Origin of the sequence: Geminocystis sp., from assembly GCF_041753295.1 — a bacterium.
Classification (GTDB): domain Bacteria; phylum Cyanobacteriota; class Cyanobacteriia; order Cyanobacteriales; family Cyanobacteriaceae; genus Geminocystis.
Map to the genome: position 1 here is coordinate 1 of NZ_JBGSUU010000066.1, position 57,671 is coordinate 57,671.

General features: G+C 32.2%; 52 protein-coding genes and 1 tRNA gene (1 of these 53 running past the window's edge). 25 read left to right on the top strand and 28 right to left on the bottom strand.

The window, feature by feature from the left end:
• Positions 1–204: 204 nt before the first annotated feature.
• From petH to ACEW8E_RS06970, 4 genes are all read right to left on the bottom strand, one after another.
• Entirely contained in the window at positions 205–1,407 is a 1,203-nt protein-coding gene (gene petH, locus ACEW8E_RS06955; protein ID WP_373479615.1) for a ferredoxin--NADP reductase, read from the bottom strand.
• A gap of 22 nt (positions 1,408–1,429) precedes the next feature.
• On the bottom strand, positions 1,430–1,699 hold the full coding sequence (locus ACEW8E_RS06960) for a phycobilisome linker polypeptide (RefSeq protein ID WP_373479616.1): 270 nt from the start codon (positions 1,697–1,699) through the stop codon (positions 1,430–1,432).
• A gap of 202 nt (positions 1,700–1,901) precedes the next feature.
• Positions 1,902–2,342, bottom strand: coding sequence for a hypothetical protein (locus ACEW8E_RS06965; RefSeq protein WP_373479617.1), 441 nt, complete (start codon positions 2,340–2,342; stop codon positions 1,902–1,904).
• Positions 2,339–4,003: an ArnT family glycosyltransferase gene (locus ACEW8E_RS06970; protein WP_373479618.1), complete on the bottom strand. Its 1,665-nt coding sequence runs from the start codon at positions 4,001–4,003 to the stop codon at positions 2,339–2,341. The genes ACEW8E_RS06965 and ACEW8E_RS06970 overlap by 4 nt, the downstream gene beginning before the upstream one ends.
• A 146-nt stretch (positions 4,004–4,149) precedes the next feature.
• On the opposite strand from ACEW8E_RS06970, the gene ACEW8E_RS06975 reads away from it, so the two are divergent.
• Positions 4,150–6,036 (top strand): cation:proton antiporter, encoded by a 1,887-nt coding sequence (locus ACEW8E_RS06975; RefSeq protein ID WP_373479619.1) that lies wholly within the window; start codon positions 4,150–4,152, stop codon positions 6,034–6,036.
• A 172-nt stretch (positions 6,037–6,208) separates the two neighbouring features.
• On the opposite strand, the gene pflB is transcribed toward ACEW8E_RS06975, so the two are convergent.
• A complete protein-coding gene (gene pflB, locus ACEW8E_RS06980; RefSeq protein WP_373479620.1) occupies positions 6,209–8,485 on the bottom strand; it encodes a formate C-acetyltransferase in 2,277 nt (758 codons plus the stop codon).
• 148 nt (positions 8,486–8,633) lie between these two features.
• Between pflB and ACEW8E_RS06985 the strand changes: the two genes are divergently transcribed.
• Both ACEW8E_RS06985 and lpdA read left to right on the top strand, forming a co-directional pair.
• A complete protein-coding gene (locus tag ACEW8E_RS06985; protein WP_373479621.1) occupies positions 8,634–9,050 on the top strand; it encodes a hypothetical protein in 417 nt (138 codons plus the stop codon).
• Positions 9,051–9,210: 160 nt separating this feature from the next.
• The gene (lpdA, locus tag ACEW8E_RS06990; protein ID WP_373479622.1) at positions 9,211–10,632 is read left to right on the top strand and encodes a dihydrolipoyl dehydrogenase; all 1,422 of its coding nucleotides are present in this window, start codon (positions 9,211–9,213) and stop codon (positions 10,630–10,632) included.
• A gap of 166 nt (positions 10,633–10,798) precedes the next feature.
• On the opposite strand, the gene coaD is transcribed toward lpdA, so the two are convergent.
• From coaD to ACEW8E_RS07005, 3 genes are all read right to left on the bottom strand, one after another.
• Entirely contained in the window at positions 10,799–11,284 is a 486-nt protein-coding gene (coaD, locus tag ACEW8E_RS06995; protein ID WP_373479623.1) for a pantetheine-phosphate adenylyltransferase, read from the bottom strand.
• Between the two features lie 33 nt (positions 11,285–11,317).
• Positions 11,318–11,656, bottom strand: a complete 339-nt coding sequence (locus ACEW8E_RS07000; protein ID WP_373479624.1) for a thioredoxin family protein — start codon at positions 11,654–11,656, stop codon at positions 11,318–11,320.
• 148 nt (positions 11,657–11,804) lie between these two features.
• Complete coding sequence (locus tag ACEW8E_RS07005; RefSeq protein ID WP_373479678.1) at positions 11,805–12,551, bottom strand: NnrU family protein; 747 nt, start codon at positions 12,549–12,551, stop codon at positions 11,805–11,807.
• A gap of 179 nt (positions 12,552–12,730) precedes the next feature.
• Here ACEW8E_RS07005 and ACEW8E_RS07010 point away from each other — a divergent pair, with 179 nt between their 5' ends.
• Entirely contained in the window at positions 12,731–13,711 is a 981-nt protein-coding gene (locus ACEW8E_RS07010; protein ID WP_373479625.1) for a LysR family transcriptional regulator, read from the top strand.
• A 34-nt stretch (positions 13,712–13,745) separates the two neighbouring features.
• Complete coding sequence (gene rlmN, locus ACEW8E_RS07015) at positions 13,746–14,762, top strand: 23S rRNA (adenine(2503)-C(2))-methyltransferase RlmN (protein WP_373479626.1); 1,017 nt, start codon at positions 13,746–13,748, stop codon at positions 14,760–14,762.
• 57 nt (positions 14,763–14,819) lie between these two features.
• Here rlmN and ACEW8E_RS07020 read toward each other — a convergent pair whose 3' ends face one another.
• The 3 genes from ACEW8E_RS07020 to psbX all read right to left on the bottom strand — a co-directional run bounded on the left by ACEW8E_RS07020 (position 14,820) and on the right by psbX (position 16,495).
• Positions 14,820–15,320, bottom strand: coding sequence for a TolB family protein (locus ACEW8E_RS07020; protein ID WP_373479679.1), 501 nt, complete (start codon positions 15,318–15,320; stop codon positions 14,820–14,822).
• 78 nt (positions 15,321–15,398) lie between these two features.
• Positions 15,399–16,187 carry a Ycf66 family protein gene (locus ACEW8E_RS07025; RefSeq protein ID WP_373479627.1) on the bottom strand — a complete coding sequence of 263 codons (789 nt, stop codon included), beginning with the start codon at positions 16,185–16,187 and terminating at the stop codon, positions 15,399–15,401.
• 191 nt (positions 16,188–16,378) lie between these two features.
• Entirely contained in the window at positions 16,379–16,495 is a 117-nt protein-coding gene (gene psbX, locus ACEW8E_RS07030) for a photosystem II reaction center protein PsbX (protein ID WP_373479628.1), read from the bottom strand.
• 92 nt (positions 16,496–16,587) lie between these two features.
• Here psbX and ACEW8E_RS07035 point away from each other — a divergent pair, with 92 nt between their 5' ends.
• The 4 genes from ACEW8E_RS07035 (at position 16,588) to ACEW8E_RS07050 (ending at position 19,589) form a co-directional block, all read left to right on the top strand.
• Positions 16,588–16,887: a YggT family protein gene (locus tag ACEW8E_RS07035; protein WP_373479629.1), complete on the top strand. Its 300-nt coding sequence runs from the start codon at positions 16,588–16,590 to the stop codon at positions 16,885–16,887.
• A gap of 181 nt (positions 16,888–17,068) precedes the next feature.
• A complete protein-coding gene (locus ACEW8E_RS07040) occupies positions 17,069–17,860 on the top strand; it encodes a biotin transporter BioY (RefSeq protein ID WP_373479630.1) in 792 nt (263 codons plus the stop codon).
• A 267-nt stretch (positions 17,861–18,127) separates the two neighbouring features.
• Complete coding sequence (lspA, locus tag ACEW8E_RS07045; RefSeq protein ID WP_373479631.1) at positions 18,128–18,592, top strand: signal peptidase II; 465 nt, start codon at positions 18,128–18,130, stop codon at positions 18,590–18,592.
• A gap of 55 nt (positions 18,593–18,647) precedes the next feature.
• Complete coding sequence (locus tag ACEW8E_RS07050; protein ID WP_373479632.1) at positions 18,648–19,589, top strand: glycosyltransferase family 2 protein; 942 nt, start codon at positions 18,648–18,650, stop codon at positions 19,587–19,589.
• Positions 19,590–20,205: 616 nt separating this feature from the next.
• Here the strand turns inward: ACEW8E_RS07050 and ACEW8E_RS07055 are convergent.
• Positions 20,206–22,551: a DUF3488 and DUF4129 domain-containing transglutaminase family protein gene (locus tag ACEW8E_RS07055; protein WP_373479633.1), complete on the bottom strand. Its 2,346-nt coding sequence runs from the start codon at positions 22,549–22,551 to the stop codon at positions 20,206–20,208.
• A gap of 199 nt (positions 22,552–22,750) precedes the next feature.
• Here ACEW8E_RS07055 and def point away from each other — a divergent pair, with 199 nt between their 5' ends.
• The 4 genes from def to murJ all read left to right on the top strand — a co-directional run bounded on the left by def (position 22,751) and on the right by murJ (position 26,280).
• Positions 22,751–23,323, top strand: a complete 573-nt coding sequence (gene def / locus ACEW8E_RS07060) for a peptide deformylase (protein ID WP_373479634.1) — start codon at positions 22,751–22,753, stop codon at positions 23,321–23,323.
• Positions 23,324–23,482: 159 nt separating this feature from the next.
• A complete protein-coding gene (locus tag ACEW8E_RS07065) occupies positions 23,483–23,830 on the top strand; it encodes a YbaB/EbfC family nucleoid-associated protein (RefSeq protein ID WP_373479635.1) in 348 nt (115 codons plus the stop codon).
• Positions 23,831–23,878: 48 nt separating this feature from the next.
• The gene (locus ACEW8E_RS07070; protein ID WP_373479636.1) at positions 23,879–24,358 is read left to right on the top strand and encodes a low molecular weight protein-tyrosine-phosphatase; all 480 of its coding nucleotides are present in this window, start codon (positions 23,879–23,881) and stop codon (positions 24,356–24,358) included.
• Between the two features lie 320 nt (positions 24,359–24,678).
• Entirely contained in the window at positions 24,679–26,280 is a 1,602-nt protein-coding gene (gene murJ, locus ACEW8E_RS07075) for a murein biosynthesis integral membrane protein MurJ (protein ID WP_373479637.1), read from the top strand.
• Between the two features lie 237 nt (positions 26,281–26,517).
• Here murJ and ACEW8E_RS07080 read toward each other — a convergent pair whose 3' ends face one another.
• The 3 genes from ACEW8E_RS07080 to ACEW8E_RS07090 all read right to left on the bottom strand — a co-directional run bounded on the left by ACEW8E_RS07080 (position 26,518) and on the right by ACEW8E_RS07090 (position 30,209).
• Positions 26,518–27,429 (bottom strand): HAD family hydrolase, encoded by a 912-nt coding sequence (locus ACEW8E_RS07080; RefSeq protein WP_373479638.1) that lies wholly within the window; start codon positions 27,427–27,429, stop codon positions 26,518–26,520.
• An 80-nt stretch (positions 27,430–27,509) separates the two neighbouring features.
• Positions 27,510–29,240, bottom strand: coding sequence for an urease subunit alpha (gene ureC / locus ACEW8E_RS07085; protein WP_373479639.1), 1,731 nt, complete (start codon positions 29,238–29,240; stop codon positions 27,510–27,512).
• 33 nt (positions 29,241–29,273) lie between these two features.
• Complete coding sequence (locus ACEW8E_RS07090; protein WP_373479640.1) at positions 29,274–30,209, bottom strand: serine hydrolase; 936 nt, start codon at positions 30,207–30,209, stop codon at positions 29,274–29,276.
• A gap of 66 nt (positions 30,210–30,275) precedes the next feature.
• On the opposite strand from ACEW8E_RS07090, the gene ACEW8E_RS07095 reads away from it, so the two are divergent.
• Positions 30,276–30,959, top strand: a complete 684-nt coding sequence (locus ACEW8E_RS07095) for an NlpC/P60 family protein (protein ID WP_373479641.1) — start codon at positions 30,276–30,278, stop codon at positions 30,957–30,959.
• 78 nt (positions 30,960–31,037) lie between these two features.
• Here ACEW8E_RS07095 and ACEW8E_RS07100 read toward each other — a convergent pair whose 3' ends face one another.
• From ACEW8E_RS07100 to ACEW8E_RS07115, 4 genes are all read right to left on the bottom strand, one after another.
• Positions 31,038–31,859 (bottom strand): pentapeptide repeat-containing protein, encoded by an 822-nt coding sequence (locus ACEW8E_RS07100; protein WP_373479642.1) that lies wholly within the window; start codon positions 31,857–31,859, stop codon positions 31,038–31,040.
• A gap of 2 nt (positions 31,860–31,861) precedes the next feature.
• Positions 31,862–33,109: a lipid-A-disaccharide synthase-related protein gene (locus tag ACEW8E_RS07105; protein WP_373479643.1), complete on the bottom strand. Its 1,248-nt coding sequence runs from the start codon at positions 33,107–33,109 to the stop codon at positions 31,862–31,864.
• 219 nt (positions 33,110–33,328) lie between these two features.
• Positions 33,329–33,413: transfer RNA gene (locus ACEW8E_RS07110), tRNA-Ser, on the bottom strand.
• 19 nt (positions 33,414–33,432) lie between these two features.
• Positions 33,433–34,341 carry a TIGR04168 family protein gene (locus ACEW8E_RS07115; RefSeq protein ID WP_373479644.1) on the bottom strand — a complete coding sequence of 303 codons (909 nt, stop codon included), beginning with the start codon at positions 34,339–34,341 and terminating at the stop codon, positions 33,433–33,435.
• 147 nt (positions 34,342–34,488) lie between these two features.
• On the opposite strand from ACEW8E_RS07115, the gene ACEW8E_RS07120 reads away from it, so the two are divergent.
• Positions 34,489–35,016: a tetratricopeptide repeat protein gene (locus ACEW8E_RS07120; RefSeq protein WP_373479645.1), complete on the top strand. Its 528-nt coding sequence runs from the start codon at positions 34,489–34,491 to the stop codon at positions 35,014–35,016.
• Between the two features lie 132 nt (positions 35,017–35,148).
• Here the strand turns inward: ACEW8E_RS07120 and ACEW8E_RS07125 are convergent, their stop codons facing one another.
• Entirely contained in the window at positions 35,149–35,895 is a 747-nt protein-coding gene (locus tag ACEW8E_RS07125; RefSeq protein ID WP_373479646.1) for a HEAT repeat domain-containing protein, read from the bottom strand.
• A gap of 194 nt (positions 35,896–36,089) precedes the next feature.
• Between ACEW8E_RS07125 and folK the strand changes: the two genes are divergently transcribed.
• Positions 36,090–36,578, top strand: a complete 489-nt coding sequence (folK, locus tag ACEW8E_RS07130) for a 2-amino-4-hydroxy-6-hydroxymethyldihydropteridine diphosphokinase (RefSeq protein ID WP_373479647.1) — start codon at positions 36,090–36,092, stop codon at positions 36,576–36,578.
• A 162-nt stretch (positions 36,579–36,740) separates the two neighbouring features.
• On the opposite strand, the gene ACEW8E_RS07135 is transcribed toward folK, so the two are convergent.
• Positions 36,741–36,908 carry a hypothetical protein gene (locus tag ACEW8E_RS07135; protein ID WP_373479680.1) on the bottom strand — a complete coding sequence of 56 codons (168 nt, stop codon included), beginning with the start codon at positions 36,906–36,908 and terminating at the stop codon, positions 36,741–36,743.
• 241 nt (positions 36,909–37,149) lie between these two features.
• Between ACEW8E_RS07135 and ACEW8E_RS07140 the strand changes: the two genes are divergently transcribed.
• Genes ACEW8E_RS07140 through ACEW8E_RS07150 form a run of 3 tightly spaced genes read left to right on the top strand, consistent with a single transcriptional unit; the run spans position 37,150 to position 39,602 of the window.
• Positions 37,150–37,923: an S-adenosyl-l-methionine hydroxide adenosyltransferase family protein gene (locus tag ACEW8E_RS07140; protein ID WP_373479648.1), complete on the top strand. Its 774-nt coding sequence runs from the start codon at positions 37,150–37,152 to the stop codon at positions 37,921–37,923.
• 4 nt (positions 37,924–37,927) lie between these two features.
• The gene (locus ACEW8E_RS07145) at positions 37,928–38,572 is read left to right on the top strand and encodes a DUF2301 domain-containing membrane protein (RefSeq protein WP_373479649.1); all 645 of its coding nucleotides are present in this window, start codon (positions 37,928–37,930) and stop codon (positions 38,570–38,572) included.
• Between the two features lie 58 nt (positions 38,573–38,630).
• Complete coding sequence (locus ACEW8E_RS07150; protein WP_373479650.1) at positions 38,631–39,602, top strand: M23 family metallopeptidase; 972 nt, start codon at positions 38,631–38,633, stop codon at positions 39,600–39,602.
• A 102-nt stretch (positions 39,603–39,704) separates the two neighbouring features.
• Here ACEW8E_RS07150 and ACEW8E_RS07155 read toward each other — a convergent pair whose 3' ends face one another.
• The 4 genes from ACEW8E_RS07155 to ACEW8E_RS07170 all read right to left on the bottom strand — a co-directional run bounded on the left by ACEW8E_RS07155 (position 39,705) and on the right by ACEW8E_RS07170 (position 44,203).
• Positions 39,705–40,304: a hypothetical protein gene (locus ACEW8E_RS07155; protein WP_373479651.1), complete on the bottom strand. Its 600-nt coding sequence runs from the start codon at positions 40,302–40,304 to the stop codon at positions 39,705–39,707.
• A gap of 90 nt (positions 40,305–40,394) precedes the next feature.
• Positions 40,395–42,353 (bottom strand): amylosucrase, encoded by a 1,959-nt coding sequence (locus tag ACEW8E_RS07160; protein ID WP_373479652.1) that lies wholly within the window; start codon positions 42,351–42,353, stop codon positions 40,395–40,397.
• A 68-nt stretch (positions 42,354–42,421) separates the two neighbouring features.
• Positions 42,422–43,288: a PfkB family carbohydrate kinase gene (locus ACEW8E_RS07165; protein WP_373479653.1), complete on the bottom strand. Its 867-nt coding sequence runs from the start codon at positions 43,286–43,288 to the stop codon at positions 42,422–42,424.
• A 66-nt stretch (positions 43,289–43,354) separates the two neighbouring features.
• Complete coding sequence (locus ACEW8E_RS07170) at positions 43,355–44,203, bottom strand: HAD-IIB family hydrolase (protein ID WP_373479654.1); 849 nt, start codon at positions 44,201–44,203, stop codon at positions 43,355–43,357.
• A 138-nt stretch (positions 44,204–44,341) separates the two neighbouring features.
• On the opposite strand from ACEW8E_RS07170, the gene ACEW8E_RS07175 reads away from it, so the two are divergent.
• From ACEW8E_RS07175 to ACEW8E_RS07190, 4 genes are all read left to right on the top strand, one after another.
• Complete coding sequence (locus tag ACEW8E_RS07175) at positions 44,342–46,474, top strand: HAD-IIB family hydrolase (RefSeq protein ID WP_373479655.1); 2,133 nt, start codon at positions 44,342–44,344, stop codon at positions 46,472–46,474.
• A 119-nt stretch (positions 46,475–46,593) separates the two neighbouring features.
• Entirely contained in the window at positions 46,594–46,821 is a 228-nt protein-coding gene (locus ACEW8E_RS07180) for an indolepyruvate ferredoxin oxidoreductase subunit alpha (protein WP_373479656.1), read from the top strand.
• Positions 46,822–46,947: 126 nt separating this feature from the next.
• Positions 46,948–47,673: an ABC transporter ATP-binding protein gene (locus ACEW8E_RS07185; RefSeq protein ID WP_373479657.1), complete on the top strand. Its 726-nt coding sequence runs from the start codon at positions 46,948–46,950 to the stop codon at positions 47,671–47,673.
• Positions 47,666–49,360, top strand: a complete 1,695-nt coding sequence (locus tag ACEW8E_RS07190; RefSeq protein ID WP_373479658.1) for an ABC transporter permease — start codon at positions 47,666–47,668, stop codon at positions 49,358–49,360. Before ACEW8E_RS07185 ends, ACEW8E_RS07190 begins: the two co-directional genes overlap by 8 nt.
• A 226-nt stretch (positions 49,361–49,586) precedes the next feature.
• Here ACEW8E_RS07190 and ACEW8E_RS07195 read toward each other — a convergent pair whose 3' ends face one another.
• Entirely contained in the window at positions 49,587–51,995 is a 2,409-nt protein-coding gene (locus ACEW8E_RS07195) for a phosphoketolase (protein ID WP_373479659.1), read from the bottom strand.
• A gap of 222 nt (positions 51,996–52,217) precedes the next feature.
• Between ACEW8E_RS07195 and ACEW8E_RS07200 the strand changes: the two genes are divergently transcribed.
• Both ACEW8E_RS07200 and ACEW8E_RS07205 read left to right on the top strand, forming a co-directional pair.
• Positions 52,218–53,156, top strand: a complete 939-nt coding sequence (locus ACEW8E_RS07200; RefSeq protein ID WP_373479660.1) for an NAD(P)H-dependent glycerol-3-phosphate dehydrogenase — start codon at positions 52,218–52,220, stop codon at positions 53,154–53,156.
• A gap of 29 nt (positions 53,157–53,185) precedes the next feature.
• Entirely contained in the window at positions 53,186–56,509 is a 3,324-nt protein-coding gene (locus ACEW8E_RS07205) for a response regulator (protein ID WP_373479661.1), read from the top strand.
• Between the two features lie 16 nt (positions 56,510–56,525).
• On the opposite strand, the gene ACEW8E_RS07210 is transcribed toward ACEW8E_RS07205, so the two are convergent.
• Both ACEW8E_RS07210 and ACEW8E_RS07215 read right to left on the bottom strand, forming a co-directional pair.
• Positions 56,526–57,263 (bottom strand): energy-coupling factor ABC transporter ATP-binding protein, encoded by a 738-nt coding sequence (locus ACEW8E_RS07210; protein ID WP_373479662.1) that lies wholly within the window; start codon positions 57,261–57,263, stop codon positions 56,526–56,528.
• Positions 57,251–57,671 carry the 3' portion of an energy-coupling factor transporter transmembrane protein EcfT gene (locus ACEW8E_RS07215; protein ID WP_373479663.1) on the bottom strand. 242 nt of this gene lie beyond the right edge of the window, so only the last 421 of its 663 coding nucleotides appear in the window; the start codon falls outside the window, past its right edge; the stop codon is at positions 57,251–57,253. Before ACEW8E_RS07215 ends, ACEW8E_RS07210 begins: the two co-directional genes overlap by 13 nt.

Sequence of the window (57,671 nt, forward strand, 5' to 3'; positions counted from 1 at the left end):
TTTTTGAAATTAGAGCTTGTAACTGTATAATACTACCCTGTTTTTTGAGCAAAAATGCCTAAAACTACGCACTTTTTTATTAACTTAACGATGCCCCAAGCCTTGATTTTAATAGCTTTCTGATTTATTCAGCAAACCCTACTTACTAATGAATAATTTTTGAGCAAAAAAAAATCCCCCAAAAGGGGGTAAAAAACAAGATAATTAATACACTTCAACGTGCCAACGTTCTTCTTTTTTCATTTGTTTGCGCATCTCATCCCACTTCATACCTCTTTTTTCGGCTTCGGCGGTGAAAGTTTCGGAAATTGGTGGCTCCATTCCTTTTAAACCACACATATAAACATGAGTATTCGGTTTTTGAATTAACTCAAACATTTCGTCTGCATATTCACTAACACGACTTTGAACATAAACTTTACCACCATCGGCAGTACTTTGTTCACGACTGATAGCATAAGTTAAACGGAAATTATCAGGATATTCTGCCGCCATTTTCTCTAAATCTTCTTTATAGAGAATATTCTCGGTGTAAGGAATACCAAAAATTAACCATGCTAAACCTTTGAATTGGTAATCAGGATTTTTCTCTCTTTCTTTAAACATACGCCATAAAAACGCACGGAAAGGAGCAATACCCGTACCTGTGGCTAACATGATAATAGTTGCATCTTCCTCTTGAGGTAATAACATTTCTTTACCTACAGGACCAGTTATGGCTATATCTGCACCTTCATCTAAGTTACATAGATAAGTAGAGCAAACACCTTTTACCGTTTCCCCTGCTTCATTTTTATACTCTAATTGACGCACACACAAGGAGACGGTTTTACCATCTAGGCGATCGCCATGACGAGTAGAAGCGATGGAATAAAGACGTAATTTATTAGGCTTACCTTTATCATCAGTGCCTGGAGGTATAATACCAATACTTTGCCCTTCTAAATAGTGTAAATCACCACCAGAAAGATCGAAAGTCAAATGACGTACAGTACCGCTACCACCTTCGGCGACTAATTGATAGTTTTCTAAACATTTACCCACAAAAGGATTATTAGGGCGATAAATATTTACTGGTACTTTAACAGGTTGATGGGATTTAGCTTGAGTCATAGGTTCAGGATTTGGAGTAAAATCAGAACTATAACTGAGACTATTAGGAGGAATAGGAGTATTAACGCCCATAGGAGTAATTTTAATAATTTTCCCCCCTAGACGATTAATCCGATTCATTTCTTGATTCATCCGAGCATAAGGCACTGCAATAAAACTACTGCCACTATTTCGGATAGAATAGTCTAAGTTATTGCTTCCTTGGTTTGCAATACCAACAACCTCAAAGAGAAAACGACGTTCTTCTATATTAGAATTGTTAGCAAAAGTTTTGACTGTTTGAAATTTTTTCATTAACTAAATAACTCCTTTTGTTTTAACCTTCAGTTTGAGTCGCCGCAACTAAAGGAGTAACAACACCAATAGGGGAAATATTAATAATGTTGCCACCTAAACGGTTAATGCGATTCATTTCGTAATTCATACGAGAATAAGATACAGCAATAAAAGTATTACCGCTTTGACGAATGGGATAATCTAAGTTGTTATCTCCTTGTTGTGCAATACCTGTCACTTCAAATAAGAAACGACGTTCATCCACAGAAAGATTATTAGCAAAAGTTTTTACAGCTTTTGAATTTCTCATATCCTTAATATACTCCTGATTTTATGAAATTAAAGTAAAGTTTGTCTTAAAATGCTTATCATGTCAAGTTTTCACCACATAAATCTTATCGGTGAAGCAACAAAATATCAGCTTAATGTCAATCTTACCAAAATGAGGGGTCAAAACATTTTTCTATGGTAAAGTTTAACCTTCTCTTTGATGATTCTTTTATTTTTGTACTCTAACTATTCGTTACTTTTCCCACAATTAAAATAATAATGATGCTTGGAATTAACCAAATAAAAAATTCTTTAATTCTTGATTTAATTTTGAGTTTAATAGATTTTGTTTCTGGAAAAATAACTTGACGATAAAGATAATTTAAAGAATAAGTAAATAAAATTACCATTAGTTTTGCGATTAAATCATAAGATTGATCATAATTGAAAAAATAAATTGATAATGATTCAATAATTATTCCTAGACAAAAGAAACTAGCTAAAGGTAAATTTAATGCCATAGGCAAAAAGATTAATTCTGGTTGAATAAAAGCACAAATAGCATAAATTAACATCCAAAATATAAACCATAATAAACTAATAATAAAATTTTTTACCTTAGACTTTTTGAGGGTAATTAATTCTTTTTTTTGAAAATATTTGAACAAATGATGAGAATTCATTGCATTGGTTTTAATAAAATAAATTGGGATTCAGGGATAAATATATTTTCAAAACAATGAGATAAATCACTAGAATTTTCTCCCATGGGGCAATAATTATTATTTTTTTCGATTAAATTAAGTTGAGATAAAGTTTCTGGGTTTACTAATAAATAGGAAGAAGATTTAATTAAATTTTGCATTTCTTCTAGGTTAGCAGGTATCACTTGATGTTCACTATAAAAATTCATCGAAGGTCGTTCGTAATCAAAAGAAATATAAACATTTTCCTTAAATTTAACTTCTTTTTTAACTATGGCGGCTACGGGTTTTACTGGGTATGCTTCGTTTAATTCCCATAACCAATAATCAGAACTAAAAAACACCATTAAAGACACATACATTCCCCAAAATAACACAGGAATAAATTGTTGATCTTTTTTGAATAAAAGAATTGTGGTGACGGAAAAAGTAATTAATAATAATCCTAAAACCGTTAAAAGATTTTGGTTATATGGTTGAGTTAAAAGAAAATAGAAAAATCCCCCCGTTATGGCAATACTTAACAAAAGAAAAAACTCTTTCCATAAAGGAGGATAAGATTTAAAAGACGGTAAAGATTTTATTTTTCCTAAGGCTACTCCCGCCGCTATGGATAATACTGGATATATCGGCATGATATACCAAGGTAACTTTGTTCCCATTATGGAAATAGCTAGTAAATAAGCACCACTCCAGACGATAATAAATTTTGCCCAACTCCAATTACGTTTCTGCCATGCGATCGCCAAGCCTGAAATAGAGATAAAAAGCCAAGGATGGGGATATTTTAACAATTCTAACAAATAATACCAAATCGGTCCTTGATGGCCTTCTACGGCGGTAAAAACACGATTTACCGATTGATTTTTAATAGATGTATTAATAAAATCTTCACCATAATATTGATATTGAGCCCATTGCCACGCCACCACAGGAAAAGCACCTAAAAGTAAACCTATCCACAAATAAACTGAAGAAACTAATCGAGGAGTATCCCAAAATAAGAATAAAAAAGTAATAGCAATAAATAAAATACCCATCAGCCAACCTTTACTAAGGCAAATTAAAGCAAAACTCAAACCAGCTGGTAAACACCAACGTAAATCTCGTCTAGCTTTTAAAATACATAACATCAATAAAATTTGAAAACATAATACCGCACCATCAAGCATTGCTAATCTTCCGTGACGAACCACAGGCATGGTAGTAAGATAAACTAAAGCCGAAAAGATGCCATAATAGCGGGGTAAAAATAACTCCCTAGTTAAAGAATAAAGCAAAGGCACAGATAAAGCCGTTAAAGAAGCGCCCACAATACGAGTAGTAAATTCATTAATGCCACCAAAACTATAGACTAAAGCCGTCAAACTATGAATTAAAGGAGGTTTATTGAAATATGGTTCATTCCAAATAGTAGGAAAAAGCCAATGTAAATCTGAAAAAGAAGATTGATAAATTTCCTTAGCAACCTGAGCAAAAGTACCCTCATCCCAATCTCTTAAAGGTAAATCACCTAAATGAAAAGAGTATAAAATTATCGCAGCAATAAAAAGACTAAAAAAAGAAAAAAACTCTAACCAACGCTCTTGAGATTTTACCCTATATTTAGGAATATCTGATGTAAAAAGATGACGATTCATAATGTGATAATCGATAATTGATAATCTTCTATTAGTTAATGGGATAACATATATTTTAAGTTGATAATTGAGAATTGATAATTGATAATGAATAACTACTGATTTGTGATGCCTTTAAACCTTTTAAATTAGATAAAAAAATTATCATGGATGAATCGTCTGCTCTTACCATACAGATTATCATAACCGTTGTAGCAGGAATTAGCGCTCAAGTATTAGGAGAATATCTAAAAATACCAAGCATAGTTTTTTTGCTAATCTTTGGTGTTGCTTTAGGTAGAGATGGGTTAGAAATATTACATCCAGAATTATTAGGAGTTGGTTTAGAAGTTTTAGTGGCTTTAGCTGTGGCAATTATTCTTTTTGAAGGAGGATTAAACCTAGAATTAAAAGAATTAGGGCAAGTTTCAGGAAGTATCCGTAATTTAGTTACCATCGGTACATTAATCACCTTTTTAGGCGGAGGAATGGCTGCCCATTGGTTAGCAGAATTTCCTTGGCAAATAGCTTTTTTATACGCCTCCTTAGTGGTAGTAACAGGGCCGACAGTCGTAGGTCCACTTTTAAAACAGGTAGCAGTAGATAGAAGAGTTGCAACATTGTTAGAAAGTGAAGGAGTTTTAATCGATCCTGTAGGGGCAATTTTAGCAGTCGTAGTATTAGATACCATTCTCAATCAATCTCCTAATTCCTTAGAAATTATCTCAGGGTTATTATTTCGCTTAGGAGTCGGTGCTATTATTGGTGGAGTTAGTGGTTGGCTACTAGGCACATTTCAGAAAAAAGCCAATTTTGTTGCCGATGATTTAAAAAATTTAGTGGTATTAGCAGGAGTTTGGGGTACATTTGGACTATCACAAACCATTATTAGCGAATCAGGATTAATGGCAACGGTAATCGCAGGTATCGTTTTAAGAGCCTTTGGTATTCCAGAAGAAAGATTATTATTACGTTTTAAAGGACAATTAACCGTATTAGGAGTTTCTGTTTTATTTATTCTTTTAGCCGCAGATTTATCTATTGCCAGTATTTTTGCCCTTGGTTGGCGAAGTGTTTTAACAGTATTAATTTTAATGTTACTCATTCGCCCTTTAAGTATCTTAATTTGTACTTGGGGAAATGGCATGAATTGGCGACAAAAATGCTTTTTAGCTTGGATTGCACCCCGTGGCATAGTTTCTGCTTCCGTGGCTTCTTTATTCTCCATTTTACTCACCCAAAATGGCATTAATGGTGGTGATTCCATCAAAGGATTAGTTTTCCTTACCATTATGATGACAGTATTTATTCAAGGTTTAAGCGCTGGTAAAGTAGCGAATCTGTTGAAAATAACCTCCGCCCAAGCTACAGGGGTAATGATTGTTGGCTGTAATCCTTTAGGGCGATTAATTGGTAAATTATTTCAAGCTCAAGGAGAAACTGTCGTATTAATTGATACAGATAAATTAGCCTGTGAAAAAGCCAAAGAAGACAACTTGCCTGTATTTATAAGTAGTGCGTTAGATCCTCAACTATTAGAAGAAGCTCAAATCGACTCTATGGGTACTTTAATTACCCTTACAAGCAACGGAGATGTTAATTTAATGATTGCACAAAGGGCATTAGAAGAATTTTCTCCTCCAAAAGTTTTAGCTATATTCCCCAACAATAATGAAGAAAATAATCTTAAAACCAATAAACAAAAAATTAATCAGGCTTTTGTCGCTGAATTTTCCCTCAAAACATGGAATCAATATCTCCTAGATGGACAATTTAAGTTAGGTAAAACTATTATTAAATCCAATACCCTAGATTTACAACAAATTCATTTACAAACTATGATTAATAGTGGTGAATTATTACCTTTATTAATGAAAAGAAAAGGCAAATTAGAAATATTAACCGCAGGAGAAGAATGGACAATTGGCGATGAAATTATTTACTTATTACACGATTCTCGCCCAGACTTATTAAAACGTTTATCTGGCACAATGCAATCTTCTCGTTTTTCTTTAAATCAATTACCAGAAGTAGAAGAAATACCTCTAATTTAAGAGTAGGTGTCAGGTGTCAGGTTTTAAATAATGAGTTTATAGATTATTCAATATTCTTCTTAATCCCCCGTTTCCTTTCTCTCTCCTAACTCCTAACTCCTAACTCCTAACTCCTAACTCCTGTCTCCTATCTCCTATCTCCTATCTCCTATCTCCTATCTCCTATCTCCTCTTATAATTGTGCGTGGAAAGTACGATTAACTACATCTAACTGTTGCTCTCTGGTTAGTTTTATGAAGTTTACCGCATAACCTGAAACACGAATGGTTAATTGTGGATATTGTTCTGGATGATCCATGGCATCTAATAAGGTTTCTCGGTTAAAAACGTTAACATTAATATGATGTCCTGTATCGTGAAAATAACCATCTAACATTCCTGCTAGGTTATTAATTCGTGCTTCTGGGGTTTTACCTAAAGCATTTGGCACAATGGAGAAAGTATATGATATACCATCTTGAGCGTGCTCGTAAGGTAATTTTGCCACAGATTCCATAGATGCGATCGCCCCTTTTGTATCCCGCCCGTGCATAGGGTTAGCACCCGGTGCAAAAGGATCACCAGCTTTACGTCCATCAGGCGTACTACCAGTTTTTTTGCCATAAACCACGTTAGAAGTAATGGTTAAAATAGACTGAGTAGGGGTAGCATTACGATAAGTTTTATGTTTACGAATTTCATTCATGAATTTTTTGACTAATTCACAAGCAATGGTATCCACACAATCATCATTATTACCAAATTTAGGATAATCTCCCTCTACTTGATAATCTACAGCTAAACCATTATCATTACGAATTACTTTTACTCGACTATACTTAATAGCAGATAAAGCATCAGCAACTACCGATAAACCAGCAATACCACAAGCCATTGTACGGTAAACATCTCGATCATGTAAAGCCATTTCGATGCGTTCATAACTATATTTGTCGTGCATATAGTGAATGACATTGAGGGTATTTACATATAATTTTGCTAACCACTCCATCAAAACATCTAACTTAGCGGTTACTTCCTCATATTCAAGATATTCTGAGGTAATAGGAATATAATGAGGTGCGACTTGTACACCACTATACTCATCAATACCACCGTTAATAGCATATAACAAGGCTTTAGCTAAGTTTACCCTTGCACCGAAAAACTGCATTTGTTTACCGATTTTCATGACGGAAACACAACAAGCGATGGCATAATCATCACCATAATCGGGGCGCATTAAATCATCATTTTCGTATTGAATCGAGCTTGTATCAATAGAAACTTTCGCACAATAACGTTTAAAACTAACAGGTAATCTTTCCGACCATAATACCGTTAAATTTGGTTCTGGTGCAGCTCCTAGGGTGTATAATGTGTGTAAAAAGCGGAAACTATTTTTAGTTACTAACGCTTTTCCATCAGCACTCATACCGCCGAGGACTTCTGTAACCCAAACAGGATCACCTGAAAATAGTTGATTATACTCAGGTGCTCGTAAAAAACGAACCATCCGCAACTTGATTACAAATTGATCTATCAATTCTTGGGCTTGAGTTTCAGTAATAACGCCGTTATGTAAATCTCTTTCAAAATAAACATCAAGGAAATTTGAAACACGACCAAGAGACATTGCTGCTCCATTTTGTTCTTTAATGGCGGCAAGATAAGCAAAATAAGTCCATTGCACTGCTTCTTGAGCATTATTAGCAGGTTGACTGATGTCAAAACCATAACTCAAAGCCATTTCTTTTAACTCATTTAAGGCTTTAATTTGCTCGGTAATTTCTTCCCGAAGGCGAATTATATCCTCGTCGATAACATCATTCTCCAGAGAAATTAATTGCGCTTGTTTATCTTTAATGAGAAAATCAACGCCATATAAAGCCACTCGACGATAATCACCAATAATACGCCCTCTACCATAAGCATCAGGTAAACCAGTAATAATGCCAGATTTACGTGCTTTTTTCATGTCGGTAGTATAAGCAGAAAAAACACCATCATTATGAGTTTTACGATATTTAGTGAAAATTTCTTCCGTTTCAGGATTGATTTCATAACCGTAAGATTTCAAGGATGTAGCTACAACTCGGATGCCACCAAAAGGCATAATTCCTCGTTTAAGCGGTTTATCGGTTTGTAAACCAACAATTTTTTCTAAATCTTGATTAATATAACCTGCAGAATAAGCCGTAATAGTAGAAGGAATTTTGGTTTCCACATCTAAAACGCCTTTTTCCCTTTCTTCTTTCATTAATAATTTAACTTCTGTCCATAAATTATTAGTCATAGAAGTCGCTTCTGTCAAAAAAGATTCATCGCCATCATAGGGTGTATAATTTTTTTGAATAAAATCTCTGACATTAATTTCCGTTGTCCATTTACCGAGAATAAAACCTTGCCAAGCTATATTTGAAGTGTCTTGTTTAGCTTTAATGGTGGTTTTTTCTGTGACATTAACCATAAGTTATGATCTAGTATTTTGTTTTGATGTACTAGGCCTCCTTTACTTATTATTATACTCCATTCCTCCAGGGCAAATCTTTAGATTATTTGAAGATTTTAACCCAAACTTGCTAGGATGAATAAAACTTCAATCTTTGTTTATTTTTATGGCATCAGCGACAGAGGTGAAAAAATATCTAGCATATTGGCTTCAACTAGGGAAAAAAATTTTGATTCCTAGTCGTAATCTGTCTTTATTGCCTTCTAAAATTATCTGTGGCGAGGGCTATAGTATAGAATTTGAACAATGCTGGGAATTAGTAGCGGATAAAAAAACAGGAGATTGTTATTTAGAAGGTACAAAACAGACTATTCAACAACTATTATCATCAAAATGGGAAATAAGTAATTGCGCTCGTTGTGCAATGCCAGTACCAATTATACAATTAGGAATACAAGATGCTGATTGTGTTTGTAGTGACATAAAAAATTGGCCTAATAATGAATTACCTAAACCACGAGAGCCCATTAATAGTAAAGATAAGTTAAAAAATATTCAAAAATCTTTAAAAAACAATCTCTAAAAAATCAAAATAGCCAAAGTGGAAAATAGGGATAAAATTAGAAGACAAAAAAATATTTATGAATTAAACTTTATACTCGTTATTTTTTTTGATTTATATCCTTTGGACTTTAAAATAGAAAGGTTGTCTTGATCTAAAAAATTCCTTAAGTAGAAATATTATGACTCAAAAGTTTGATTATGATTTAATTATTATTGGTGCAGGTGTTGGCGGTCATGGTGCTGCCCTTCATGGTGTTAAAATGGGATTGAAAGTCGCTATCATTGAAGCAGGTGATATGGGTGGCACTTGTGTTAATCGTGGTTGTATTCCTTCTAAAGCCTTATTGGCAGCATCAGGTAAAGTAAGAGAATTATCCCATCATGAGCATTTAGAAAGTATGGGAGTTAATGTTGGTGGTGTTAGTTTTGATAGAAAACTCATTGCAGATCATGCTAACAATTTAGTCAGTAAAATTCAATCAGATTTAACTAATAGTTTAACTCGTCTCAAAGTTGATATTATTAAAGGCTGGGGAAAAATTTTAGCAACTCAAAAAGTCGGCGTAATCACCGATAACGGTGAGAAAGTATTTACAGCGAAAGATATTATGTTATGCCCTGGTTCAACTCCTTTTGTACCCAGAGGCGTTGAAGTGGACGGTAAAACCGTTTATACTAGCGATCAAGCGGTGAAATTAGAATCTTTACCTCAATGGATAGCCATTATTGGTAGTGGTTACATTGGTTTAGAATTTGCTGATGTTTATACCGCCTTGGGTAGTGAAATTACCATGATTGAAGCCTTAGATAAATTAATGCCAACTTTTGACCCAGATATTGCTAAAATTGCGGAAAAAGTTTTAATCAATAGTCGTGACATCGAAACCTATACGGGAGTTTTCGCTACTAAAATTACCCCCGGAAATCCTGTCACCATTGAGTTAACCGATGCTAAAACTAAAGAAATAGTAGAAATATTAGAAGTTGATGCTTGTTTAGTGGCAACAGGAAGAATTCCAGCCACAAAAAATCTCGGCTTAGAAAACCTTGGCATTGAAACCGAAAGAGGCTTTATCCCTGTCAACGATAAAATGCAGGTATTAAAAGATGGTGAAATTGTTCCTCATCTTTGGGCAGTAGGTGATGCTAACGGTAAAATGATGTTAGCTCATGCCGCATCAGGACAAGGTATAATTGCTGTAGAAAATATGTGCGGTAATGATAAAACTATCGATTATCGTAGTATTCCAGCCGCCGCTTTCACTCATCCAGAAATTAGTTATGTAGGTTTAAATGAGCCTCAAGCGAAAGAATTAGGTGAAAAGGTCGGTTTTGAGATAACAACGGTTAAAACCTATTTTAAAGGCAATTCTAAGGCATTAGCAGAGAAAGAAACTGATGGTATCGCTAAGATTATTTATCGCAAAGATACAGGTGAGTTACTCGGTGTCCATATCATCGGGATTCATGCTTCAGACTTAATTCAAGAAGCGGCAAATGCCATCGCTAACCGTGAATCAGTACATCAATTAGCTTTTAATATTCATGCCCATCCTACTTTATCAGAAGTGTTAGACGAAGCCTATAAACGTGCTAGTTGATGATAAATAGGAGTTAGGAGTTAGGAGTTAGGAGTTAGGGGTTAGGAGATAGGAGTTAGGAGATGGGAGATAGAAGTTAGGAAGAATATTGAATAATCTATAAACTCATTTTTTGACACCTGACACCTGACACCTGACACCCGAAACCTTCCTAATAATTAAGGATTTAGGGGCAAGAATAATTGTTAATTGAATATAAATCTTGAGCAATATTAGGCGTTACAAGATGCTCAACGCTACCGCCGAATTTAGCGATTTCTTTGACAACACTACTGCTAATAAAACTCAACTCTGTATTCGTTGCTAAAAATATTGTTTCAATTTTGTTTTCTAAAGTTTTATTGATATGTGCCATTTGTAATTCTTGTTCAAAATCAGACATAACTCGCAATCCTCGTAATAAAACACCTGCCTGTTTCATTTTGGCGTATTCTACTGTTAAACCACTAAAACTATCTACCTCCACGTTACTAATATTTTTTGTACAATCTTTAATTTGTTGAATTCTTTTTTCAATGGTAAAAAGAGGTTTTTTATTAGGGTTTTTTAATACTGCTACAATTATTTGATCAAATAAAATACTACTACGATTAATTAAATCTAAATGTCCTAATGTGATAGGATCAAAACTCCCCGGATAAATTGCAATCATTGAATAAGTCGTAATTCCTAAATTTTTAATTATTTACGCTGATTTAGGTACGGAATTTAACATGATTTTACTCATGGTATTATATAAATCTTCTCGATTCTGAAAACCCTCTAATCGATGAATCACTTCTCCTCTACGAAGAATTAAAATTGTCGGTAAATTTCGTAAACGGTAACTATTAGCAAGTTTCAAATTTTGATCAGCATTTATACTGATTATTTTTAATTCCCCCTGCCATTCAGACTCTAATTTATTCAATATCGGATTAAGCATAAGGCATAAACCACACCAAGGAGCCCAAAAATTTACTAACACTGTGTGAGGATATTCTAAAACCTCTTGACGGAAAGTTTCTTGATTGATGGTAATCATGTTATGTAAAAAGATTTATCTTAAAAATGACGGTTTTAAATGGAGTCTGAAAAGATAATTATACCTTGAAAAAGTTGATTTTATCTTATCTATCATTGATCCCTTTACTATATTTTGCAAGAAAGAGTCAAATTTCATCTACTAATTTTTAAAAATTTACTCTACTTGTCGCCACCATTAACCAAGGATGTAACCACCAAAATAGTAATATGAATCCCGTTACCCCTATATAAGATAATTTAAAAAATTCTTTCACCTCCAAGGTTTGTTTTCCTTGTATTATTGCTAACATTGGTATCACTGATGTTCTTTCCTTGACTTTTAAAAATGATTCTCCATAACGTTTTGTTAGACGGCGATCGCCATGCCACACAGCAAAAAGATGATGAGCAATTAAACCAAAAGAAGTTACAAGGGTAAAAGTAGTACCTAACCAAAGACTATGAGCAATACACCAAATAACTTGTCCTACCATTTGAGGGTGACGAGAAATACGAATAATTCCCGTTTCATAAAGATGTACTTCTGGTTTAACCACTGCAGCAATTTCGAGTAAATTAAAAGTGGCGGGATAAAGAAAAATAAAAGAAATAAAAGATAAAATCCACACCGTAGTTTTAACCCCATAAATATCTTGTAGTTGCCATAGCACTAAACCTTCATAACGATGATTAAAAAAATAAATAACCAAAACAGTGGCTAAAGGGATACTGACTAAAGCGAATAAAACTCGATACAATCTTGCACCAATTTTTGACTCTCCCCACACTCTTAAGGCTGCTAAACCACTATGGGCAATGGCAAATAAAAGTAATAAACCCACCATGATAAAATGACTAGGGGTTAACCAATCAGGAAGGTTAGAAGTTAAAAAATTAAGAGAAAATTCAGCCATTAAAAAGTGGTGCATAAAGTTTATACTTAGGGAGTAGAAATATAATTAATACTTATTTTATTGTTAAATTAGATCTTATCAATTATCAGGTTAAAAATTGATCCCTATATTGTTTGAGTCTAATTATCATCTTTTTAAAACTTGATCACAAAATTATCACTATTATATATTCAAAAAATATGTCAGATATACCATTCTCCCTCGATCAATTACGGATTTTAAAAGCCATTGCCGATGAAGGTAGCTTTAAACGTGCCGCCGATAGTCTATTTGTTTCTCAACCTGCCATTAGTTTACAAATTCAAAACCTAGAAAAACAATTAGCAGTACCATTATTTGATCGAGGAGGAAGAAAAGCGCAACTGACAGAAGCAGGTAATTTATTACTTACCTATGGAGAAAAAATTATTACCCTGTGTCAAGAAACTTGTCGTGCCATAGAAGACTTACAAAATCTTCAAGGAGGAACATTAATTGTTGGAGCATCTCAAACTACAGGAACTTATTTACTGCCGAGAATGATTGGTTTATTTCATCAAAAATATCCTTATGTTTCTGTTCAGCTACAAGTACATTCAACCCGACGCACATCTTGGGCTGTAGCCAACGGGCAAGTTGACTTAGCTATTATTGGCGGAGAAGTTCCTATGGAGTTACAAGAAGTACTGCAAATAATTCCTTACGCAGAAGATGAACTAGCATTAATTTTACCACCTAATCATCCTCTTGCCGAACAAGAAACCATCGCTAAGGAAGATTTATATCAACTTAGTTATATCACTTTAGACTCTCAATCTACCATCCGAAAGGTGTTAGATCAAGTTTTAACTCGTTGCGAAATTAATACCAGTGAATTAAAAATAGAAATGGAATTAAATTCTATTGAAGCTATCAAAAATGCGGTACAGTCTGGTTTAGGTGCGGCTTTTGTGTCTATTACCGCCATTGAAAAAGAATTAAAAATGGGTATTATTCATCGAGCGCATATTCAAAATATAGAAATTCGACGTACTTTATCCGTCATAGTCAATTCTAATCGTTATCGCTCTAAAGCATCGGAAGCCTTTATTAAGGAAATTTTACCGCAATTTGCTAGTGAAAATCATTTATCATTACTAGATCAACTATCCAAAAAAGATAAAGATTGGTTGTCAGTTTAAGAAAATCATCTCCATACCCAAAATTATCATCATTATGTCCACCCAAGAAGTTTTATTAGGAAAATCTTTACCAGAGTTAACGCAATGGATTACCCAACAAGGGCAACCTTCTTATCGAGGAAAACAGCTTTATCAATGGTTATATGAAAAGGGTGCTAATTCTTGGCAAGATATGACCGTTTTTCCTCAAAAATGGCGTGAAAGTCAAGATAATAATATTATTGGGCGATCGCAGATTAACTATTGTAGTATTGCCCCCGATCAAACTCGAAAATATTTGCTCAAATTAGCTGATGGTTTAATTATTGAAGCCGTGGGTATTCCTACCAGTAAAAGATTAACGGTGTGTGTTTCTTCTCAAGTAGGTTGCATTATGGGTTGTGATTTTTGTGCCACTGGTAAAGGAGGTTTTACCCGTAATCTTAAAGCCCATGAAATTATTGATCAAATTTTGACAGTACAAAAAGAGTTTGGTGAAAGAGTTTCTAATGTAGTATTTATGGGTATGGGTGAACCGTTATTGAATTTACCTGAAGTGATTAAAGCGGTAAAAACTATTAATGAAGACATTGGTATTGGTCAAAGATCCCTGACAATATCCACTGTCGGATTGCCCCAAAAAATTTTAGAATTAGCACACCATCAACTACAAATAACCTTTGCAGTGAGTCTTCACGCCTCAAATCAGGAAGTAAGAGAAAAACTCATTCCTAGTGCGAATCATTATCCCCTTTCTCAATTATTAAAAGAATGTCGAGAATATGTAAAAATCACGGGGAGAAGGGTGACATTTGAATATATTTTACTAGCTGGAGTTAACGATTTACCTCATCATGCCAAAGAATTAGCACAACATTTACGGGGTTTTCAAACCCATGTTAATTTAATTCCTTATAACCCTATTTCCGAAGCAGATTATCAACGGCCATCCAAAGAAAGAGTTAATGACTTTTTAAACCAATTAAAACAAGAAAATATCGCTGTTAGTGTGCGTTATTCTCGTGGTTTAGAAGCTGATGCCGCCTGTGGACAATTACGAATTAGGAGTTAGGAGGAAATGGGGAGAAATACAGATAAATAATGTGTTTAACTAATTATTTAGTAAATTTTACTTATTTATTGTTGGATCTTCAGTATTAACAATGCCGTCTAACTGATCTAGTTCTATGGTGGGGCCTAAATCAATAACTTCTATATCCCATTGAGCTCGACGGGCAGTTTCAAAAACGACATAACGACCATCAGGACTAATACGAGGATTTCTCAACCAACTACGATAACCTTGAGTTAGTAACTGAGTTTGCTTTGTCACTCTATCATAAAGAAAAATATCTGGTCTTCCTTGAATACTAGAAATATAGGCAATATATCTTCCCGTACGACTAAGACTAGGACTATCAGTAATGGCATTACCTAAAGTCAAATTCGGCAATTCCACAAAAGACTGTTCCTGTAGATCATATAATAAAACTTCTCTACGACCATAACGATTTGATACCATTGCTAACCAACGGCCATCACCGCTTAAGGCAGGTTGTTCATCGTTATATCGACTATTCATCGAGGTAGATGAAAGAGATAAATTTTTAGGGGTACAACCACTAATTATAAAACTACAGGAAAAAATAACTAAAACAAAAAGTAACTTCAAGGTTGAAAAATTGCGAATCAAAAAAAGAATCAAGTTTTAGTAATCAAAATTATCAGGGTTTTTTGGATTTTGAGGATTGTCATATTCATCATTATCTAAAGGTTGATAATCTACATACTCTGTACCAACATTAGAAACTATATCACCAGCAGATTTTGGACGACGTTTAGGGATTCTTCTTGAAGAGGAAGTATCTGATGGTCTAGTACTTCTTTTTGCACTACTTCTGGATAAAGAGGAATCATCTTCCCAATGATCTGGTGTATTTCTTGGTTCATCTTCATAACGACTACGTCTGGACGGAGATGAATTATTACGACTACGACTAGCATTCGGTTCTTGATTAGGTCGAGTACGACGAGGACGGGGGGATTCTTCTTCATAGCTAGTACGACGAGAACTTGATTTATTTGGTGTACCTTGAAGACGGCGACGGGGAACTTCTTCCTCTTCATAATCCTCCTCATAACCCCTTACTTCGTCTAATTCTGCCCGATAAACCCGACTAACCGGGCGATCGCTATCTACATAAGCCGATGAACGTCCTCGCCCTTGATCTGTGGTAACTCCTCTTAAACGGACACTTTCAATGGCGAAAAAAATTGCCGAACCAGCTAACAGTAATTGACTAAACTGAAGAATCGGATCTAAACGCCAACCGTGCCAGAGTAAAATCCCACCACAAAGTAAACCAACGGCAGCGAAAAATATATCATGATCCCTAGATACTTCAGGACGTAAAGAACGCATTAAATATAACCCACCCCCAGCTAAGGCTAATAAAATGCCCAGAAGACTAGCGGAGTTAAAACCAAAATTAACCATTACTAAAACCTAAACTGCTATATTTTTATCTATCTTAACGAGATTTTTTCAATGCCATCATTGATAGTTTTTGAAGTCAATAAATAGTTGAATTGATTACTTTTTAATAGGTGGAAAAAATACTAGAATTATGAGTTTAATCAGTATTTATCCACCTGAAACAGTGCAATAACTAAATAAAATAGAATCGCTTAACGACGAATTTTATCTGCTTGACTGACGAGAATTAAACCCACAGTGGCAGGAATAACAACAATAGCGGTACCCCAAACCAAACTCCAGAGAAAATTAGCTAAAGAAGGAGTCATAATATTTTTTTACCTTGTGCTTACTAAAAATTATTAATATCATTTTACAATACAATAGATTGTTATATAAGACCAACAAAAGTAACTAATTTATGAATATAGGAATTATCGCCAGTATCATTCTAGGTATTTTATTTTTCATCATGACGATTTTATTTATTTTTCGGATTATTTTAACTTGGTATCCCAACGTTAATCTCACACAATTTCCTTATAAATTAGCTTATATTCCCACAGAACCTTTTTTACTTTTTACTCGTAAATTAATTCCTCCTTTAGGCGGCATTGATATTACTCCCATAGTTTGGCTAGGTATTTTTAGTCTATTACGAGAAATTTTATTAGGACAACAAGGATTGATTACTTTGGCTATTAGACACAATACACTGTAAGATTATTTACTGTTATCTTTCTATTTCCAAAAAAATATTTCCAAAACAAATTGTCAAGGTATTACAACTGGAGATTCCCAAATAAGTCGAAAGTTTTTTAAAATTGTTGATAATTGACAATTGATCATTGATAATTGACAATGGTTTCATTCAAAGTTTAAAACCTCCCTTTTTAATTCCATTGTTCAATAGTGAAGAATTTAATCACAGGAAACGTAATAATTATTCATTGTTAATTGTCCATCGTCCATCGTCCATCGTCCATCGTCCATCGTCCATCGTCCATCGTCCATCGTCTATTGTCCATCTTATTTCACCCTTGTTTAATTATTTTGTTAACCCTATTAAGACTGTGAAAAATAACAGCTTACCACCGCAGAAAATATCCCCCATAAATGAATTTTTTTTCGCATTAATTGGTTTAATGTTGACTATTTTTGGTACTTTTATTGAAGTATTTGTAGTTTTACCCACTTCTAATGATTTAGAAAATTTAAAACCATCTTCTCTCGGTATTACTTATCAATTAGCTGGAGTTTTTTTTACAGGATTAGTAGGAGGAAAAAATGCTGCCGCTTATGCTCAAATTGCTTACGTTATTATGGGATTATTTAAGTTACCCATTTTTTATCAAGGTGGTAGTTTTGAGTATTTTCAGTATCCTAGTTTTGGTTATATTTTAGGATTTATCCCCGGTGCTTGGTTATGTGGGTTTTTAGTTTTACCCGGAAAACGTCGCTTAGAATTATTTGCCATGAGTGCTTTTTTAGGTTTATTAGTAATTCATCTTTGCGGTATTGTTTATCTTATTCTTTATACTTTTATTACTCCTTTCTTTGGTAATGTTTTAAGTGATACTTATTTATGGGATGCTATTAACTGGTATTCTATCACTCCTTTTCTTGCTCAATTGGCTTTAATTTGTGCTGTATCAGTGATAGCTTTTATTCTTAGAATTATTTTATTTTATTAACTAATTTAAAATAGCTATTAAATTAAAGTAATTAGCTATTAGCAAATCAGTATTAAATATTAGCTGAAATTCTAAAAACTAAACCTTTTATTTCCCATTGCTTAACATTTATATTACACAGTAATACTATTTTAGTTGTAAAAAAAATAAGAAGTTAATTTCCCCAAAATTGGGCGGATTAGGAAGGCAAAATTCTCACAAATTATTTACTATTACTCTATAAAAAATAAATTAAATTATAAAACTTATTATTAAAAATATTGAAAAATGATAAAAACTTATGAAAAAAATTTTTACTTTTGGGTAGTAGCAATTACTGCTTTAATTTTAGATCAAATTACTAAATATTTAATCACAAAAAATTTTCAAAATGTTGGCGAAACTTTTCCCTTATGGGAGGGAGTTTTTCATTTAACCTATGTACAAAATACTGGTGCCGCATTTAGTTTTTTTCGAGGCGGTGCAGGTTGGCTAAGATGGTTATCTTTACTTGTTAGCTTAGGCTTAATGATTTTTGCTTGGCGAGAAAAATTATCAAAAGTTGAACAATTAGCCTATGGTTTTATTTTAGCAGGTGCTTTAGGTAATGGCATTGATAGATTTTTATTCGGCTATGTTGTTGACTTTCTCGATTTTCGCTTAATCAATTTCCCTGTTTTTAATATTGCTGATATGTGTATTAATATTGGAATAATTTTCTTAATTTATGCTACGATAAAAGCAAGTAATTAGTCTCATTATTTATCTTAAAATATCAATTATTAATTGTTAATTATCAATTCTTATCATGGATTTATCTCTAGTTATTCCTATTTATAATGAAGCCGAAAATATACCTCTTTTAATAGATGCTATTACTAACAGTTTAAAAGACACTAAATTAACTTATGAAATTATTTGTGTTGATGATGGCTCTCAAGATAAATCTACTGATATTTTAAGAGAAATTGCGCAAAAAAATCTCTATGTTAAAGCAGTAATTCTAAGGCGAAATTACGGGCAAACTCCAGCTATGGCTGCTGGTTTTGAAACCGCAACAGGAAAAGTCATTATTACCCTTGACGGAGATTTACAAAATGATCCTGCTGATATACCCTTATTATTAAGTAAGCTAGAGGAAGGCTATGATTTAGTTAGTGGTTGGCGAAAAAATCGTCAAGATGATGCTTTAACTCGACTTTTACCCTCAAAAATCGCTAATATCATTATTGGTAAAATCACAGGAGTAAAGTTACATGATTATGGATGCTCTCTTAAAGCATATCGCAAGGAGTTAATTGCGGATCTTAATTTATATGGTGAATTACATCGTTTTTTACCAGCTTTAGCTTATATTGAAGGGGCAAAAATCACCGAAATTCCTGTTAATCATCATCCAAGACGTTTCGGTAAAAGTAAATATGGTTTAGGACGAACTTTTCGAGTCATAATGGATTTATTAACTGTGTTTTTCATGAAAAAGTTTCTCACTCGCCCTATGCACGTTTTTGGCTTTTTTGGCTTAATTTCTCTTATTTTAGGCATTTTTATCGGTATTTATCTCACTTTTATTAAATTTGGTTTTCATCAAAGTATTGGTGCTAGACCTTTATTGATATTATGTGTCTTATTAATCTTAACTGGGGTGCAATTATTTTCCTTTGGCTTGTTAGCAGAATTACTTATGCGCACTTATCACGAATCCCAAAAACGCCCTATTTATCGAATAAGAGATATTTTTTCTTCTTAGATTCTTTTTCTTTCTTCTTTCTTTTGTAATTCATTATTTAAAAAATTTGAAAAAAAAGGAAAATTTCCTTGTGTCTCGTTGACTTTTGTGTTATTATTTAGACAATAGAGATATTATCTTTTTTAAACATAGACAGTGATGTTTTTATTGTAAGATTATATCTCTATTATTACGAAAAAAAAAGGAAAAGTCAAGGGAAAAATAAAATTTTTTTTGTGATTGAATTTAAAAAGTTGCATATTAGATTAATTGAGGAGAGAGGAGAAATCTCTAAGAATAAAGGTTTTTAAGCTAGAAGTAATAGATAAAAGTATATAACTATTTAACCTTTCAAAGACATTCAGACAAGAGAGAAGAGACAACGAAGATTATTAATTATTTTTATTGCTCTTCTACCGTAGTTACGATAAATTAATATTCAATAGTAGTTAGGTTAGAAAGTTGGCACTATAAGGATTATAATAATTAACAATTAAATTTGTGTTATAGATTGATTCACCTGATAGCTGATACCTGATAGCTGATACCTGATACCTGATACCTTTTTCAAGGAATAATTTATCAGGAAGAGAAGTAACAGAGGCATTTTTATTAATTTTAAAACCCACAATCTATTTTATTTTGCGTTGATAGTTAACTTATGCTGATGAGAAAAACTTTGATTAAGTAAACTAAATTGTGATTTTAAATAGTCTAAATTAACAGGAAGATTACCATAACGCCATTGTAAATAATTATTAGTAATTAACATGATAATTTCTAGTTGTTCGATGGTTAAAAATTCGGTTAAAGTATGAGCATATTCTAAAGGAGTTTGAGCTGGATTTTTGATATATCCTTTATCTGCTAACAAATCTAACATTTCTCGATACAATTTTTCTGTAGGGTTAAGTTTAGCTAATTTCAGACGATATAATATTTTTTGCATAAAATTCCACCCTAGCCAACTAATAAAAGTAAGAATAATTAACCCTAAAAATCCCATTAAAATACCGACTAAACTTCCTGTTAAAAATTGCCATAGTTTAACTATCCAATTTGCACTAAAAAGGTTAGTAATAAGATTAAATATCTTGCTAAATAAAATAGTAATAAAGCTGGTGATAGGAGAAGGCAACCAACTTGCAACCCAATGCCATAATTGCCCTAAAACTCCGAAAGTGTTGTCATCTTCAAAGGATGGTGGTATAATTTCATGACCGGGTAAAGGATCAAAGTAATGCCATCCATAGTTAGGAAAGTAAACTTCCGTTAAGGCATGGGCATCGGTGTTATGTACTACATAATAACCTGTAAAAGGGTTAAATTGTCCACTAGCAAAACCGACAACTAAACGAGAAGGAATATTAAGCGATCGCAACATCATGGTGTAAACTGTAGCAAAGTGATCTGGATAACCTCCTTTATTTTGAAAGAATGCTAAAGTTAAGTCTTCTCCTTCTTTAAGTAAAGGAATATTAGGTTGAATTTGATAATTTTGTTTGATAGCTTGGGCTAAATATAAGGCTTTTTCATAGTTAGATGTTAATGGGCGAGGAGATTTTGCTAATAATTCTTCGGCTTTTTCTTTGATTTTGTCTTTGATTGATGGTGAGATTTCTAAATAGTATTTAGTGATAGATTCGGGATAATTATTTCCTGTTTGTTTTAAATTTTCTTGACTTCTATAGGGGACTTGTGATATTGTGGTATAGGTTAAACCCTCAATTAATCCTGATGGCGATCGCAAACTACCTTCAGTATCTACAGCAATTTGTTCGGTAGGAAAGTAAAGGAATTGAGGATAGTTTAAAATGGGAATAATATTGGGTAAATCAGAAACAACGGTAAAGGTTTGAATAATTCTGCGAGTTTCTCTTTTGGTAAAAGGGACATTCAAATTAAAGGTATAATTCCAAGGATTACGGTTAATATCCATAGTTTTTTCTTCTCTGGAAATTTTCCACCCCTGTCCAGTATAATGGTCAAAGGCTAAAACTCTCCAAAAACCGGGTGCTTGAGAGCGTATTCTCAACAAGATTTTTTTCTGAAGAATACCGCCTTGTAAATTTTGATTGATTGTGGTGTTAAAACCATAATAGGAATTATCAGGATTGTCTCCACTGCCTCCATCTCCCATTAAGTCTCCGTCACCGTTACGACTACCATCAGGATTATAACCCGGGCTAACAATGCCTCTACCTTTGTCGTTAGGTTGAAAAGTTTTTTGTAATCCTTCAGGTGCATTTACAGGAAAAGTTTGTAATTGATAACCTTGATAACGAGGCAGAATGGCAAATAAGGATAACCCCAAAACCATGACAATTAAAACAAAGCTAGTTAACTTTTTGGGAGATAAAGGGGAATTTTGCCACCATTGTTGTTTTTTCTGGGGATTTTTTTCCCGTTGATGGTGTTTAAATTCGCTTTCCCATGTTTTTAATCCCATTCGGGAGCGATAATCTAATATCATGGTGGGAATGGCGATGAATAAAAATAGTAATAACCAAGGTGCGAAGGCTAAAGTTTGGGATAATGTAGCGGATACTCCTATTAAGATTAAACCAATTATCATGGAGTAACCTAAGTCTTTTCTTCTGGGTAAATCAAAGCTGTGTAAGACTTGCAATTGTACTAAAAATTCTGCTAATACTAAGCGATTATCAAATAAACTTTCTAATAAGTTGCCTAAAAAGATCACTAATGCTATGATCATGGCGATCGCTAAACCAAATTTAAGACTGATATTTTTTTTCTTGCGTCTTCGCCAACTAATAAAAGCGCCTAAAATACTTAAAGGAATCGCCCAAAAACTCATCATTGATTCACCCCTAGCGGCAACATCTGTGGCAATAATTCCCACAATTACCATAGTTTGCACTAAGATTCGGAGTAAAATAGACTCTTCTGTTTTGGGGGGAGGAAAAGATTTTATTTGCTGGGTAATACCTTTAATAGTAGGGCGTTGGCGTGATTCTTCCATGATAATTTATTCATGCGAGTTGAATGATGTTGTCTTATTAAATATTTTGCCTTTGTGTGCAAAAACGGAAAAAAAGACGCAAAATTTGTTTACTATTTGCTATGTTAATTGATCAAAGGGTACAAAAATCAAGTTAATATTTTATTATTACCTATTATTCAGTATAAAAAATTTTATTGTTAATTTATCAAACTCAATTATGAATCAAAATCTAGTTATAGAAAAAGAAAAATTAGAAAATCCTCCCCTAGACATTCACTATTTAGGAGACAAAGTTTTACGTCAACCTGCTAAAAGAGTAGCAAAAATAGATGATAGTATCCGAGAATTAGCCAAAGAAATGTTGCAAACCATGTATAGTGAAAATGGAATTGGTTTAGCCGCGCCTCAAATCGGTATCAATAAACAGATAATTATTGTTGATTGTCAACCAGATAACCCCGATACTCCTCCCATGATTCTAATTAATCCCGAAATCAAAAGAATTAGTAAAGATTTATGCGTCATGGAAGAAGGTTGTTTAAGTATTCCTCAAGTATTTTTAGAAGTTATTCGCCCTCGCACCATTGAAGTTAGTTATAAAGATGAATATGGAAAACAACGGAAAATAAAAGCTATGGGATTATTATCGAGAGTTATTCAACACGAAATAGATCATCTCAATGGAGTATTATTTGTAGATAGAGTGCAAAATAATTTTGCATTAACGGAAGAGTTAAATAAAAAAGGCTTTTCGGTTTCCGCAGTAAAACCCATTACAATGAATAATTGACAATATACAATGAACAATGGACAATAGACAATAGACAATGAACAATTAATTAAAGTAATAGTTTATATTAGAAATAAATACTATTTTATTGTTGATTTTCTATTAACTATTCATTATCAATTATTAATTATTAATTATTAACTATTCACTATAAAAAGTATGAATAATCAAGGAAAAGGATTCGGTTTCGGTTTAGGTAAAATGAAAGAGTTAGCCAATGCCTTTCAAAAAGCGCAACAAATTCAAGAAGATGCGGCTAATTTACAAAAAGAATTAGAAGTTATGCGTATTGAAGGGCAAAGTGCTGATGGTTTAGTTGTAGTTATTGTGAGTGGTAATCAAGAGCCTCAATCTGTAGAAATCAAAGACGAAGCCTTAACTAAGACTGCTTCGGAATTATCTGAAATTGTAACAGAAGCGGTTAAAGATGCCCACCAAAAATCTACAGAAATTATGCGAGAAAAAATGGAAGCCTTAACTGGTAATTTAGGTTTACCCGGAATGTAAAAATAAGTAATAAGTAATAAGTAATAGGTAAAATAATTTAATTTTAAAATGGGAAAAACTAAGTTACTTTTTGTTTGTTTAGGTAATATTTGTCGATCGCCTTCAGCGGAAAACATCATGAATTATTTAATCGAAAAAGAAGGTTTAACAGATAATTTTGAATGTGATTCTGCTGGTACATCAAGATACCATATCGGGGCATCTCCTGATAAAAGAATGAGAATGGCTGCCCAAAAAAGAGGGATAGAATTAAAAGGAAAAGCAAGACAAATAGAAGATTTTGATCTTGAATATTATGATTTAATTTTAGCGATGGATAAGTCTAATTATATTGATATTTTATCTCTTGATCGTACTAAAAAATATAAAGATAAAATTAAGTTAATGTGTGATTTTACCACAAAATTTAAAGATAAAGAAGTACCTGATCCTTATTTTGGAGGAGAATCAGGGTTTGATTATGTTATTGACTTATTATTAGATTCTTGTGAAGGATTATTAGAATATTGCAAAAAAAATTATCATTAAATAAATATATTTAAAAATTAAAAATAACATTAATTTAAGATAAGAAAGTATCAAATTTTATGTAATTATTACCTATTCTTTATTTTCTATAAAACCTGAGTTTTAAATATTAATATAAGTAGCAAATATTTAGCCGACAAAATTAAGGCAAAAATAAGTATTAAATAAAAGTAAAATATTGTGAAAAAAATTAATTAATTATCATTTTTTATTAATTCTTATTACTATCTCCCTATTCCACTGATAATTTTATGGTTTACTCAGTTATTTTTGAACCATTCTAATAGATAATAAATCATTGCAGTTATTTCTCTTAAGATGTGAACACGAATATTAACAAAAAAAAATCTCTAGCTGGAATCGCTGGAGTCGTAGCGGTTGCAACCCTTATCAGTAAAGTCTTTGGGTTAGTGAGGGAGCAAATTGTAGCGGCGGCTTTTGGTGTTGGGGGGGTGGTTAACGCTTATGCTTATGCTTATGTTATCCCTGGATTTTTATTAATTCTTTTAGGTGGTATTAATGGACCTTTTCATAGTTCATTAGTCAGTGTTTTAGCAAAAAGAGATAAAGAAGACGCTGCACCTTTAATTGAAACTATCACCACTTTAGTTAGCACTATCTTACTAATCGTGACGGTTATTTTAGTTATTTATGCCGATAAATTTATTGATTTATTAGCGCCCGGATTAACCCCTAGTGTGCGAGATATGGCGATTTTACAATTGCAAATTATGGCCCCTTTAGCGGTTTTTGCTGGATTAATAGGCATCGGTTTTGGTAGTTTAAACGCTTCAGATCAATATTGGCTACCGAGTATAAGCCCACTATTCTCCAGTTTAACTATTGTAATCGGTGTTGGCGGTTTATTTTGGTTTTTGGGAGATAAAATTAACGCCCCTGAATATGTTCAATTTGGAAGTATTATGTTAGCGAGTACAACGGTGGCAGGTGGTATTTGGCAATGGTTGGCACAACAAGTTACCCAAATAAAATTAGGTATTAGTACTTTAAAATTGCGTTTTGATTGGGGTAGAGAAGGGGTTAACGATGTGATGAAAGTCATGGCGCCTGCAACTCTTTCGTCGGGAATGTTACATATTAACGTTTATACTGACTTATATTTTGCTTCTTATATCGAAAATGCTGCTGCTGCTATGCGTTACGCTAATTTCATTGTTTTAACTCCATTAGGCATTATTTCTAACATGATTTTAGTGCCATTTTTACCTGTGTTTTCTCGTTTAGCTGCACCAGAAAATTGGGATGAATTAAAACTCAGAATTAGACAAGGATTAATTTTAACGGCTTTAACCATGCTTCCTCTCACGGCAATTTTTATGGCTTTAGCAAATCCTATTGTCAAAATTATCTATGAAAGAGGTGTTTTTCGGGCTGGAGATTCTGCTATTGTTGCACCAGTTTTATTCGCCTATGGTGTGGGAATGTTTTTATATTTAGGCAGGGATGTTTTAGTTAGAGTTTTTTATGCTTTAGGGGATGGGCAAACTCCTTTTAAAATTAGTATTATTAATATTTTTATCAATGCCATTTTAGATTATTTATTAGTGAAAAAATTTGAAACTCAAGGGTTAGTTTTTGCCACCATCGGAGTTAATTTTATCTCTATGATTGCCTTAATTTGGATTTTACATAAACGTTTAAATGGTTTACCTCTAAAACAGTGGTTTTTTATTTTTTGTGGGTTAATTATTGCTACTATTATTTCTGGTTTTTCCTGTGGATTAACTAATAATTTACTTACTTCTTTATGGGGTGAAAAAGGATTATTATTACAAGGAATAAATTTATTAACTTCTAGTTTAATTGCCGTCACAATTTTTATGTTAATTAGTATGCAGTTAAAACTTCCAGAATTAGAGATATTATTAACTAAAATAAATAGTAAATTTTCTCGTAAATAGGAGTTACTGAAAAACTAGAATTTTTTTTGAATAAAGATTAATTTTGAAAAGGAAAAACGGCTCTGTTACTTCTGTTTGTGATAAATTATTCCTTGAAAAGGTGGCAGGTGTCTGGTATCTGGTATCAGGTGTCAGGTGAAATGCAAAATGTGAATCGATAAACAAATTTAATTGTTAATTCTGATAATCCTTATAGTGTCAACTTTATAACATTTATTTGATCTAAATTTATCATAACTACTGTAGAAAAGCTGGAAAAACTTGCTTAAAATCTTCTTTCATGGTAATTATTGTCCAATTATTCTCTTTGGCTAGAATTAATGCTTTTTTTGCACCTTGGTTATAGTCATATTCCCTTTGAATATCATCATGGTGTAACAACAATTCTAAATTTGCTTGAGGATTACTGCTAGTATATTGCAGCATGGGAATATCACCGTCAGAATTGCCTACCGCTATAACAGGAATTTTGCCGATATAACGATTGATATTAACAGGTTTTCCAGTTTTATCGTTTAAAGGTTCAATTAATTTAGGTTGACGTACTAAGTTTACACCTTGAGAGCTCATTTCAAAGGTTTTTTCCACTGCTGTGCCGATTACATTTTCAGGAGGAATACCATAGGTAAGGTTTGCTAAAATACGCACAAAATCAATATCACTACCAGAACAAATATAAACTTGAAAATTATTTAATTTTAAATACTTCACTAACTCTACCATAGGCTGATAAATAAGTTCGGTATAAGGCTTTTTAAAGCGAGGATGTTGGGCGGTGGTTAAAAATTCTTTAACTTTTTCTTCATATTCTGGTTGAGTCATACCTGTATAAGCTAAAAAACCAGACTTGATTAAATTTTCCCCATCAACTAAACCTTTACTGCTAGAATTAGGTTCTGTTAATAACGTTTCTAACAAAAAATGTAATTGCACATACATCGGTTTTTCTGGTAAAAGAGTGCCATCATAATCAAAAACGGCAATCCTATCTTTAATGGGTATCCCGTCAGACTTAGTGATATTTTCCACAAATTTGATTATCGTTTGCTTTGTTTTACCATCATTCCAAGAGGGTAAAGGATCAAAAATACGTTCTTTGGCACTAATTTCGGGATTATTATCTAAAATTAAGAGGCAAGAAATAGTCATAACTATTAGCAAGATAAACCATGACAAAAATTTTTGACGGGAGATTTTTTTTATCTTTATCAACTTTTAAGTATCCTATTTTAAAATAAAAAATATCTTTGTGACATGGGTAAAACATCCGCAGGTTCGCAGGTTAAGAGTTGCCCATCTGCTCGTACTTCATAAGTTTCCGCATCAACTTCCATATTTGGTACATAATCATTTAACTTCATATCAGTTTTACTCAAATTACGGGTATTTTTTACCGCTACCGTTGGCTTATGTAAGCCTAATTTTCCTCGAATATCTAAATCTAAAGAGGCTTGAGAAACAAAGGTTAAAGAAGTAGATGCGATGGCACCCCCAAAACTACCAAACATGGGTTGAGAGTGTCTTGGTTGGGGTGTGGGAATACTAGCATTAGCATCTCCCATTTGGGCATAAGCAATCATACCGCCTTTAATCACTAACTCAGGTTTAACACCAAAAAACGCTGGTTTCCACAACACCAAATCTGCTAATTTTCCTTCTTCTATCGAACCAACATAATCAGAGATACCATGAGTTATAGCAGGATTAATAGTATATTTAGCAACGTAACGCTTCGCCCGAAAATTATCATTCATACCTCCTCCATTCATAAGGGAGGATTGAGGGGAGTTCAAATGTCCTCTTTGCACCTTCATTTTATGAGCGGTTTGCCATGTGCGAATAATAGTTTCTCCTACCCTTCCCATAGCTTGAGAGTCAGAAGCAATCATGCTAAAAGCGCCTAAATCGTGCAAAATATCTTCGGCGGCGATGGTTTCTCTGCGAATACGAGACTCAGCAAAAGCGACATCTTCAGGGATACTTCTATCTAAATGATGACATACCATTAACATATCTAAATGCTCTTCTAAGGTATTCATTGTATAAGGGCGAGTGGGATTTGTGGAGGATGGTAAAACATTCATTTGCCCAGAAACTTTAATAATATCTGGGGCGTGGCCTCCTCCTGCACCTTCGGTATGATAAGTATGGATAACTCTGTTTTGAAAAGCGTTAATGGTTTCTTCCACAAATCCTGCTTCATTTAAAGTGTCTGTATGAATAGCTACTTGTATATCATATTTATCAGCAATACTTAAACAACTGTCAATACTCCAAGGAGTTGTACCCCAATCTTCATGTAATTTTAACCCCATAGCACCAGCTTTTACTTGCTCAATTAATCCCTCTGGTTGGCTACTATTACCTTTACCTAAAAAACCTATATTCATGGCAAAACTGTCAGCAGATTCTAACATTCTCGATAGATGCCATTCTCCGGGGGTGCAAGTAGTGGCATTTGTGCCTGTAGCTGGTCCTGTACCACCACCGATCATTGTTGTAATTCCAGATGCGATGGCCGTTTCGATTTGTTGAGGGCAAATAAAGTGAATATGGGTATCAATACCACCAGCAGTTAAAATCATTCCCTCTCCAGCGATAACTTCTGTTACTGCACCGATAATAATGTCCACCTTCGGCTGAATTTCTGGGTTTCCTGCTTTGCCTATTTTTAAAATTTTACCGTCTTTGATGCCCACATCGGCTTTAATAATACCCCACCAATCGAGGATTAAAGCATTAGTAATCACTGTATCTACTGCACCCTCTGCCCTTGAAATGCCCGATTGCCCCATACCGTCTCTTATTACTTTCCCACCACCAAATTTAACTTCATCACCGTAAACCGTTAAATCTCTCTCTACTTCAATAATTAATTCTGTATCCGCTAATCGAATGCGATCGCCAACAGTGGGGCCAAAAGTTTCAGCATAAGCACGTCGATCCATAAAGTAAGTCATAATAATTCTATTGATAAATTGATAATTTTTTTGTTATATTGCGGTAACTTTAGCAAATTGTGCAGAAAGAAAAGGTATCAGGTGACGATTTTGACTATTTTTTTTTCCTTCAGTAAATATAATCAATAGGTAAGGTTTATGATCAGGAATTTCGATATAAGCACAATCATGACGAACCGTTGAAGTCCAACCAGCTTTTGACCATAAATTAGCATTATTCGGTAAAATTTCCCCTAAAAAGCCATTAATTTGATTTTCTTCCTCATTTTCGAGTAATTTTTTTTGAGTAACGTCTCTTTTTAATAAATTCATCATCCTTTGACTAGCTTGAGAAGATACCGCAACACCACCAATAATACTATGAAATAATCTTGCCACGGCGTTAGTAGTTAACATATTTCGATTTTCATAAATTTCTCCCACAAATATTCTTTCTCTACCATAAGGGCCATCACACCAAGTTTTTTGGTTAACATTAATAGTAGCTAATTCTTCCCATGCTAAAGACTGAAAATAACGATTAACAATATTACGTTGATATTTCCATGCTTCAAAAGGACCAAAAGATAATTCAGATCCAGAAGTTGTACCGCTTAATAAATCAACAATATAGCTTGTAGCGTCATTACTAGAATCAATAATCATATCTTTGATGGCGCGATTTAATTCTGGTGATTCGCTAATCATGGCATTATGTAACCATTCTTGTATTGCCACTAAATAAAATAATTTAACAATACTAGCAGGGTAAATTTTTTCCTCCCCACGATAACTAAAACCTTGTAAGGGATATTGCCAAAATTCCTCAAAAGATAAAGCGCCACCAGTATTGACAATAACGGGTTGATCATAGACAATCCAAGTTAAAGCAATTTCATTTTTTGCTAAATGAGGAAATTCTTGCCATGTAGTGTTAAGAATATTTTGGGCTTGATGATTTAAAGTTTCATTAGGGGAGAAAAAAGTCATAATTATGTGAATAGATAATTAATAATTGATAATTGATAATTTTGCTAAATATTATATCTAACCTTGATGATGATCTCTAATTTATTACCTCCCTCGGATTCTGGAGAATATTGTTGTCTAACTGACTTAAATTTATATGTAAAATCTGACTTGGGGGAATTAGCAACTCAATGTGCAAAAGGCAGACAATTAACAATAATTTCTTCTTCTATAGTTAATGATGCCGTAGAAGTATGTTTATGTGAAGATAACTATAGCGGTTGGTTATGGATAGAAGATTTAAAGTATTTACAACCAGCAGTTAAAGGCTATTCACCGAAAAAAATGACAAAAATTGAGAGTTTAATTCCTCAAGTCATAAAATTTACTTACGAAGCGATGAATACTCCTAATTATTATCTCTGGGGTGGTACAGTTGCACCTAATTATGATTGTTCGGGTTTAATACAATCAGCTTTTGCTAGTGTTGGGGTATGGCTTCCCAGAGATTCTTATCAACAAGAAAGTTTTGTAACTAAAATTAGTCGTGAAGAATTAATAGCGGGAGATTTAGTGTTTTTCGGCACAAATAGAGTTACTCATGTGGCTTTATATTTAGGTGATAATCGTTATATTCATAGTTCAGGCAAAGAAATCGGTAATAATGGTATTGCTATTAATCAACTTAAAGACAATATAGATCAAGTTAGTAGTAACTATTATCAAATATTTTGGAGTTGTGGCAGAGTAACTAAAAGTTCTAGTTATTAACGGCAAAGGGATTAAATCTCAAACCTGAAACCTGAAACCTGCTAACTTCTCCGACATCTTCAATGGTTTTGCGTAATCTCACTTAGTAAAAATTGTACCTTCTAAATTAGCGCCATCAAAAGTTACTTGATTAATATTGGCATCAATTAAATTAGCTTTAGTGAGGATTGCTTTGGTAAAATTAGACCATGATAGTTTTGCTTCTGATAAATCTGCATGGGTAAAATTAGTCATTTTAAAGCTACACCAAGTCATCATACTATCGTGAAAATTGGCATCATGAAAAATACCATTAGCGAAATTACCACCACTTAAATTAGCGTGACTAAAATTAGCATGGGATGCTTTGATACCAAATCCATTGACGCTATTCATCTGAGTTAAAGACAAATTCGCACCTTCAAGATTAGTATTCATCATGATAGCATTGGTTAAGTTTGCACCTTGTAAATTAGCGCCTTGTAAATTTGCATCACTTAAATTAGCACGACTTAAAAGACAGTTAATCATTTTTCCGTGACTAAGATTTGCTTTTTTTAAGTTACTATCATGTAATAAGCTACAAACAAAAATGCTATGACTGAGGTTAGTATCACTAAGATTGGCATTGCGTAAACTAGCATCGGTTAAATCACACTTACTTAGATTTGCACTCATTAAATTAGCTTGAATTAAATTAATTTCTGTTAAATCTCCTTGAATAACAGCATGACTAAGATTTGCTTCTTTGAGATTTGCTTGTATTAACGAACATCCTATCAAGTTAATGTCCCTTAAATCCGCTTCTTTAAAATTCACCCGACTAAGATTAATATTAGGTAATATTTGACCTCTGAGATCTATTTTCTCAAAGTTGGTTTCTCCTCGATTATATCTTTCTAATAACTCCTGCACATCCATATTTAACTGTTTTCCGTTGATGATTCTATTTTTTTGATAATATATTGAGCAATTTTTTCCCCTGCGCCTTTTTCTCCTAATCTTTTTTTTCCATTAACCGATATTAATTGCCATAAATCAGGTTGTGATAATAATTCCTGTAATTTTTCAGCTACTTCTACTGGTTTATTGACTAATTGTACCGAAATTCCTAATAAACGAGTTTGATTCATGGCAAATTGTTTATTGTATTGTGGGCCATTACCAACAATGGCGATAACAGGTTTACCTAAACCGATAAATTGTTCGGTAGCTGTACCAGCCATAGCGACAGATAAGTCACAATAGTTTAAACATTCACTATAAGCATTTTGACATAAAATTAATTTTACCCTTTTATTAGTAAATACTATTCTTTTAGAATCGTTAATAAGTATATTCACGGAATTTAATGGCGCTAATTGCCAATTATGAGTAGATAAATACTCAGTAAAATCACTTAGAGATAATGAAGGGGAAATAGCCGCCATGAAAATTAAGTCTGAAGATTGACGATTAATAATGGCATCAACAGCATTAAGAATAAGTTGCCAGTTGTGGAGGGCTTCTGGTAATCTTGATCCGGGTAAGAGTAAAATTTTTAATAAAGGCTCATTATCCACTGGTAAATCAGAAACCGTTAAATCATCCATCATGGGATTACCAAAATCATGGGCTAAAATCTTATATTTTTGTAAAGTTTTAGTGGTAATAGTATCTCTAGGAAAAACTCCGAAACACCTTTTATTTTTCATTAAAAATCTTTCCCAAGGATAATAAATTGAGCCGAAATATCGATCAATTTTTGAAGTTTCTGTTAACCAATTTTCTTCATCTCGTAAATAATATTCTGATTTTGCTGTACCGATAAAACCATAATTTGCACCACTTAACCACGCAAACAATAAAGGTAAAATATCTCCCACAGCGATAATTAAACCCTCATTTTTTGCCCATAATTTTACTGCTTTAAGTTGAGCTAAAGTTAAGGTAATTAAACCATTATTTACATCCTGCCATAATTGCTTATTATCCATATAAATAAAACCCCCAGAGGGCATTTTTTTTACTGGTGCAATAAAAGGTATATTCTCTTTAGCATAAGCAAAACCTTCCCCTACCATTGGTAAACAAACCATAGATATTTTCGGATTAATTTTTCTTAATTGACGAATCACTTTTACGGCAATAATATCTTCTCCATGGCCATTACTAATAAATAATAATTTCATTGATTCATAGTGAATAAATAAATGATATATTTAGCTTTTTTTTATTAAGAAAATCTATAAGAATTAAACAAAGTTATAAGAATTTAGAAAAATTGTAATTTTCTGTCATCTAAAATAAACAAAAAATTTAACCATAAAATGAGTAAATTATGAGCAATTATAAGTCTTTAATATAGATAAAATTTCATGAAATTTAGAGAATATAAGGGATATAGAAAACGGAGAGGGTGGGATTTGAACCCACGGACTATTCCTAGTCACTCGATTTCAAGTCGAGCGCGATCGACCACTCTGCTACCTCTCCAGATAACAAGCAAGTAATATTATAACAAAAAGTCAGATTCTTTGCAGAAAATTATTTGTTGATTAATTATTTTCATTTTTTCATTGAGGGAAATTAATTTAATATTTGTGATGTTATTATTTTCTAGGGTAACCAGAGAAAACTTATGGATTTTTTCTCCGTTTATTTCTTGAATACGAGGAGTTGCCGCCGCATTAAGATAAAAAGTATTATAAATATCTTTATTAAGAATAGTTCTTACTCTTTCTTTTGTATGTCTAAGGGTATGATGCATATGTCCAAAAGTAACAAAAGGAATATTTTTCCCCTGTTGACGACTAATATTAATGGCAGATTCAAAATCAGGATCACCAAAATCACCGCCGATGGGATTCCAGTCTTTGCCACAGGTATCTTCAGGATTTGCACCCAAACCAAAAGGGCCATTATGACCAATAAAAATGATATTTTGAAAAGAAGTGTTTTTAACGGCGGAAACAATTTTTTCTGTGGATTCTTGAAAATTATTAATTCCGTAGCGTTGCTGATAAAATTCAGGATATTTCCATTTTGAGCCTCCCCAACTAAAAGGGCGACTTCCTACTACCGATAATTCTAAATGAGGAAAATCAAGACTACTATAGCCTACATGACTTGAACCGAGTATGTCTAATTGTTGTTGAACTCTATCTTCAATATTATGATCATAAGGTGCTTTTTTTCTACCCCATTTTGTAGCGGTAAACCATCCGTCATGATTTCCTAAAATTATCGCTTTGGGAATATTTATATCAGCTATTTCTTGAACAACTTTTAAAGATTCATTACCAAAATCTCCGACAAATAAGGCTAAATCTACAGCTAAAAAATCTAATGCCACCGAGTCATATTCGTTCCAAAGTTCGTGAACATCTCCAATTACAGCTATTTTAATGATGGTTTTGGTCATAAAAAAATCTTTCTTAATAATTAGTTACTTTTATTAATATTGTTACTTAAAATTGCTTAAAATTAAACTTCATTTTAATAAAAAAAGATGTCCAAATATGTTAATATATCAAGTTAATAATAATGAATATAGTCAAAAAAATAATTTATGAATGAGAATCTTCCAGTACTTTATATTTCTATTTTATTAGGTTTATTAGCCATTGTTGCGGTGATTTTATTAAGGCAAATTATTAATAGTAGGAAAATAGAATCTCGTTTTTCAAAATTACAAGACAAACTTAAAAATCAAAAGGGAACTGCTCAAGAATATTACGAATTAGCTAGTATTTATTTAGATAAAAAACTCTTTGTCCAAGCAGTACAATTATTACAAAGAGCGCTTAAAGTTGGGGATAATATTGAACCAGAAAACAAGGCTTTAATGTATAATGCTCTTGGGTTTGCCCATTTTTCTCAAGAACAATATGACATTGCAATTCGCAATTATAAAGAAGCTATTAAACTCTATCCTGAATATGCTATTGCTTTGAATAATTTAGGGAATGTTTATGAGAAAAAACAATTAATTTCTCAAGCATTAGATTGTTATAAACAGACTTTAGAATGTGAGCCAAAAAATGTAATTGCCAATAAGAGGGTAGAATCTTTACAAAAACGTCTTGTTATTAATTAATAATAAAGGGTTAATAATTGACAATGAATAATGAATCAAATTAAATATGTACTATTTTTTATTAAGTTTAATAGTTTATTATTTTGTGATACATTAATTAATTCATTTTTTATTAACTCCTGTTTTTATTATTTAGATAATTCCTTCTAACTCTAATTCTTCAATCATTTGTAGTCCACGAGGATCACCTAATTTTAGTAAAGCAGTTTTAGCATCTTCTTTAACACCTAAATCTTCGTCTTCTACTAAGGCTTCAATTAGAGCATCGATAGCAGTAGCATAAATAACATTATAGGGTAATTCTCGGCATAATTTTCCAATAGTCCAAGCTGAGTTACTACGCACAGCGGCGATTTTATCTTGTCTCAAAGCAATAATAATAGTAGGAATGGCACTGATATTGTCTTCATAATTTAATTTGGCAATATTTGCTAGACTACTAACAGCCCACAATCTAACAGCGCTAATATCTATTTTTAAAGATTTTAGTAATGGTTGAAAACTTCGGGCATCACCACTATTTCCTAAAGCCCAAACAACCCCTTTACGAACATAGCCATTATAATCGTGATTAAGAGTATAAATTAGAGGTTCAACTGCTGATGTACTGGGATTTCGCCCTAAAGCATAGGCAGCACTAACCCGAATTAAAGGACAACTATTTTCTAATTGCTGAATTAAAAAAGGAATAGCTCGAAAGTCGGAAATTTCACAAAAAGCCCTGACAGCTTGAATTTGATCCTGTTTATTGTTACTACGGAGCAAATGTAACATTAATTCAGGATCTGGAGGAGTGATAGTTTCTTCCTCAATCAAATCTAAAGGATCAAGGGAAGAATCAAAATCAATAGCGGTTTGACTTAAACTTGGATCTTTCATATAAACTAATGATACATGGACAATTACCAATTAACAATAATTAACTGTAAATTATTATCAATTTTTTTGTTTAAAATCGACAAGGAGAGACTTTTTAATTTTTCCTTTGTTAATATTCTTTAAAATCTGTGGGAAAGTTGCCTGAGTTTCAATACAATTATTGATTAACATAAAATACAGAATTTGTCAATAGGATGGACAAACATAAAGTTAAATCAGCCATAGCTTTAGGAAGCAATTTAGGGGATAGTTTAGAAATTCTAGTGAATGCCGTAAAAAAAATCGCCCAAAAGGACGAAATTGAGGTTATATCCTGTTCGACTTGGCATAAAACCAAACCCATAGGGCCTCCTCAGCCAGATTATTTTAATGGATGTATTATAATAAATACTTTTTTTTCGCCTGATGAATTATTAGAATATTTATTCTATGTTGAAGGAGAATTTGGACGAGAAAGAAAGGAAAGATGGGGCGCTAGAACTTTAGATTTAGATTTAATTTTATATGATAATTTAATTATAAATAGTGAGAACTTACAAATTCCGCACCCTCGAATGAGAGAAAGAATGTTTGTCTTAATGCCTTTAGCAGAAATTGCTCCTTATTGGGTTGAGCCTGTAAGCAAACTAAAAATTATTGATTTACTACAAAAGTTAATTTCTGATGAGTCAGTAAAGACTTAAGAATTAGAAAAATTAGAGAAATAATTGGCAATTTAGGATCAAAAATTGAGAAGAAATACGAAGATAAAGTTAAGCTCTATTTCGGAAAAACTATCGATTTTGATTTTTTTGATTAGATTATTTATTCTCTAACTAATGCAATTATTTTTAATTATTACGATTTTATTTTAAGTGTAAATAAGAGGCTTCTTGTTCTAATTGTGTAATTAATTTTTGATTTCCTTGACTTCTAGCTACTTCTAAACGGTGTTCTAAATTTTTGCGTAAACTATCTTGATATGCTTGACCTGCATTAGCCATCATTTGATTTTTACGAGTAATATTCATCATTTTTTTTCTCCTTTAATATTATTAATTTATTTTTTTCTATATTTCTATAATATCGATTTTTAGCAATTATGTATCATTTGTTACAAAAACTTAATGATTCCTAAGGCTTTTTCAAAAGTAATTCAGAAGGTTATAATAACTAAAACTTATTCTCTGTTATGTTTTAAAAACTTTTATTTATTATTTAAAATATTTAATGATGATTCTTATAATTTAAAAAGTAGATAAATATACAAGTATTATGATTACTTTATTAACAGATTTTGGCTTACAAGACATCTATGTAGGAGTGATGAAAGGAGTTATTAAAGCCATTAATCCTGATGTAGATTTAATTGATTTAACCCATGAAATTCCTAGACAAAATATTTTAGCTGCTAGATTTTCTTTAATGAATGCTGTCGATTTTTTTCCTAATAATACTATTTATTTAGCAGTAGTTGATCCTCAAGTTGGAAGTGCTAGAAAAGCCATAATAATTATGTTTGAAAAAGGTTATTTAATTTGTCCTGATAATGGTATTTGTAGCGGTGTTTTAGATAAATATAAACCTCAAAAAATTATGGAATTAACTAATAATAAATATTGGCTAAATAAAAATCCTAGTAATACTTTTCATGGTAGAGATATTTTTGCTCCCATAGCAGCTTATGTGAGTAAAGGAGTAAGTTTAGATGAATTAGGAAAAGAGATTCATTTAGAAACTTTAATTAAGGTAAATATTCCGCCTTTTATTCTTACAAATAATGAAATTATTGGCTCAATTCAGTATATTGATATTTATGGTAATTTAGTTACTAATATTCCTGCTAATATTTTTGATAATCAATCATGGTATGTCATAGAAAAAGATTATATTATTAATCATTATCTGACTTATAGTTGTGTCAATAATGGAGATTTATTAGCGTTAATTGGTAGTCATGGATGGTTAGAAATTGCCGTTAATGGTGATAGTGCTAAAATAAAATTAAATAAAGAATATTGTGAACAAATTAAAGTAATATTGAATTAAATTTATGACTATAGAATCTAATATTTATCAAGGTCAATTTGGTAATTTTACTATTACAGATAGCGATCGCCAAGAAGTTACGGTATATCGTCTTGGTTTAGCCATAGCTGGAGTCAGTTTTTTTGTAGGAATTTTATTATTTTTATGGTTAGATTTAACTACTATTATTGAGCAAATTTTAACAGGATTATTTGCTTTATTTATTCTTGGTTTAGGAGTAAGTTTACAGAAAATTCATATTTATTTCAAACCTTTACATAACACCTTAAAGATTTTTTGGTTAATCGGTACAATTTCTACCATAATTTTTAGTATCAATAGTCAAGGAAATTTAATAACTTTTATCAAAAATCAGCCCTTAAGTTTATTCGGTATTGGTTTTATTTTTGCAAGTTTAACGGGTATTTTTATTAAAGAGGCTTTTTGTTTTAATTCTATAGAATCGAAAATTTTAAGTGTAATAATTCCCAGTTTATTACTAGGTTATATTATCGGTATTTTTCCTTTACAATTAGAACGAATATTATTAACCATCTGGGGTATTTTATTTTTAGTATTTATTATGAGAAAAGCTACTCAAGAAATTCCTCCTGATATTGGAGATAAATCTGTATTTGAGTACTTAAGAAATCAAAAAAATATCTTATAATTAACCTATCTTTTATATCATAAATATGTCGAGATTATTGCTGAAACGAATTAAAATAATGAGCTTTATTTGTGTTTTAATAATAGTCTCATTTACTGTTATCACTTTTGCTTCTTCTTCCCCTAAATTTGATTTACCCATTAGCTGTAATTTAGGAAAAAATTGTTATATAATGCACTATGTAGATCTTGATCCTACTCCCAAAGAAGTTGATTTTGGTTGCGGCAGACAAACCTATGATACTCATAACGGTACTGATTTTGGTATTGCTAATTTACAGGTAATGAAACAAGGAGTATCGGTTACAGCTATCGCAGATGGTATCGTGTTAAGGGTAAGAGACGGAGTAGATGATGATTTAATCTCGAATCAAGAAGAAAAAAAAGCCATCGAGGGGAAAGAATGTGGTAACGGAATCGTAATTAAACATGAAAATGGATGGGAGAGTCAGTATTGTCATTTAAAACAAAATAGTATCATTGTCAAAAATGGTATGAAAGTAAAAAAAGGTACAGTCTTAGGTATGGTTGGAACATCAGGATTATCGTCTTTTCCCCATGTTCATTTAAGTATAAGAAATAATGGTAAAATTGTCGATCCTTTTGTGGGAATAACAGATAAAACAGGTTGTCAAATAAAGAAAAATCCTCTATGGGAAAGAAGTATTAATTATATTCCAACGGGATTAATTGACGCTGGTTTTGCTGATGAAATACCTACTCAACAAAAATTATGGGAAGGAAAATTTTATCGTCATCAAATTAATAGTAAAAGTCCTCAATTACTTTTTTGGATTAATATGTTTGGAGTCTTAGAAAATGATAAAGAATATTTCCAATTAATTAACCCGAATAATCAAGTAATTATTAATCAAAAAAACCCCATAAAAAAATCCTCTCGTTTATGGATGAGTTACATAGGAAAAAACAATAAGTCCACTTTAGAAAAAGGTATCTGGATTGGTAATTATAAACTTATCAGAAATAATAAAATTATTGTTAATTTAGAACGTAAAATAACCATAAATTAATCTATAATAATTATACAAAATTTGTAAAAAAGTAATAAGTTAATAGGTGTTAAAGAGATAAAATTTTTTACAAATAATTTAGTAATGCTATGGTTTTATTAATTATTTAAAAGGTTGTCCCCAATATTGCCATGATTCTTTATTGAAAGGCGATCGCCATCTAAAAATCAAATTTTTTTCCATAGTTTGACGTAATTTTCTATCCGTAGGAATTCCCCATAAAAAAGCACTTCTAATCATCAAATTTAGTTTATATTTTCGGTGCAATTCTATATAATTTTGAATATAATTTTTACAGTCATGATTAATCCATCTTTGAGAAGGAGATAACTTAGTTTCACCGACATATAAAAGTAAATTACCATGGGTATCTAAAATAAAATAAAGACAACTTTCACTAAGATTATAGTTTGGTAAATCATAAAACTGATCAGGATGAGTTTTAAGAGTAAAAGGATCAAATAAATCTACATCATATAAAATACCATTATCGGTCAAAAAATTAGTTTGTTGAGATAAATTATTACGCTGACTTTGTTGATAAGAAGAAATATTATTTTTCCAATTTTCTAAAAAATCTTTACTCATCATAAAATCGGATTTTAAGTTTGGCTTTTTTACTTCATAAGTTGCTGGGGATTCAAATAAACTTAATTGTTGATTATTATTAGTTTTTCCTAATGATTGAGAAGAATATTTCATCTTTATTTATATTAATAATAAGTCCTATTATTTAAAAAAATTAAAACACTTTTAAGTATAGCTTATAATTAAATTTATTAAAACTTTATTTTAGATTATTTTTAACCAATAAAAACGAAAAGGAGATAATACTAATTTATCTTGAAATAAAATGGGTTTTGTTTGTGAATATAAGTCAATTATATCGTTATAATTATTAATTTTAAACAGATAATGATTAATTTCCTCTAAGTTTAAATATTGATAATTAGCATCAAAATTAGCAATAACTAAAACATTATTTTCAGGAGAAGATGCTATTCTAATAAAACAGAAAAAATGAGGATTACTTAAATTAATTAATTCCCGATTATTAAAATCACCAAAAGCAGAGATTTCTTTTCTAACCCTAATCATTCTTTGTAAAGCAGTAAAAATATCATACTCAATAGTACCTTTTTTTTCTCTTAATTTTGATTTTTGCCAGTCAATTTTAGGGCGATGTGCCCAACGATTATCATTAGCTTTACTTAAATTTCCCATGAAAGAATAATCATTAAGAGTACCAATTTCATCGCCATAATAAATAAGAGGTATTCCTCCGAAAGAAAAAATAATACTGTGGAGTAATAAAATATGTTTAATATTCAGATTTATTTTGTCTAAATTACCTTCTTCTAAGGCAGATTCTAAGCCTATTAAAGAAGTTAAAGTGCCCGAAATTCTAGCATCATTATTTTTAGGATTTTGTCCAAATAATAACCCTCTAGCTTCGCTGTTTTCAAATTTTCCAGAGAAATAATTAAGTAAAAATTGACGATGTGATCTAGGTTCATAACCAGCTTGTATAATGTCATCATCGGTAAAACCTAAACCTATATCATCATGACATCTAATATAATTTAACCATGTTGCTCTTTCTAATTTTGCGGGTAAATTTTTCACCCCTTGATTAATTAATTTAGCATTTTTAGTGGCGACGGCATCCCATAGTAACGCCATAAGGGTTGCATTATAGGCGATTTCGCATTCTTTAGCGTTGATAGCATCTTCTCCAAAGTATTTGACTATTTCTACGGGCGCAACGATGGCTTCAGCAATAAATAATGTACTTGGTGCGGTGATTTGACAACAATCTTTAAACAATTGTAATAATATATGAGCTTCAGTTTCATTTTGACTACTGCCACCGATTTTTTTCCACAGAAAAGCTACTGCATCGAGACGAAGAATATCCACCCCTTGATTTGCCCAAAATAGCAAAATATCGAGCATTTCAATAAATACCGTCGGATTTTGGTAGTTTAAATCCCATTGATAGTTATTAAATACTGTCATCACCCATTTTCCCATTTTTTCATCATAAGTGAAGTTACCCGGGGCGGTTTGGGGAAAGACTTCAGGGAGAGTTTTTTCAAACATATCGGGAATTTCTCGATTCTCAAATATATAATAGTAGTTTTGATAATTGCCATCGCCATCTCTAGCTTTTTCAGCCCATTTATGCTCATTAGATGTATGATTAACTACAATATCTAAGACAAGAAGAATATCCCTTTTGTGCATCTCGGCGACAATGTATTGAATATCTTTTAAATCCCCTACTTTTTCGTCAATTTTGCGATAATTACTGACGGCATAACCTCCATCACTGGCATTTTTTGGGCATTCCAAAATAGGCATAATATGCACTAAATTAACTCCCAACTCGCTAAAATAGTCAATTTTTTTGCTTAAATCTGACAAATCTTCCGCAAATCCATCGGCGTATAATGTCATACCTACCCATTTTTGATGAAGAAACCAATTAAAATCTTTTTCTCTAGCTAAGTCTTTTTCTTTAAAATCACTTGAGCGACAAATATATTGACGAGCCATAACTTCCACTAATTTTAATAATTGTAATTTAAAATCTGAACGTTGCCCATACAATTTTTGAAAAAGGGAAAAAAGACTATAAAAATTAGCACCTAATCGAGTATAAAAATAACTTAATTCTTGCTCTTTTATGTCTGGTTTTAATTGAGCTAAAATTTCGTTTAAGATTGAATGAGATAATTGTTCATACATAGTGATAAATTAATAAATTTTATTTTATTATAATGATAATTAAGGTATAATTATTTTGAAAAAATTATCTAAAGTTCATTATAAAAAGACAAATCAAATTTAGTCGCTCCTTGAATACTGATAATTTTACTTGCAAATTTTTGAGCTTTTTGAATAGTAGTTTCCACATCCCATTGTTTAATAATACCAAGAATTAAAATACTACAAAAAGCATCTCCAGCTCCGACAGTATCTATTATTGGGATTTTTTTATATGGTGAAACTTGATAATTTTTATTATTCGATGTGAAAGTAATTGCCCCTTTTTTTCCTTGAGTTAAAGTAATTTGATTTAAAGAATAATGCTGAAATAAATATTTTATTTTACTCTCAATATTATTTTGTTCAGGTACAATTAAAGACAATTCATCTTCATTCAATTTTAACCATAATGTTTCAGATAATAATGATTTAATTAAGTTTAAATTCCAATAGGGAGAGCGTAAATTAACATCAAGAAAAACTTGAGGAAAACTATTTTTTTTGATATGGTTTAAAGTTATTCGAGAAACATTATTTCTTAAGGCTAAACTGCCATGATAAAGAATACTTTTTTGAGAAATATAAGGAAGATAAGATGAATCAATAAAGTCATAAGCGCTATTTTCTAAGATGTTATAAGAAGGCTCATTATTATGAAATTCAACTTTTACTATTCCTGTTGGGTGTTGATTATCGGTTTGTATCCCTGATAAATTCATACCCCAATCTTCCATACTTTGTTTAATTTTTTCTCCTTCAAAATCATTACCAACACGGGAAATAAATAAGGGAGAAATTCCAAAACCTTGTAAATGCCATGCTATATTAAATGGTGCACCACCTAAAACAATTTTACCATCAGGAAATTGATCGAATAATACTTCACCAAAAATAACTATTTGTTTATTTTCCATAATTTTATTAATTTTTAAGAATATTTTATAATTGAAGATAATTTTAAAAAACTGATCTTTATTATTTTAGATTTTAACAGTTAATAAAGGAATTAAATTAGGAAAATAATAGACTATTCCTTCTAAAATTCCTGCACTATAATTACCATTCAAATTTAAGTATTTTCCTTCAGCAATATAAATATTATTTGTTTCTTGTAACTGCATTTTCTGAATAATATTTTTAATTTCTTCATGAGCATTGGCTACTAAAATAGATTTAATGGGACTAACTAAAACATCTAAATCATTACCACTATCTCCTGCAAATACTGTATTTTCTAGAGTAAATTTTTCTTTATTCATTACATAATTAATGGCTTGATATTTATTGGCTGATTTAGGTAAAATATCTAGTAAACCTATATTTTTTTCTTCATCTACACTCCAAATTAAATTACTTTTAATCTTAACTTCTTCTAATCTTAACTTAATTTTTTTTAACAGCTTTTTATGATCATATTTTAGTGGGATATAATAGCTCAATTTAGATAAACCTTGTTTTTCTTTTTCTTGTAGCTTACATTCGTTAATATCAATTAAAAAAGTACTTAATTTTTCCCTAGTGAAATTACCCCAATCTTTTTGTATTTTTTGATCCCAATCAGTAATTCTTAACCATTGATTATTAACAATTTTATAAATACTTGAACCTACATCACTAATAACAAAATTTGGACTAGGTAAATGATAATTTTCCATAGCATTTTTAACTAAATTTTGATCTCTACCAGTAACATAAGCTAAAAAAATGTTTTCATGGGCTACTAATTGATGAAATAAAGCCCTAGCGCAAGGTGATTCAGGAGATTTACCATTAGGTATTAGAGTACGATCTAAATCAGTACAAATCAATAAATTCATTATATTTGTCATCTATAACCTTATATTATTCGCTAAATTTACTATAACATGAGAACAGAATTACTTTAAGTATTGTTGTAGTGTTTTTTTAACTTTTCAATAATGGTAAAAGTGTTATAGTTTAAAGATTAGATACCGATTATAAAAAAAATGAATACTACTCAAAAATACATACTGCTAATTAGCATACACGGTTTAATTAGAGGAAAAAATTTAGAGTTAGGAATAGATGCAGATACTGGAGGACAAACTACATATGTTTTAGAATTAACCAAAGCCCTTGCCCAATGCAAAGATATAGACAGAGTTGATTTAATGACTCGTTTACTCATAGATAAACAAGTTAGTGAAGATTATAGTCAACCCCTTGAATTAATTAATAATAAAGCGAATATTGTCCGTATTTCTTCAGGTAATGATTTATATATTCCGAAAGAACAATTATGGGATTTGTTAGATAATTTTGCAGATAATGCTATCGAATATATCAAAAATCAACCTCGATTACCCGATGTTATTCATAGTCATTATGCTGATGCAGGTTATGTTGGTACAAGATTATCTCATCAGTTGGGTATTCCTTTAATCCATACAGGACATTCATTAGGGCGCAGTAAACGCAAAAGACTTCTAGCTAGTGGAGTCAAACGAGATGTTATCGAAAATCGTTATAACATGACTCGTCGCATCAATGCAGAAGAAGATACCCTCAGCACTTCGGAAAGGGTAATTACTAGCACAAATCAAGAAATTAATGAGCAATACGCCCAATATGATTATTATCAACCAGCACAAATGAGGGTAATTCCTCCAGGCACGGATGTTGATGTTTTTTCCCCTCCCATAGGCAATGAATGGAATTCTACGGTTTTTAATACTCTTACACCGTTTCTTCGAGAACCTCGTAAACCAATCATACTAGCTCTTTCCCGATTAGATCAACGAAAAAATATACAGATTTTAGTGGAAGCCTTCGGGCAGTGTGATGAATTACAGGAAAAAGCAAATTTAGCTATTTTTGCAGGTACAAGGGATGATGTTAAAGATTTAGATACTTGTACTCAAGAAATTTTTACTGATTTATTGTTAGCTATTGATCGATATAATTTATACGGAAAAGTTGCTTATCCTAAATTTGTGGCGAGGGAAGAAATAGGGCTTTTATATCGCCTAGCGGCTTTATCTGGAGGTATTTTCGTTAATCCAGCTTTGACTGAGCCTTTTGGCTTAACTTTGATTGAGGCAGCCGCTAGTGGTTTACCGATTATTGTTACTAGAGATGGTGGCCCTGTGGATATTATCAAAAACTGTCAAAATGGCTACTTAATTGATCCTTTAGATACAGAAGAAATTAGCCAGAAAATTTTGCAACTGTTGAATGATAAACAACAATGGACAATCTTTGCCGAAAATGGCTTGAAAAATGTTAAAAAACATTATACTTGGACATCTCATGTTCATCTTTATTGCAAAATGGTGCAGTCATTAATTGATAAAACTGAACCTTTACAACGACTTCCTTTACAACGTCGCTCAATGCTTTATCATAACGGGGCGATCGCATCTAGTTTAGATCAAAATTTACTAGGAGATCCAAAATCAAGGGAAGAGTTAATGAATATAATTCAAGCTCATCGTAATAATATTTCTTTCTGTATTGTCACGGGAAGAAGACTAGATTCTGCGTTAAAAGTTTTGCGTCAAAATTCTATTCTTCAACCTGATGGATTAATTACAAGTATGGGAACTGAAATTTATTATGGTTCAGACTTAATTAAAGATACAGCATGGACAAATCATATTAACTATCATTGGAATCGACAACAAGTAGTTAATTTATTAGGGGAATTATCAGGGTTAACATTACAATCGAAAGAAAGACAAAGTACTTATAAAATCAGTTATTATTACGATGGTTCAATAGCTACTAGTGTGGATGAAATTAAGCGCATTCTCCATCAAAACGAACAAACCGTTAATGTGATTTTTTCCTTTGGACAATTTTTAGATATTGTACCCATTAGAGCCTCAAAAGGCTACGCATTAAGGTGGTTTGCCCAACAGAGAGACATTCCCCTTAACCGTATTTTAACCGCAGGAGGTTCTGGAGGTGATGAAGATATGATGAGGGGAAATACATTGTCAGTAGTTGTCGCTAATCGTCATCAGGAGGAATTATCAACTTTAGCAGACATCGAGCCTATTTATTTTTCTCAAAAACAATTTGCCGCTGGAATACTTGACGGCATTAATTATTATAAATTTATTTCTCTTTGTGAATAATAATTTTTTTCTGTGATGATAAGCAAATAATGTCATTCTTAATTGCTAAAACCTTTGTCCTTCTTACATTTTTCTGTATAATAGTTTCGGTACAATTTATAAATCAGGAGTAAAGAAACGTGCCACATACAATTGTAACAGATGTTTGCGAAGGAATTGCTGATTGTGTTTCAGCTTGTCCTGTAGCTTGTATTCATGAAGGCCCAAGTAAAAATATCAAAGGTACAGATTGGTATTGGATTGATTTTGATACTTGTATTGACTGTGGTATCTGTATTCAAGTTTGTCCTGTAGAAGGTGCAATCTTAGCAGAAGAACGTCCCGAATTACAGAAAACTCCAGTTTAATGAAAGACGCTTAAGACTAAGAAATAAAGTCATAAATAATAATTACTTTTCTTAACTTTTAATTCTTAATTTCCTGTTTCCTTTCTAATTCCCCGTTTCCTTTCTAATTCCTAATTGTTAATAGTCATGAGTTATTTGCTAGAAGTTGAAGATGTTTATGCTGGATATATCAAGGATTTAAACATCTTACAGGGTATAAATTTTTGTATTGAAGCTCATGAGTTAGTAACTGTAATCGGTCCTAATGGTGCAGGAAAATCCACTCTAGCAAAAACCATTTTTGGCTTATTATCACCAAATCAAGGCAAAATTATCTTTAAAGGGGAAAATATCGCTCGATTAAAGCCTAATGAGATTGTTAAGCGCGGAATGTGTTATGTACCTCAAATTGTCAACGTTTTTCCCAGTCTTACCATTGAAGAAAATTTAGAAATGGGTGCTTATACTCTTTCAGGATCTAATAAAAAGCAAAAAGAGTTAATATATACAATGTTCCCTAAATTAAAAGAAAGGGCGAAACAAAATGCGGGTACACTATCAGGGGGTGAAAGACAAATGTTAGCTATGGGTAGGGCTTTAATGTTAGATCCTGATTTGTTATTATTAGACGAACCATCAGCAGCACTTTCGCCTATTTTAGTTAACAATATTTTTGAACAAATAAAAGCCATTAATGCCACAGGTAAAGCTATCGTTTTAGTAGAACAAAATGCGAAAAAAGCCTTGATGATGGCGCATCGTGGTTATGTCTTGGAAAGTGGTAGAGATGCCATTGAGGGTAAAGGAGAAGATTTACTTAATAATCCCCAAGTAGGTGAACTATATTTAGGACATTCAACTAAAAATGTTTAAAATAAATACCTTTAGCAACAGAATAAACTTTAGAGGATGGTTAAATAATCTACCAACTTATGTATGGTATTTATCTATAACTATTGTCGCTTTATTGATTTGTGTACCTATTTTCACCGTTATTTCTAGTCTTTTTGCCGATAAAAAAGAAGTTTGGCAACATCTTACTGATACTGTTTTAAAAGACTATATTTTTAATTCTTTGCTTTTAATGTTAGGAGTAGCCATAGGTGTTTTACTCATTGGCGTAAGTTGTGCTTGGTTAGTGACTATGTGCGACTTTTTTGGCTCTCGTGTTTTAGAATGGTTACTATTAATGCCTTTAGCCGCTCCTGCTTATATTTTGGCTTATAGCTATACCAATATGTTAGAGTATTTTGGCCCTGTACAAATTTGGTTAAGAGGAATTTTTGGTTGGGAAAGTGTCGATGATTATTGGTTTCCCCCTATTCGTAATTTATGGGGAGCGATCGCCATGTTAATCTTGGTACTATATCCCTACGTTTATCTCCTTGCTAGAGTAGCATTTTTAGAACAATCAGTGTGTACCCTAGAAGCTAGTCGCTCATTAGGTTATAACCCTTGGCAAAGTTTTTATAAAGTAGCATTACCCTGTTCACGGCCCTCCATCGTAGCAGGTTTAGCGTTAGCTTTAATGGAAACCCTCAATGATTTTGGTACAGTACAATACTTCGGTGTTAATACTTTTACCACAGGCATCTATCGCACATGGTTAGGTATGGGAGAAAGAGTCGCCGCCGCAGGGTTGTCATCTTTTTTGATGATATTTATTGTTATATTACTTTTTGTAGAAAGAAAATCACGTTCCCATGCTCGTTATTATCAAACCAATAATAGTAACCAAAATTTACCTCGTTACAGTTTAAATTGGTTTAGAAGTATTCTTGCATTACTCACTTGTTCTATTCCTGTAATTTTCGGATTTATAATTCCGACAATTTATCTACTTAATCTTACTATTAGAAATCAAGAGGAAACCCTGACAGAAAATTTTTGGGAATTATCAAGAAATAGCTTAATATTAGCTCTAATTAGCTCTATAATTGCTATTTTTGTAGGCTTAATTATGGCTTATGGACAAAGATTAATTCCTAAAATTATCATTAATATCTCTATCAGAATCGCCTCCATGGGTTATGCAATACCCGGCTCAGTGATTGCGGTGGGAATCCTTATTCCCTTGGGAAAAATTGATAATACTATTGATAGTTGGATGACAACTCATTTTAATATTTCCACAGGATTATTATTAAGTGGCACAATTATTGCCCTAATTTACGCTTATTTAGTGAGATTTTTAGCAGTTTCTTTCAATACCATTGAATCTAGCTTGAGCAAAATAAAACCTAATTTAGATGATGCTTCTCGTAGTTTAGGATACGGAGCATTTGCAACATTATTTAAAGTGCATTTACCCTTAATGTGGGGGGGGATTTTAACCGCCATAATGCTTGTTTTTGTGGACGTAATGAAGGAATTACCAGCTACTTTAGTTATGCGCCCTTTTAATTTTGATACCCTTGCCGTAAGAGTTTATCAGTATGCCTCCGATGAAAGATTAATGGAAGCATCTGCCCCAGCTTTAACCATTATTTTAGTGGGCATTTTACCCGTAACTATCTTGAGTTACCGCATTGCTAAATCTCGTGGGGATGGAATCTCTTAATTATCTCACTTCGATGCTTTGAATATCCGATTTAGGTAAGTAGGTTTGAGGTTTAAAACCCTCGAAATCAGGTGATTAGTCAAAGAATCGAAAATAATAAAATCAATTAAGATATATTTTTTCTGTATTCTTTAACCTAATACCTGAAACCTTTACACTACCGAAGATTTTATTCTGATAATAACCTTTAAGAAATAGTCTGCTAACTTTTTACAGATAAGCTAAATTAACCATTCCATTTCCAGTTAGTGATTTCCTCTTTATCGATACCGTGAGTATGGGCATAGTTGAGGTTATCAATGATTTCGTCTTTCATACGCTCTTTTAAGTATGCTGCACGAGATCCCAGTTTAGGCACACGATCAATTACATCAATAACGAGGTTAAAACGATCAACTTGGTTTTTGATGGCTAACTCTAAAGGAGTATTAATATTACCTTCTTCTTTATAGCCTCTCACATGAAGACGATTAGAATTAGGATGACGGTAAGCCAATTTGTGAATTAACCAAGGATAGCCGTGGAAGTTAAAAATAATGGGTTTATCTTCAGTAAATAACGTGACAAAATCTCGGTTAGATAAGCCATGAGGATGTTCTTCTTCATCTTGTAATTTAAAAATGTCCACTACATTAATAAAACGTACTTTCAAATCTGGACATTCTTTGCGTAAAATTTCTGTGGCGGCTAAAGATTCCATAGTTGGTACATCACCGCAACAAGCCATGATTACGTCTGGTTCATCAGGTAATACTCCTTGATCATCATTACTAGCCCATTCCCAAATACCAATGCCTTTCGTACAGTGGGTTACAGCTTCATCGATGGTTAAGTATTGTAAATGATTTTGTTTATCGGCAACAATGACGTTTACATAGTCTTTACTGCGCAAACAATGATCAATTACGCTTAATAAACAGTTAGCATCGGGGGGAAAGTAAACACGAGTTACGTCTGCACTTTTGTTAGTTACAAGATCCACAAAACCAGGATCTTGGTGAGAAAAACCGTTGTGATCTTGTCTCCATACGGTAGATGACAATAAAATATTTAAGGAAGAAACAGGCGCACGCCAAGGCACATGATTTTTAGAAATATCTAACCATTTTGCGTGTTGGTTAAACATGGAGTCGATAACGTGGGCAAAGGCTTCGTAAGTGTGGAATAATCCATGTCTGCCTGTTAAAAGATAGGTTTCTAACCATCCTTCTAAGGTATGCTCACTTAACATTTCCATGACACGACCATCAGGAGACAATTCACCACCGTCGGCATCTTCTGGTAAATAATCCGCCATCCAGACTTTTTTCGAGACTTCGTAAATGGGATTTAAACGGTTAGAAGCGGTTTCGTCAGGACCAAATACTCGGAAACTGTGCATATTACGAGCCATCACATCCCGTAAAAAGATACCCATAATTTTGGTATTTTCTACTTCCATTTTACCCGGTTCGGTTACGGCTACGGCATAAATAGGATCTCGAAAATCTGGTAAATTCAAGTCTTTACGCAATAAACCACCATTGGCAATGGGATTCGCACTCATACGGCGATCGCCAACGGGAGCTAATTCGGCTAATTCAGGGATTAAACGCCCATTTTCGTCGAATAATTCTTCAGGTTTATAGCTTTTCATCCATTCTTCTAACAGTTGCACATGTTCAAGATTACTGTGCATTCCTCCCATAGGTACTTGATGTGATCGCCAAAAACCTTCAACTTTATGTCCATCAACGGTTTTAGGGCCAGTCCAACCTTTAGGAGATCTAAAAACAATCATAGGCCAACGGGGACGTTTTGGCACACCACTATTTCTAGCTTCTTCTTGAATTGCCTTAATTTTGTTGACACATTCTTCAAGAGTTGCTGCCATTTTTTCGTGCATTGTCATGGGATCATCACCTTCCACAAAATAAGGCTCATAACCATAACCGATGAAAAGTGACTCTAACTCTTCATGGGAAATACGAGAGAGGATGGTAGGGTTAGCAATTTTGTAACCATTGAGGTGTAAAATCGGCAATACTGCCCCGTCACGGATAGGATTGATAAATTTGTTAGAATGCCAAGAAGTCGCTAAAGGGCCTGTTTCTGACTCACCATCACCCACCATCACAACGGAAATGAGATCAGGATTGTCTAAAATTGAGCCATAAGCGTGAGATAAACTGTAACCTAACTCTCCACCTTCATGAATCGAGCCGGGGGTTTCAGGGGTAACGTGACTACCGATGTGGCCAGGGAAAGAAAACTGTTTAAAAAACTTCCGCATTCCTTCTTCATCTTGGCTTTTATCGGGGTAAATTTCCGAATAGGTGTTTTCAAGATAAACTGGAGCTAAGATACCCGGTGCACCGTGACCAGGTCCTGCTAAGTATATCATGTTAAGATCATACTTTTTGATCAAACGGTTAAGATGAACATAAACGAAACTTAATCCAGGACTTGATCCCCAATGACCTAATAATCTATATTTGATATGTTCAGGTTTGAGAGTTTCTTTGAGTAAAGGATTACTGCGTAGATAAATCATTCCCACTGCTAAATAGTTACACGCACGCCAATAAGCGTCAATTTTCTGTAACTCATCTTCAGTTAAAATCTTGGTATTTGGTTTTTGTAACGATTGAACCATAATGATAATTAAAATTTCAATTTCGTTTCAGTCTAGCACCGATATTTTAAATATTCAAGGGTTTTATGATTTTTTAAGATTAAGATTTGATTAAGTTTTTTATCTTTTTTCTGGTATTTTTCATAAAAATTATCCTATTATCTCTTAAATTAAAATCAAATAATTTTATATTCTAATAAATATTTTAACTTTTACAAACAGTCGATTATTAACTATTCAGAAATGACTCAAAATTCTCAAATTACAATTATTGGTGGTGGTGCATGGGGTAATACTTTAGGTTACTTACTAGAAAGATCAGGACATAATTATAATATTTGGAATCGCAATACTTCAGTATCTTTATCATCAGTAATAAAATCAGCAGATATAATAATCTCGGCGGTATCCATGAAAGGAGTTAGAGAAATTATCAACTCATTACAACAGATAAAATTAAGAGAAAACTTGATTATTGTCACAGCAACAAAAGGGTTAGATTTAGAAACGACTCATACTCCTTCGCAAATTTGGCAAGAGGCTTTTCCCCATAATCCGATTGTCGTTTTATCTGGCCCTAATTTATCCAAAGAAATTAAAATCGGTTTACCTGCGGCGACGGTAGTTGCTAGTAATAATATTGTAGCCGCAGAATTTACACAAAATATTTTTGCTTCGGATATTTTTCGAGTATATGTTAATAATGATCCCATCGGTACGGAATTAGGTGGTACATTAAAAAATGTTATGGCCATCGCATCAGGGGTGTGTGATGGTTTAAAATTAGGCACAAACGCTAAGGCAGCGTTATTAACAAGGGCGTTACCTGAGATGATAAGAGTAGGGGTAAAATTGGGTGCATCAAAAGAAACATTTTTCGGTTTATCAGGATTAGGAGATTTATTAGCTACTTGTGATAGTCCTTTGTCTCGTAATTATCAAGTAGGATTAGGGTTAGCACAGGATAAATCTTTAGAAGAAATTGTAACGAATTTAGAAGGCACAGCAGAAGGAATTAACACCACAAATGTTTTAATAAAGTTAGCCCATAAACAACAAATTTCTGTACCCATTGCTTATCAAGTATATTTATTATTAAAAGGTAAAATTAGCCCTCAAGAATCGGTAAAAAATTTAATGGCAAGGGAGTTAAAAGAAGAATTTTGGTATCTTGATTTTTAATGTTTTAGAAAAGTTAGGAATAATGAAAAATGTCATCACCTTTAAACTCTAATAACGGCAAAAAAACTGAAATTTTCACAATTCCATTAAAATGGATTTTGATTGTTCCTTTTGTGTTGCAAATTACTATAGCATTAGGATTAGTCGGTTATATTTCTTATCGCAGTGGAGATAAAGCGATTAAAAATATTACTGATAAATTGATGACAGAAATAGGGAAAAAAATAGAACATCATCTGGATAATTATTTACAAGTTGCACAACAGGTTAATCAAGTTAATCAAAAAATAATTGAAAGTGATATTATCACCAATACAGACTTTGATAAGTTAGGTAAATATTTTTGGACACAATTTCAAAATAATGATTTTACTTATATTAATTATGGTAGTGAAAAGGGGGAATTTATCGGAGTTGGTTATTATAATGGAGAAGTTGAAATTGCACAAATAAAACAACCTAAAACAGATATTCTTTATAGCTATAAATCTGATCAAAAAGGCAATAAAATTTATCCTCCCATAGTTTTAAAAGGAGAAAATCCTAATAATGCACAATGGTATGATCAAGCAATTAAATCAGGTAAACCGATATGGAGTGATGTTTATACTTGGGCAAATGTACCTACAGAAATAGCTATATCTGCTAGTGCGCCAGTTTATAATTCATCAAATCAACCGTTAGGAGTTGTAGGAATAGATTTAAGTTTATCAAAAATTAATAGTTTTTTAAAAAGTTTAGAAATTGGCAAATCAGGAGAAGTTTTTATTGTCGAAAAATCAGGTTTATTAGTAGCAAGTTCGACAGATAATAAACCCTATAAATTAACTAAGGGAAAATCTGAACGTATTTCTATTCAAGATCTTGATCATAAATTGATTAAATCAACCCTTAAAATTATCAATAATAAGACTAATAATTTGCAAGAAATTTCTACTATTCAAGAAAAGGTTTTTCTCGCTGATAATCACACTTTTGTTCAACTTATTCCTTATCAAGATAACTATGGTATTAACTGGTTAATTATTATTGCCATACCAAAATCTGATTTTACCGCAGAAATTGATAAAAATATTCTCTATACAATCTTAATTTGTTTCGTAATATTGATTATGGCTATTGCTATAAGTATTTTAACTACAAGATTGATTACTCGCCCAATTTTAAGACTTTGTTTAACGAGTAAATATATCGCAGAGGGACATTTTAATGATTATTTATCTGAAAATACAAAAATAGTAGAAATTAATGATTTAGCAAAATCTTTTAATAAAATGACAAAGCAAATTCAAAAAACTTTTAATCAAGTAGAAACTGCTTTAAAAGAGTCTAAAGAAAAGTATCAAACTTTATTTGAAGTTTTACCCCTTGGTATTTGCCTTACAGATATAGAAGGAAAAATTATTGAATCTAATCCAGCTTGTGTAAAAATTTTTGGGGTTAGTTTTCAAGATGAGATATTAAATCCTCTTCCTTGGCAAGTTATTTCTCCTGAAGGTAAAATTATCCGTGAAAATGAATTTCCTCGATTTATTGCCTTAAGGGAACATCGTTTAATTCATGATGTAATTGTAGGTATTGTTTTTTCTGATAAACCAACTCGGTGGTTAAGTATTAGTGCTGCGCCTATTCCCCTCGATAATTATGGTGTAGTGGTTGCCTGTATTGATATAACCGATAATGTTGAATTAAAGAATCGTTTAGAGAAATTAGCTTATAATATACCCGGAATGATTTATCAGTATCATTTACATCACGATGGTAAATCTTGTTTTCCCTATGTTAGTGAAGGCATTAAAAATATTTATGGTGTCACTCCTGAAGAAGTTAAAAAAAGTGCTGATAAAATTTTTGATATACTTCATCCTGATGATCAAGAAAATATTTTACATACTATCCTTGAGTCAGCTAGTAATTTAACTCCTTGGTATTGTGAATATCGAGTGTGTCATCCTGATGGAAGAATTAATTGGGTTTTAGGCAATGCCACTCCAGAAAAAGAAATAGATGGTAGTGTGAATTGGTATGGATACATAACCGATATTACTAAAATAAAACAAACAGAAACAGATTTATATCAAGCTAAAGAAGCCGCTGAAGCTGCGATGAAAGTAAAAAGTCAGTTTTTGGCTAACATGAGTCATGAAATTCGTACTCCTATGAATGGTGTCATTGGTATGACTCAACTTCTTTCTCTGACAACATTAAATCATCAACAGGAAGAATTTGTTAATACAATTCAAGATAGTGCAAATACTTTATTAACGATAATTAATGATATTCTTGATTTTTCTAAAATTAAATCGGGAATGTTGCAGTTAGAAAAACATCCTTTTATACTAATTGATCTCATCAAATCTGTCTGTAATTTATTCTCGAAGGAAGCTAAGGATAAAAGTATTAATCTCTCTTATGAAATTAGTCATAATTTACCTTCCACTTTTCTTGGTGATAGTAACCGTTTGCGTCAAATCCTTTTAAATTTGGTAGGAAATGCTCTTAAATTTACTGATAGTGGTAGTGTTGTTATTTATGTGAAAGAAGCTAGATACCCTCTATCTTTTCTTAATGCTTCGGAAACTAAAGCTGATGATGATGTTTTTGGGTTATGGATAGGAGTAAGAGATACAGGTATTGGTATAGATGGCGATAACATCCACAAATTATTTAAAGCCTTTAGTCAAGGGGATGCGTCTATCAGTCGTAAATATGGAGGCACTGGTTTAGGATTAGCTATAAGTAAGAGTTTAATCGAGTTAATGGGCGGTACAATTTGGGTTGAAAGTAAAGGTAATATTGCTGGTAATTACCCTCCTAATCGCCCCCCTACCCCCAATTCTGGGGAAGAATCAATTAATGTCGCCAATTTTGGGGATTTAGGGGCTAATTCTGGTACAACATTTTATTTTACCCTGAAACTTCAAAGTATTAAAAAGAATAAAATTGAAACAAACAATTTATTTATTAAGGAAAAAACATTAAAAGAGAGAGAAAAATTATCATTAAAAATTCTCTTAGCTGAAGATAATAAAGTTAATCCAAAAGTTGCTTTATTAACGCTTCAAAAACTTGGTTATAAAGCTGATATTGCTAATAATGGCATTGAGGTTTTAGAGATGATAGAAAAACAATTTTATGACATCATTTTAATGGATATGCAAATGCCTCAAATGGATGGAATTACTGCTACAAAAATTATTAGAGAATCTAATAAACCACAGCCTTATATTATTGCTTTAACCGCTAATGTTTTAAAAGAAGATCGTCTAATTTGTTTATCATCAGGAATGAATGATTATCTGAGTAAACCTATTTCTATGGCAAAATTAAAAGAACTTTTAGATAATTATTAAAAGTCCAATATTTGCTTTACCAATCTAAAGGTAAACCGTAACTTTCTAACACTGATTCTTGTTGAAATAGTGAGATAATAGATTGATCTAATTGAATTTGACCTTGATCTAATATTAACGCTCTTTGGGTTGTTTTTTTTACCCAATTTAGATCATGAGAAGCAATTAAAATCACTTTTATTGGTAAATTTAAGATAATTTCTGCTAGTTTTTTTCTCCAAGCTGGATCAAGTCCATTCGTAGGTTCATCTAAGATTAATATATTCGGTTCTAGTGCTAAAATTGAAGCTAAAGCCGCAAGTCTTTTTTGTCCTCCTGAAAGTTCGTGAGATGAGCGATTTTCATAGGCTATTAAGCCAAATTTATCAAGGAGAAATCTAGCTTTTTCTTTCGCTATAGAAGCAGGAATTTTATAGTTTAATAAACCAAACATTACATCTTCTAAAATAGTAGGCATAAATAATTGATCTTCAGGATTTTGAAAGGCAAAACCGATATTTTTCCTAATGTCAGCAATATTTTTTTTTTCAAGTTTTAAACCATCAATAATAATTTCGCCTTTTTGAGGAAATTTTAAACCAATTAAGTTATTTAATAACGTACTTTTTCCAGCTCCTGTTCTACCTAAAAGTGCCACTCTTTCTCCCGCTTTTAAGTTAAAAGAAATACCTTGTAAAATTGATTGTTTTTCATAGTCAAATTTAATGTTATTTACAGTGATAATAACTGATTTTTTTTGATCTAATTTATCCATATTTTATAAGAAGAGAAAGTTAAACTCATAACCATAATTGAGAGAATTATTAAAATAAAGTTTTCTGATTTATTGTTATCTATTTCTAAAGGAAAAGTGCCATTATAACCTCTTATCACCATAGCATCATATACCCTTTGCGCTCGATCTAAACTTCGCAAATATAATGAACCAATCATGGCAGCACTAATGTAACGTAACCAATTAGAATTGCCGTTTAAACTTCTTAATTTTGCTGAGGTTTCCATGTGTTGAATTTCTAATAATAAAATCTCTAAATATTCCGCAGTTAATATGACTATTTCTTGCATTTTTATGGGCAATGGTAATCCTTTTAAGGCAATGGATAAATGATATTTTGGCACACTTAATAAAAAACTGTTCATTATTAATAAACAAATAAGCGAT

Excerpts from the sequence above, each read along its gene's own strand:
- petH (WP_373479615.1), bottom strand. The coding sequence starts at position 1,407 with ATGAAAAAATTTCAAACAGTCAAAACTTTTGCTAACAATTCTAATATA.
- ACEW8E_RS06960 (WP_373479616.1), bottom strand. The coding sequence starts at position 1,699 with ATGAGAAATTCAAAAGCTGTAAAAACTTTTGCTAATAATCTTTCTGTG.
- ACEW8E_RS06965 (WP_373479617.1), bottom strand. The coding sequence starts at position 2,342 with ATGAATTCTCATCATTTGTTCAAATATTTTCAAAAAAAAGAATTAATT.
- ACEW8E_RS06970 (WP_373479618.1), bottom strand. The coding sequence starts at position 4,003 with ATGAATCGTCATCTTTTTACATCAGATATTCCTAAATATAGGGTAAAA.
- ACEW8E_RS06975 (WP_373479619.1), top strand. The coding sequence starts at position 4,150 with ATGGATGAATCGTCTGCTCTTACCATACAGATTATCATAACCGTTGTA.
- pflB (WP_373479620.1), bottom strand. The coding sequence starts at position 8,485 with ATGGTTAATGTCACAGAAAAAACCACCATTAAAGCTAAACAAGACACT.
- ACEW8E_RS06985 (WP_373479621.1), top strand. The coding sequence starts at position 8,634 with ATGGCATCAGCGACAGAGGTGAAAAAATATCTAGCATATTGGCTTCAA.
- lpdA (WP_373479622.1), top strand. The coding sequence starts at position 9,211 with ATGACTCAAAAGTTTGATTATGATTTAATTATTATTGGTGCAGGTGTT.
- coaD (WP_373479623.1), bottom strand. The coding sequence starts at position 11,284 with ATGATTGCAATTTATCCGGGGAGTTTTGATCCTATCACATTAGGACAT.
- ACEW8E_RS07000 (WP_373479624.1), bottom strand. The coding sequence starts at position 11,656 with ATGATTACCATCAATCAAGAAACTTTCCGTCAAGAGGTTTTAGAATAT.
- ACEW8E_RS07005 (WP_373479678.1), bottom strand. The coding sequence starts at position 12,551 with ATGGCTGAATTTTCTCTTAATTTTTTAACTTCTAACCTTCCTGATTGG.
- ACEW8E_RS07010 (WP_373479625.1), top strand. The coding sequence starts at position 12,731 with ATGTCAGATATACCATTCTCCCTCGATCAATTACGGATTTTAAAAGCC.
- rlmN (WP_373479626.1), top strand. The coding sequence starts at position 13,746 with ATGTCCACCCAAGAAGTTTTATTAGGAAAATCTTTACCAGAGTTAACG.
- ACEW8E_RS07025 (WP_373479627.1), bottom strand. The coding sequence starts at position 16,187 with ATGGTTAATTTTGGTTTTAACTCCGCTAGTCTTCTGGGCATTTTATTA.
- psbX (WP_373479628.1), bottom strand. The coding sequence starts at position 16,495 with ATGACTCCTTCTTTAGCTAATTTTCTCTGGAGTTTGGTTTGGGGTACC.
- ACEW8E_RS07035 (WP_373479629.1), top strand. The coding sequence starts at position 16,588 with ATGAATATAGGAATTATCGCCAGTATCATTCTAGGTATTTTATTTTTC.
- lspA (WP_373479631.1), top strand. The coding sequence starts at position 18,128 with ATGATAAAAACTTATGAAAAAAATTTTTACTTTTGGGTAGTAGCAATT.
- ACEW8E_RS07050 (WP_373479632.1), top strand. The coding sequence starts at position 18,648 with ATGGATTTATCTCTAGTTATTCCTATTTATAATGAAGCCGAAAATATA.
- ACEW8E_RS07055 (WP_373479633.1), bottom strand. The coding sequence starts at position 22,551 with ATGGAAGAATCACGCCAACGCCCTACTATTAAAGGTATTACCCAGCAA.
- def (WP_373479634.1), top strand. The coding sequence starts at position 22,751 with ATGAATCAAAATCTAGTTATAGAAAAAGAAAAATTAGAAAATCCTCCC.
- ACEW8E_RS07065 (WP_373479635.1), top strand. The coding sequence starts at position 23,483 with ATGAATAATCAAGGAAAAGGATTCGGTTTCGGTTTAGGTAAAATGAAA.
- ACEW8E_RS07070 (WP_373479636.1), top strand. The coding sequence starts at position 23,879 with ATGGGAAAAACTAAGTTACTTTTTGTTTGTTTAGGTAATATTTGTCGA.
- ACEW8E_RS07080 (WP_373479638.1), bottom strand. The coding sequence starts at position 27,429 with ATGACTATTTCTTGCCTCTTAATTTTAGATAATAATCCCGAAATTAGT.
- ureC (WP_373479639.1), bottom strand. The coding sequence starts at position 29,240 with ATGACTTACTTTATGGATCGACGTGCTTATGCTGAAACTTTTGGCCCC.
- ACEW8E_RS07090 (WP_373479640.1), bottom strand. The coding sequence starts at position 30,209 with ATGACTTTTTTCTCCCCTAATGAAACTTTAAATCATCAAGCCCAAAAT.
- ACEW8E_RS07095 (WP_373479641.1), top strand. The coding sequence starts at position 30,276 with ATGATGATCTCTAATTTATTACCTCCCTCGGATTCTGGAGAATATTGT.
- ACEW8E_RS07100 (WP_373479642.1), bottom strand. The coding sequence starts at position 31,859 with ATGGATGTGCAGGAGTTATTAGAAAGATATAATCGAGGAGAAACCAAC.
- ACEW8E_RS07105 (WP_373479643.1), bottom strand. The coding sequence starts at position 33,109 with ATGAAATTATTATTTATTAGTAATGGCCATGGAGAAGATATTATTGCC.
- ACEW8E_RS07115 (WP_373479644.1), bottom strand. The coding sequence starts at position 34,341 with ATGACCAAAACCATCATTAAAATAGCTGTAATTGGAGATGTTCACGAA.
- ACEW8E_RS07120 (WP_373479645.1), top strand. The coding sequence starts at position 34,489 with ATGAATGAGAATCTTCCAGTACTTTATATTTCTATTTTATTAGGTTTA.
- ACEW8E_RS07125 (WP_373479646.1), bottom strand. The coding sequence starts at position 35,895 with ATGAAAGATCCAAGTTTAAGTCAAACCGCTATTGATTTTGATTCTTCC.
- folK (WP_373479647.1), top strand. The coding sequence starts at position 36,090 with ATGGACAAACATAAAGTTAAATCAGCCATAGCTTTAGGAAGCAATTTA.
- ACEW8E_RS07135 (WP_373479680.1), bottom strand. The coding sequence starts at position 36,908 with ATGATGAATATTACTCGTAAAAATCAAATGATGGCTAATGCAGGTCAA.
- ACEW8E_RS07140 (WP_373479648.1), top strand. The coding sequence starts at position 37,150 with ATGATTACTTTATTAACAGATTTTGGCTTACAAGACATCTATGTAGGA.
- ACEW8E_RS07145 (WP_373479649.1), top strand. The coding sequence starts at position 37,928 with ATGACTATAGAATCTAATATTTATCAAGGTCAATTTGGTAATTTTACT.
- ACEW8E_RS07150 (WP_373479650.1), top strand. The coding sequence starts at position 38,631 with ATGAGCTTTATTTGTGTTTTAATAATAGTCTCATTTACTGTTATCACT.
- ACEW8E_RS07155 (WP_373479651.1), bottom strand. The coding sequence starts at position 40,304 with ATGAAATATTCTTCTCAATCATTAGGAAAAACTAATAATAATCAACAA.
- ACEW8E_RS07160 (WP_373479652.1), bottom strand. The coding sequence starts at position 42,353 with ATGTATGAACAATTATCTCATTCAATCTTAAACGAAATTTTAGCTCAA.
- ACEW8E_RS07165 (WP_373479653.1), bottom strand. The coding sequence starts at position 43,288 with ATGGAAAATAAACAAATAGTTATTTTTGGTGAAGTATTATTCGATCAA.
- ACEW8E_RS07170 (WP_373479654.1), bottom strand. The coding sequence starts at position 44,203 with ATGACAAATATAATGAATTTATTGATTTGTACTGATTTAGATCGTACT.
- ACEW8E_RS07175 (WP_373479655.1), top strand. The coding sequence starts at position 44,342 with ATGAATACTACTCAAAAATACATACTGCTAATTAGCATACACGGTTTA.
- ACEW8E_RS07185 (WP_373479657.1), top strand. The coding sequence starts at position 46,948 with ATGAGTTATTTGCTAGAAGTTGAAGATGTTTATGCTGGATATATCAAG.
- ACEW8E_RS07190 (WP_373479658.1), top strand. The coding sequence starts at position 47,666 with ATGTTTAAAATAAATACCTTTAGCAACAGAATAAACTTTAGAGGATGG.
- ACEW8E_RS07195 (WP_373479659.1), bottom strand. The coding sequence starts at position 51,995 with ATGGTTCAATCGTTACAAAAACCAAATACCAAGATTTTAACTGAAGAT.
- ACEW8E_RS07200 (WP_373479660.1), top strand. The coding sequence starts at position 52,218 with ATGACTCAAAATTCTCAAATTACAATTATTGGTGGTGGTGCATGGGGT.
- ACEW8E_RS07205 (WP_373479661.1), top strand. The coding sequence starts at position 53,186 with ATGTCATCACCTTTAAACTCTAATAACGGCAAAAAAACTGAAATTTTC.
- ACEW8E_RS07210 (WP_373479662.1), bottom strand. The coding sequence starts at position 57,263 with ATGGATAAATTAGATCAAAAAAAATCAGTTATTATCACTGTAAATAAC.